Source organism: Butyrivibrio sp. FC2001, assembly GCF_000424125.1.
Lineage (GTDB): Bacteria > Bacillota > Clostridia > Lachnospirales > Lachnospiraceae > Butyrivibrio.
This window is the reverse complement of sequence record NZ_KE384133.1, coordinates 151,622-209,292: the sequence shown is the minus strand read 5'-3', so window position 1 is coordinate 209,292 and position 57,671 is coordinate 151,622. Positions and strand designations below refer to the sequence as shown.

The window sequence follows — 57,671 nt, the reverse complement described above, 5'->3', positions numbered from 1 at the left end:
CGAAAAGCTTGTGAAGGCAGATAATGATATCAACAGAAACAGTATGATTCAGATAACTCTGAACATCATCTCACTTCTTATCATGTTCAGGATTTACAGCATAATAACTGTTAGGGAGAAGGAGGCTCAGAAGGAAAAGCTAAAGGCCACCGAAAGGAGTATCGCCAAGACGGTATTTTTATCAAACGTATCCCACGACATCAGAACTCCCATGAATGCCATAATAGGATACATCAACCTCGCCAAGGAGGAAAATGTCACCCATGAGGAGCTGAAGGAATACCTTAAGAAAATCGAGGCCTCCAGCAATCATCTGATGGCCCTTATCAATGACGTCCTTGAGATGAGCAGAATCGAGAGCGGCAGGATAGAGCTTGAAAATGTGCCCGTTAATCTAAGGAAAACCTTCGATGATGTAAAGGATCTGTTTGCTACGCAGATGGCTGAAAAGGGAATAACCTATACGGTAGATACGAAGGGTATAGAGAACGAGCATGTTTACTGCGATAAAAACAGGTTAAACAGAGTGCTTCTAAACCTACTTAGTAATGCCTACAAATTTACGCCAAAGAACGGTAAAGTGGCCGTAATCGTTAAACAGAAAAAGGCTTATGAGCATATGAAGGCTGTCTATGAGATTCAGGTTAAGGACAGCGGAATCGGTATGTCAGAGGAGTTTACGACCAAGGTGTTTGACGCCTTTGAAAGAGAAAATGATGAGACGGTTAAGGATATCCAGGGCACCGGACTTGGAATGAGCATTGTAAAAAGTCTCGTGGATGTCATGGGTGGCACCATCGAGGTAAGATCAAAAAAGGAGCATGGAACTGAGTTTATCGTAAATCTGACTCTGGGTCTTCAGACCGAGGAGGATATCAGGAAGGCTAAGGATGAAGAACAGGAAACAACCGTTAGCGATGTAGACTTTAGCGGCAAGAGAGTGCTTCTTGTGGATGATATTCAGGTCAACAGAATGATTGCAGCAAAGCTCCTTGAGAAGATGGGACTGATAGTTGAAATGGCAGAGAACGGACAGGAGGCAGTGGATAAGGTAAGTGCTGCAGCTGCAGGCTATTACGACATTGTGCTTATGGATATTCAGATGCCTGTAATGGATGGTTATGAAGCCGCAAAGACCATCAGGAAGCTTGAGGAAAAGGAGAAGGCCGGGGTACCCATAGTTGCGATGACAGCTAACGCCTTTTCAGAGGATATTAAAAAGGCAGCAGACTCCGGAATGAACGGACATATAGCAAAACCGATAGATATCAGCAAGATGACAGAGACCCTGGTCAAACTAATAAACTAGCATAAAACCAACCAGACAAAACTACTATTACAAAAATATGAGGATGAGCTTCTATCAGGAAACTCATCCTCTTTCTATTTCAGAATATCTCTGATTTTACGAGCGATTCATCAAACCTTAAATGCATTGATCAGATTCTCAATCTCATCTGAGGAGTCTGAAACTGCGGTAGCACTGTTATCAACACCCTTGGAGTTCTCTGCAACGAGCTCTGCGCTGGAGGTCAGGTGAGTGGCTGTAGCACTTACTTCCTGAGTACTTGCTGACTGCTCCTCGGAGATTGCTGCCATGGAGGTTGCAATCTCATCAACGTTACCAACCTTGGCAATCATCTCGCTTACGATATCGCTGGTCTCATCGAGGCTCTTGAAGATCTCTTCGAAGGTAGCGCCTGCTGTATTAACTGCATCCATGTTGTGGTTGATCTCTTCCATGTTGCTCTTGGACTTGTTGGAGAGCTCCTCTATCTGGATGGTGATCTCCTTGATGATGGTTGAGATCTGCTGTGTTGAATCTGCACTGTTCTGTGCCAGCTGTCCGATCTCCTGAGCTACAACTGCAAAGCCCTTGCCGGCTTCACCTGCTCTTGCAGCCTCAATTGAAGCATTGAGGGAGAGGAGGTTGGTCTGACTGGAAATCTCATTGATCATATCTACGATAGAGTTGATCTTCTGAGCTGATTCTCCAACAACGGTTACTACTTCGTTCATGTCATCCATGGCCTTGGCGATGCCGGTCATACCTGTCTGAACAATCTCCATATCACGCTGACCGTCCTTTGCCTTGGTTACAAGGGAATCCATGGTATCTCTTGTATGCTGGCTCTTCTCTGTGAGGTTTGATACCTCCTGAGCCAGGTTTGTTGCCTGATTAGCAAGCTCTGTAACAGCGTCAGCCATGTCATCCATAGCACCCTGGATCTGCTGCATTGCCTTGGACTGCTCATCAGCCTGGGCATTGAGATCACTGGATGCGTGCTTGGAGTTGCTGGATTCGATTGCGAGCTTTCCTGTGACTTCCTTCATCTGAATGAGAGTATCACGCATCTGTGCAACATAGTCTGCCATGTTGTTGTTCATGAGGCCAATCTCGTTTTCATTGTTTCCCTGACCCTTCTGAATGTCAACGGTGAAGTCACCCTGTGAAATTCTGGTGATGTTGTCAGTGAGCTTACTTACAGGCTTACTTATCATGCTGTTGATGGTCTGCAGCATAACGATTGCCATGAGGATAAGCATGATGACTGAAATAGCTACGCTTATATAAATAAACTTGTAAAGAGGTGCAAGTACGTCGCTTACCTTAACGAAGGAAGCAAGGAACCAGTTGGTGCCCTGAACCGGATCAATTGATACATAGTAATCTATGCCATCTGTTCCGTGAAGGGTGAAAATATCGTCCCTTCCGCCTGAGGTTGTTATCTTGGAAATCTGCTGGATAAAGTCGTCATTGGGATAATCGGCTACATCCTTACCAATCTGATCCTCGGCAGGTGATGCGATCATTATGGTGCCGCCGAACATCATGGTGGATCCTGTGCCAAGGGGCTTATATGCGCTGGCGGTCTTGGATATTCCTGTGAGAACTATATCTGTGGAAAGGACACCCGTTCTTCCGTCAAGGAGTTTGACCTCTCTTGAACCGCATACAACGGTGTTACCGGAGGTCATATCTACTGAGGGCTCACCGAGTGTTATGGATGATTTACCCTGGGCGTTCTTATACCAGCCTCTGGAGGTAGGGTCGTAATCAGCATCCGGAACCCAGCCGCCTCCGTCATAGAAAGCTTCTTTGCCGATTGCAAGATAAACGTCAATAACAACACCGGGATATTCATCCATTCCGGGGAGAAGTGCATTTAGGTATGCATTGTCATCAGCAAAAGAGGACTTTTCAAGGGTATCACCAAGACCGTTATAATATGCAACCATGTTGGACACATCTCCGGCAATTTCGGCAGCATTGGCTTTGGCTTCCATTGCAAGACCGTTTGTGGCTTCTTCCACGATGACATTTTTGGCGCTTATAGCCATGAAAATTGCCACAACAGCGATGGCAAAAATTACCATAGGAATGATAACCAGAAGAAGCTGAGCACTGATGTGTTTGCTGAGCGTTTTTTCGTTAACTTTACTAGCCATAATGAAAACACCTCCATAGAAGAATTATTATATATAAATTATACTTTGAAAAGGTCAGAATAAAGATTATTAAATTATAAATAGTTTCTAATCTTTTTATAATTTTTGCTATAATATGATATTGAAGTCGTATGTCAAAAAATACGAAATAATGATAACTAATTCAGGAGGCAGTACATGGACAATTTTACTTACTATGCACCTACGGAAGTTGTTTTTGGAAAAGGTGTTGAGAACAATATTGGCTACACAGCCAGCAAATATGGAAAGAAAGCTTTCCTGGTATTCGGAAAGGGAAGCGTTGTAAGAAGCGGTCTCCTTGGAAGAGTTGAGGACTCTCTTGCGGCAGCAGGCGTAGAGTATATGGAGTTTGGAGGAGCAAAGCCCAATCCCACTCTTGAGCATGCAGAGGATGGCGTAAGGGAAGCTGTTCATTTCGGTGCAGATATGATAATAGGTATCGGCGGAGGAAGCGCTATTGATACAGCCAAGGCCATTGCCCACGGCGCAGCCAATCCCGATGAGAAGCTCTGGGATATCTGGGTTAAGAGAGTTCAGCTCACAAAGTCTCTTCCCGTTGGCGCAGTTCTTACAATAGCTGCAGCCGGAAGTGAGATGAGTGATTCCGCTGTTCTTACAAACGAGGAGCTTGGAAAGAAGGCTGGAATAAACACTGAATTTAACAGATGCAGATTCGCTATCGTGAATCCCGAGCTTGGAACAACTTTACCTAAGAACCAGATAGCAGCAGGTGTAACGGATATCATGATGCACACAATGGAGAGATACTTCATTCCGGATTCCCACTGCGATATGACCGACGAGATAGCAGAGGGACTTCTTCGCACAGTGATCAAGAACGGAGCGAAGGTTGTGGAGGATCCTTCGGATTACGATGCAATGAGTGAGGTATTCTGGGCTTCAAGCCTTTCACACAATAACCTCACTGAGTGCGGCCGCGGCAAGGACTTCTCAGTTCATAAGCTTGGACATGCGCTCTCAGCAAAGTATGATGCCACCCATGGCGCATCCCTTGCAGCGGTTTGGGGAGCATGGGCAAAAGATCTTTATAAGGGAGCCCTTCCCAGATTTGCAAGATTCGCCCGCAGCGTATGGGGAGTTACTGAGGAAAATGACGAGGCTGCAGCTCTTGCAGGAATAGAGAAGACTGTGTCATTTTTTAAATCCATAGGAATGCCTGTAAGCGTAAGAGAGCTGGGGGTTGACCCTTCAGATGAAGATATTAAGGAGCTTTCTCTTGATGCAACCATGAAGGATACAGTAAAGCTCTCAAGAATCAGACCCTTAAGTGCGGCAGATGTAGAGAAAATATATAGAGATGCTTTATAAAAATTTAACTAATAGAAGAATTATATAATTATGCCCCTCATTCTCTTTGTTGATACAATATAATTGCAATAAAGAGTAATGAGGGGTTAATTTTATGATCAATTGGAGTTTTGATTATGTAATTCCAAGCCTGCTTATTCTGATTATAATCATGGGATACTACTTTTCATTGCCGAGACTTCCTGTCAGGCTGAATAAGGTATTCCTGGCTATTATGGTTAATGAAGGCTTCGTCATAATATCGGATATAATCGCCAGCTGGGCATGTAATGAGTACAAGACATTACCGACCTGGATAGTGGTTTTATTAAATACGCTCTATTTTGCAGCCTTCTTTAGCGGGTGTTTTTTGTTCTTTGAAATGTGTGTTACCCTTCTGCGCATTGCTCCATCCAGAAAAAATGTAAGAAAATGGCTTATAAGGATTCCTTTTATATTGTCGGAAATCCTTACTGTTAGTAGTGCCTTTTTCGGATTTATTTTCTATATTGATGAAACAGGGTATCACCGTGGACCACTCCACTTCATGGTTTACGTTACCCTTTATTTCTACATATTCATGAACTATTTTACCCTGTTTACACATTGGAACAGACTGCGAAGAAGGCATGAAAGAAACGGCATTATCGGTTATACCACAATGCTTCTGATTGGAGCTGCACTGAGGTATTGCCTGCCGCTTTATCTTATTTTTGACACCTTCTGCCTGATGGCAGTTCTTATAATTTACCTGTCCTACGGTAACCCTGAATTTTTCCTTGAAACCAGGAACATGGCCTTCAACAGCAAGGCCCTGAGAATTTTTATAGAGGAAAATGAGGACAGGGGAAGATATAAGATTCTCTCTTTTATTATTCGTGATTACCATGACCTTAGGGATATCTATGGAACTATACAGATGAATCAGGGAATTGCTCTGATATCTGAGTTCCTTAAGAAGAACTATCCTGAGGTTATCCAGTTTTATTATCAAAATGGACGCTTCGTACTTCTTGGCAACAGAGGAATGGACTGGGAGGAGATTCATGAGGAAATAAGACACCGGTTCCTTCTTCCATGGAAATCTGATGATGCGGAGCTCTATCTGGAGGTGGGCTTTGCTCTGGTTGACCTTTCAAAGGGCTATGGAAGCGCAGATGAAGTGCTTAACTCCATCGGACTTTTATTGGAAAGAGCAGACAGACTCGGGGATGACTACAATGTCCTTACTGATGATAATGCTCTTCAGGATTATGCAGACAGAATCTATCTGAAGAAGACCATGGAAAATGCCATTGATCATAAGGCAGTGGAGATATACCTACAGCCCCTTATTGATGCCAATAAGCGCACCCTTGTGGGAGCGGAGGCACTGGCAAGAATCCGTGATGAAAAGGGACATATCGTGCCTCCCGGAGCCTTCATTCCGATAGCCGAGCAGAATGGCCGAATCAATGAGCTGGGAGAGCAGGTATTTGAAAAGGTCTGCCAGTTTATAGCGGATAGCGATGTGGACAGCTTTGGACTCCAGTTTATAAATGTCAATCTGTCACCTATCCAGTTCATGAGAACTGACCTTGGAGAAAGGTTCCTCAAGGTTGTGGACAGATATGGCGTTGATCCTTCCAGGATACATCTGGAGATCACAGAGGAAGCCATGATAGACGACCAGCAGATGGAAAAGCAGATACAGGCAATGCAGAGAGATGGCTTCAGATTTGTTTTGGATGATTACGGAAAAGGTTACTCTAACCTTACAAGACTTAAGAAGAGTCCCTTCATAAATGTAAAGCTCGACATGGAAATCGTATGGGATTACTGTAATGCACCTGACCACATACTTCCCATGATGGTAGGAGCCTTTAAAAAGATGCATTTTGGCATAACCGCCGAGGGAATAGAGACAGAGGAAATGGCAAAGAAGATGACAAACATTGGCTGCGATTATCTGCAGGGAATGCTGTTCTCAGCGCCACTTCCGCCGGAAGAGTTCCTTGAACAATATAGAGGTTACTAAAAATATAAAAGGGAGCTGTGAAAAAATGAGAAATCATTTTTTCACAGCTCCCCTTTATTTTTTAGGATGGCTTATCCAATATTATTTACTATTCCGAAGGATATATAGTTGTCTACGATAGCCTTAAAATCCGTGCCTTCCTCGCACTTTTCATTATAAATTCCGTTCACCATCAGGCGGAGTCCGCCGCCCTCAAAATGCTCAACAACCTTATAGCGATCCTTGTAGAATGAGCTTCTTGAAACCGCCACATCTCTTCGTATACCCTTGAATTCAGAAAGGGGACATCCCGGGAAATTGATATTTACTATCTGACCGTAGTCAAGCTTTACCTTAAGAGCCTCCTTTAGCATGTCCTTAAGATATGCGTTTGTGACCTCGTGATCATCATCTATGTTTTCCGATAATGCCACAGCGTGGAATCCCTGAAAAGCTGCCTCGAAGGCTGCTCCTGCTGTTGCGGAGTACTGGATATCCGTTGCTGCGTTATAGCCAAAATTGATGCCTGAGAGGACCACATGGGGCTTTTTCGGCATGATATTAAGACTTCCCACGCGGACACAGTCGCCGGGAGTTCCGCTGCAGGAAAATGCGTGAACGCCCTCAACCGGGAAATCGTGAGGGAAAACATCTATCGGGTCTCTCAAGGTAATGCTGTGTGAAGCAGCGCTCCTTTGGTGCGCCGGAGCTACAACCCACACCTCACCGAATTCCTTTGCAGCCTCCGCCAGTCTGTGGATACCGCCTGCATCTATTCCGTCATCATTTGTGATTAGTATTCTTCGCATATAAAACCTCTGAAAATGATTTTTTTCTATACTAACATAAATCGCAACAACCAAAAAGAAATAAGCAAGATTATGTAAGACACGGAGCCTGTAATAATGCGAACATAGACTTGATAAACTAACGATATGAATATAAAAAATGAGGATAGCAATGGGTGCTTTTAAGACAGGTAATTACAGGAACCTTTTTAAGGAAATAGGAAAAAGCGACGCCGAGATACAGGCACGTATCGACGAGGCGGTTAAGACATTTTTCTACGATGAAAATGAGAGAATTTATCATGAAGCCGGTGAGGATATGGGTTACCTTACCGACACCGGTAATAACGATGCCAGAACAGAGGGTATGTCCTATGGCATGATGATGTGCGTTCAGCTGGATATGAAGGAGCAATTCGACCGCATCTGGAAGTGGTCCAAGACCTACATGTTCATGACAGAGGGCGACAACGAGGGCTATTTTGCCTGGTCCTGTCAGACAGACGGAACCAAGAATGCCTATGGCCCTGCTCCTGACGGTGAGGAATTCTACGCAATGGCGCTTTTCTTTGCATCACACAGATGGGGCGATGGCGAGGGAATATTTGAGTACAGCAGAGAGGCGAGAGAGCTGCTTAGTTCCTGCATTCACAAGGGAGAAAACGGAAGACCGGGATGTCCCATGTGGAATAAGGAAAACGGACAGATTCTTTTTGTTCCGGGAAGCCCGCACACAGATCCTTCCTATCATCTGCCGCACTTCTATGAGCTTTTTGCGCTGTGGGCAAATGAGGAGGACAGGGAGTTTTTCGCAAATGCAGCAAAGGTCAGCAGAGACTACCTGGTAAAGTGCTGCCACAAGGAGACGGGACTTAGTCCTGAGTATGGTAACTTCGACGGTACACCCATGGACAAGGAACTGCCCTGGGGACAGTTTGGTGATTTCTTCAGTGATGCCTACAGAACTGCAGCAAATATAGGGCTTGATGCAGTATGGTTTGGCGAGGAGAAAAAGCATCTGGGGGCACCGCTTCGCATGATGAAGTTCTTCGGAACAGATCTTGAGGCAGTAAGGTGTGCTTATAAGGTTGACGGAACACCTCTTGAGAGACCTGTTCTTCATCCTCTTGGACTTTTATCAGCGACTGCGCAGGGGGCACTTGCAGCTGCTGATGATGATTTTGAAACCGCAAAAAAATGGGTAGAATGGTTTTGGAATCAGCCGCTCAGGAAGGGCGTTCGCAGGTACTATGACAACTGCCTGTACATGTTCGCGCTTCTGGCACTTTCGGGGAATTACAGAATTTACTGATTCTAAAAAGCATGTATTGGGGTGCTTTTTAAGATAAAGGAATGAAAAATATTTAAACTGGAGGAGGTTTAAAAAAGTTATGGGTAAACAACTAATATATTCGGTGTATTTTATTATGCCGATACTTCTTTTGTGGGGGGCTAAGCCACAGGGAAAAGGACAGTGGAACGACAGTCTGTCACTGTCACAGACCAAGGCATTTCAGGGATTTTTAACAGTGGCAATTATGTTGCATCACATCGGCCAGAAGACCTGCGCATCCTGGCTCTTTCCTAAGAGCCGCATTATTCCGGGGCTTGAGTTCTTTGTTCCGATAGGTTACATCCTTGTTTCATTCTTCCTTTTCTTTAACGGCTACGGAGCTTACAAGAGCTTCCACACCAAGAAGAACTACCTGAATGGCTTTGTGAAAAAGAGAATACTGCCTGTGGTGTTATCACTCTATTCAACAACACTGATATTCTTCATCGCAAGACTTCTTATAGGTGAGAAGATGGATATGCCCGGTGCACTGCTTTACCTTTCAAGCATCAAGCTTTGCAATCCCAACACCTGGTACGTGATAGTCCTTCCGTTCTTCTATCTGGCATTTTATCTTGCCTTCAGATTCATTAAAAAGGACGGCCTTGCAGTAGCAGCGACAACAGCTTTCGTGGTTGCATACATTCTTGTTGGAACCAGCATCGACCACAACGATTACCTTATAAGGGGTGAGTGGTGGTGGAACTGTGTGCACATGTTCCCTGTGGGAATCCTCTTTGCAAAGTATGAGGACAAGATCATCCCTCATCTCAAAAAGTACTACTGGGTATATGCAATCCTTGCAGTTGCAGTACTCTATCCTTTATATCTCTATTCCGTACATGCGCAGGATTTCTTCTCCTACTACGGCGAGAACTTCGGTGCACCGGACAAGGTTTTGAGAAGACGTATGACGCTTCTCAGCCAGGTATTTGTAACCATGGACTTCGTATTTGCATCACTCCTTCTTGGAATGAAGGTTAAGATCGGTAACAGATTCCTGAAATTCATGGGAACGATAACCCTTGAGTTCTACCTGATCCACGGACTTTTCGTAGAGCTCTGTGACCACACCTTTGATGGCGGTGTGAAATCACCCTTCCCGATCAAAAATGTATTCCTCTATGTACTGGTAGTATTCGCTCTGGGTGTTCCCTCCGCAATACTGTTAAAGAAATTACATGGTCTGATTCTTGGAATTGGCAAAAAAGAAAAACAGCCTGTCGAACTTAAGAAGGCATCATAAAATAAGCTGCGGCGCATGTGCAAAAGTGCATATGTGCCGTTTTTTTTATCGTAACTTAATGCGTTGTTTATCAGATTTTTATAGGCATGTTGGATAATAAATTATGGTTATTTTATTATGTCTGGCTATGCTTTTTGGCTAAAAAATGAGGACAATCCTATGGGAAAACGAATTATATCAGCAGTAATAATAATGACACTACTAATCAGTATGACAGCTGCCTGCAGTAAGAAAAACGAAGAGGTTGTGGGCGGGGACGCCGAGGAAGAAAGCGTCGAGCTTGTGGTAATTGATATCAATCTTACTGATGAGGATTACGGAATCGGGGTAAATAAGAATAAGCCCGAGATCCTGGAAAAGATAAACGAATTCATAGAGGCCGGATTTGAAAACGGAAAATATGATGAAATAACCGGACACTATTTTGGCGGTACGGGGGATCCTGTTGGCATACCTACAGGGACCCGGGATGATGAAAAGGACCAGCTTGTGGTAGCAACAACCGGAGATTTTGAGCCCTTTGATTATGATGAGGGTGATCTTCATTACGGTATTGATATGGAGCTTATAAAGGCTATCGCTGATTACATGGGTAAAGAGCTGGTGCTTGTAAATGTTAATTTCGATATCATGTTCCAGACGGTTGCACAGGGAAAATGTGATGCCTGCATAGCCGGAATAACAATAAAGGATGAAAGAAAAGAGTTTGTGGATTTTTCAGTCCCATATTTCAATGCAGGACAATGCCTTGTGGCAAATAAAGCAGATAATGATTTCAAGGATGCAAAGACAAGGGAAGAAGCAGAGGAGATACTGAAAAATCTTGATGAATCAGTAGTTATTGCTGTTGAGGCAGAGACTACCGGAGAGAGCTACCTTCAGGGGGAAGCCGGTGATTTTCCGGGGGTAAAATGTAAGATCATGAAATGCTCAACCCTCGCGGACTGTATCATAGCTCTTCATAACGGAAATGCAGATTATGTCATTGGAGATAACGCTACACTTAAATATCTGGTAGCTAATCAGTAATTTATGTGATCGGGGCTCTATATGAAAAAGTTAAAGGGATACACCTGGATATTGATGTTAGTAGTACTATTGTTGATCTTGGCAGGCCTTATTATAGGCCTGTTTAGAATGTCCATTCAGAACGACGAAGAACAGACAATAGTCGGTGGTGTTTTCCTTGATGATATTGATGACGGAGGCTGGAGCGAAAATCATTACAACGGACTCAAGACAGCATGCGATGCTCTTGGATTAAAGCTTGAGGTAGTAACCAATGTCGAAGAGAAGGCTGCCAGTGAAGAAGCTGCTGTGGAAGAACTGGTGAGCAAGGGGTGCAATGTCATATTCCTCACCAGTGAAGGCTATGGAATGGATTTGTACCCTGTGATGGCTAAATACAATAATGTTGAGTTCTACACAGTATCTCCCAACTCTGATTTGTCAAATGTAACGACATATTTCTGCAGACTTTATGAGATGCGATACCTTGCAGGAATGATCGCGGGCAGAATGACCCAAAGTAATATCCTTGGATATGTTGCAGGCGGAAGAAATCCGCAGGTAACAAGGGGAATCAATGCGTTTACCCTGGGGGCCAGATCAGTTAATCAGGATGTGACAGTCAAGGTGAGATATCTGGATAACTGGACGGATCCCAAGGATGAATATTTACAGGCAAAAAAGCTGATAACAGAGGATGGTGCTGACCTCATAACCTATCATGCCAGCCTCAATACTGCTATTGATGCTGCAGAAGAACTGGGGGCTTATTCAGTCGGTTATGGCAGGGATATGGAAGGATATTCTGACAAATATCTGACCAGTGTTATATATCACTGGGATGTGGTATACCGGAAAATTCTTGAGGATTTTTTGAAGGGTGCTATTACCGACAACCATTATTACTTCCTTGGAATGAGAGAGGGAGCGGTTTCCTTTACGGATGTTACGAATATTGTGCCCCCGGATGTAAAGCTCCTTGTAGATGCAAAGCGGAAGGAGTTTGCCAAAGGCTCATTCGTTTTTGAAGGAGAGATAATCAGTAATACCGGAAAAGTCATGTGCAGGAAGGGTGAAAGAATAAGCGATGATGCGCTCTTAAGGCGCATGAACTGGTTTGTGGAAGGAGTGGAAGTCTATGAATAGTAAGCTCCGATACATGCCTGGTCGAATTTTTATACTCCTCCTTACAGTCTTTCTCATTTTTACAACATTGGGAATTATTTTTTATATCAGATTGGATAATCGTATCAACATAATTGCCATGAAGAACATAGAAAATGAGGCAAGGGCAGCTGCGATTTATTATCGTGAAAACCTAAGAACCGAGATGTTGGCCCTTGAGCACATAGCGTGGATACTTGGGGATGATAATATCGGGGAAGGCGAAGGCCTTGAGCAGGCCAAAATAGTCATCCGGAATGTGTTTGACTCAGAACCCAGTATTCTTCTTGGAATTATGGATGGAGAGAGAAACCCTGTATATGAAAGTGCGATTGATCCTACTGAATATGAGGGACTTCTTGAGTCATTCCGTGGTAACAGTGGCGTATCCTACATGAAAACCGGTGCACTGATGTTTTCTTATGCTGTCATTAAAGGGGATAATGTCCGGTACGTTTTGTATTCAATATGCTCATCAGTCTATATCAGAAGAAAGCATGGGCTGGATAATATTACGAATCTGGGCAGTGTTGCACTTATGACCAGAGATGATGAAATAGTGATTCCGTTCACTAATATGAAAAAAGAAGATGCTGCATTTTTCGACAGTGCATCCGTAAGAAATGTCTTTAAGAGATTAGGCAGAGGGCATAATGTTGATTCAGTTGCGATAGAAAAGGTAAAGACTACAAAGGGCGAGATGTATTTCTATTCCGCAGAGCTTGAGAACTCCCCCTTTGTAATTGTCGGGGCTCTTGAAAAAGAGGAGGCTCTGGCTAATTATGCTAACGTTACGAATATGATTATCATTGCGTATGCACTATGTGTAATACTTGTAATGATCATACTGATTTTCTTCCTGCAGGCATCCATAAAAGCGAGAGAAAGTGAAGAGCTTAGGGAAGCAAAACAGATTGCTGAAGAAGCATCAAAAGCAAAGGGACTTTTCCTTGCAAATATGTCCCATGAAATAAGGACCCCTATAAATGCCATTATCGGAATGGATGAAATGATCCTGAGGCAGGGGCATGACAGTAAGATACAGCAGTATGCTTACAGCATTAAGAGCTCTGCCACATCACTCCTTAGTCTTGTAAATGATGTGCTTGATTTTTCAAGACTTGAGGCAGGAAAGCTAAAGCTTATGGATGAGGACTACAATCTTTCAACCCTCCTTACGGATATCTCTATCATGATAAAGACCAGGGCTGAAGATAAGGGGCTCGATTTCCATATTGATATAGACAGGAATATTCCGGATCATCTTATAGGTGATGGCACAAGACTTAAGCAGGTAATAATAAACCTTGTTACAAACGGAGTAAAGTACACCAACGAAGGCTTTGTACATCTCATCGTCGACTATGAAAAGCTAAGTGAGGATGAGATAAATCTGATGATCACAGTAAAGGATTCCGGAATCGGCATGAAGCAGGAGAGCATTGATAAACTTTTCCTTGCCTTTGAGAGATTTGATGAAAATAAAAACAAGACCATTGAGGGTACCGGTCTTGGTATGAGCATAGTCAAGCAGATACTTGATGCCATGGAAACTACCATAGATGTTAAGAGCGTCTATGGTGAGGGAAGTGAGTTTTCATTTGAAGTAAAGCAGAAGGTTAAGAATTGGGAGAGCATTGGTAACTATGAGGAGGCAGCAGAGAAAGTAGCCCTTAGTCAGGAAAGCTATCAGCCTGCTTTTTATGCCCCTGATGTACGAATACTTTCCGTGGATGACATGGAGATCAACCTTAAGGTTGTAGCGGGACTCTTAGAGCCCACCGGAGTTGTCATTGATTCCGTTCTTAGCGGCGCAGCGGCTCTTGAGATGATAGAGAAAAATCACTACGACATAATGCTCATTGACCATAGAATGCCCGGAATGGATGGCGTTGAGCTTTTGCAGAGAATAAGGAGCCTGCCTGAAAACGAAAACAGAAACGGCGTATGCATTGCGCTTACAGCTAATGTTTCCGAGGAAGGAAGGAATGCGTATATCAAGGAAGGCTTCAACGATTATCTGGCTAAGCCTATTAACGTTAAGACCATGGAGGAGACTATCCTGAGGTACATTCCCAAGGAGAAGCTTGGAGAGCAGCCGGATAAAAAAGATACATCTCCGGGAAGTGGAACGGGTGAGGAGCAAAAGACTGCCCCCAGTATCTCACAGGCAAGAGATGAGATTAAGAGACTGGAGTCTGAGGGCCTTATCGATACGACCCATGTTCTTGAATATTCAGGAACGGAGGAGATGTTCATAGACACTTTGAGGTTCTTCAGAGATTCGATAGGCAAAAAGTCCGACGAAATTGAAAAGCTCTATTACGATGAGAACATAGAGGATTATACGACCAAGGTTCATGCACTTAAGAGCGCTGCCAGAATGGTGGGCCTGACTGAACTTTCGAATATGGCTAAGCGTCTTGAGGAGGCAGGTAAAAAAGAGGATATCGACTATATCAGAGATAATACATGGGATACATTATCAAAATATCGCACGTATAAGGACATACTTGCGAAGGTTTAGAGGGACAATCTATGGGTAATAAGAAAATACTGGTGGTGGATGACGATGATCTGATGCGTGCGGTCACTGTCAAAATGCTCCAGTCTAAATATGACATCATTACGGCAGGCTCCGGGCAGGAGGGAATTGATACCTATGAAAGTGAAAAGCCCGATCTTATCCTGTCGGATCTTATGATGCCTGAGATGGACGGCTTCGAAATGATGGAGCGACTTAGGGAAAAGCATAATTTCGTTATTCCTGTCATGTTTATGACCGCCTATTCCAGTGATGATGCCGAAAGAAAAGGGTTTGAAATCGGTGCGGTGGATTACATCAGAAAGCCCTTTAAGGCTGAGGTCCTTTTGCACAGGATTGATAATATCCTTCAAAATGTCGAGAGGATAAGAAACTTAAAGGAAGCTGCTGAAATAGAGCCTATGACAGGGCTTCTTAACAAGGTTACAACTGTCAGACAGGTCGATGAGATTGCCGGCAAGGGCGGCGGAATCCTCATGATGGTGGACCTTGACAGCTTTAAGCTTGTAAACGATATCTATGGTCACGAAGCAGGCGATAAGGTTCTTATCTGGTTCGCTGAGCTCCTTAGAAGTATTATGCGCTCCAACGACATAGTCGGAAGAGTGGGCGGTGATGAATTTGTTGCCTTCTGTCAGAATGTCAGAACTGAGAGGATGGTTGCGGAGAGGACCCAGTTCATGAACCGCAAGCTTCTTACTTATGCAAAGGAGCTCTTTGGCGAGGATATGAATATTCCTCTTGGCGTCTCTGTAGGCGCGGCAATCTGCCCAGATGAGGGAACGGATTATCAGACACTATATAAAAAGGCTGACCAGGCGCTCTATAACGTCAAGATGGCAGGTAAGCACAACTTCGCATTTTTCAAAACCGAAGAGGAGAAAAACAGGGAGAAATCGGCTGAGGGTCTTGATGAGATAGATATGCTCCTTAAGGAGAGGGATGTAAAGAAGGGCTCCCAGATTCTTACGCTGGATAACTTCAAGCTGATATACAGGTTTATGATGCGTTTCCAGAGGAATTATGCGTGGGATGTGTATCTTCTGGTATTCAGGGTCGAATCCAAGACGGAAAATGATGATGACCTATCCAGAATGACGGACTATTTTTTGAATGTGGCAGCAGGGTGTCTTAGGGGAAGTGACAGCTTTACAAGGCTTGGAAATAATACCGTGCTTGCGATTTTCCTAAAGGCCACGGAGGCTGAGGTGAAAATCCCAATCCTCCGAATAAGGGAGAGATGGGAGTCAGATCCCGAAACCGCAGGCTACACCTTCAGTTATGAGATGCAGTACATGATGCCGGATTGACGTTGATTTGTTACATAATATTACATTATATTAATGCCCAAATTGCTAGGATATTAGAGGGCTATATGTTATGATTTACTAATCAGTTTTACTAGTTATATGTTGCTTGAAGAGGATGAGGGGGATCATCTTTAGGAGGCGATAGTATGAGAAAAGGCAGACTTGCGAAGATTATGGCCATAGGCATGGTATGCTCTATGGCTTTTTTGAGTGCCTGCGGAAAAAAGGATACTGTTATCACAGAGGGTGGTGACAGACCTGCAAAGGAAATAGATAAAGACCACATATACAGCTTTGAGAATGTAGATATTCCGGTAAGTGGCAATTGCAGCATATCAAGAGTATGCACAGGAGAGGACAGTCTCTATGCCATAGCGTATGTTTACAGCGAGGATTCTATGGGCTCCACCAAGCTTTTCAGAATGCCCTTCGACACAGGTATGGTGGAGGAGGTGCCCCTTGGTGACGGCACCAAAAACGTCAGCGCTGATAATCTTACCTGCGATGATGACGGCAATGTATATGTCGTGAAGTATGAGTATGATATGGCCGATTCAGAGGATGCCGTGCTTTATGAGGCGGATGCTGAGGCATCTTCAGATGTAGGTGAGACTGTATCGGAGAGCGGAGATGTGGATGCGGCAGCCACGACATCTGATAAAGATGTTGAAGATGCATCAGCGGGTGAAGCTGTTGCTGAGGATGAGGCAACAGGCTATGATGCTGAGGATGTATCTCTGGATGACATTACCAAGCTGGCTAAGTATTCCTCTGATGGAACAACTATATGGGAAACTTCCCTTACTGAGACGGATGCTGATTCCTACATCAGCTCAATTACCTATGCCAAAGGTCTTGGAGTGCTCACCTGCAGTGAATTGGGAATATCTCTTTATGATGAGGCAACAGGAGAAGCTAAGACTATCCGCACGAGAGAAAGAAATGAAGACGGATATTACAGCGGATATCTTTTCAGAATGAGAAATGATGATATCTATCTCTTTGAAGAGGATGAAGGTTCCGGATCGGTCGTAAGTAAGCTTAATGCAGGTAACATGACCTTCGAGGATGCCGGCTTTGAGCTTCCTGAGGGAATATATGGCGCTTATGAGCTTTATCCCGGAAAGACTTATGACTTTTATTGTGAACAGGACAGTGGAATCAGTGCTTTTAATATAGGCGATACCAAGACCACAAGGATCTGCGATTTTACAGCATCCAACGAAGTGGTCAACATGATCAACTTCATAGGTGAGCTTGAGGATGGCAAAATTGTTATGGCCAATTCCTCAGGAGATGAGTGCATACTCAGCACCCTTACCAAGGTTGATCCTTCAGCTATTCAGGATAAGGAAATCATCACTCTTGGTACTGTTTACATCGAGGATTCAATAAGAAAACAGATCGTTAAGTTCAATAAGAAGAGCGATAAGTACAAAATCAATGTAATAGATTACGCACAGCTTGCAGGTGAGGATACCAGCGACGATGACACCACAGACGAGTACATGACAGGTATCAACAAGCTAAGCCTTGATATCACACAGGGTAAGGCACCTGACATCATCGTATTTGAAAATGATATGCCCTTTGAGAGCTATGCCAATAAGGGAGCACTTGAACCTCTTGATCCTTACTTCGAAGCTGACAGCGATATTGAGGCAGCAGACTATTTATCAAATATACTTGATGCTACCAAGGTTAAGGGCAGTATGTATGCCATCATCCCCAGCTTCAACATCCAGACCTGCGTGGTTGCAAGCGACAATGCAGGCGGCGAGGTTATAACTCTTGATAACTACAAGGATGTCTGCGCAAGATGCGGAATTGATCCGGAGATCGGAATGGGTATGGTTACAAGAGACGATGCCCGCGAGCTCTATCAGACAATCGGCAGCGCCTATGTCAATTATGAGGAAGGCACCTGTAGCTTCGATTCAGAGAGCTTCGTGAAATTCCTTGAGTTTATAAAGGAGCTTCCTGAGTACAGCGAGGATATGGACTATGAAGAATATGAGTCCTACTATCGCGAGAACAAATCCCTTCTTAAGGGCTACTGGCTTGGCTCCTTTGAGGATTATCAGGTTCTGAAAAAGGGCTATTTTGGTAAGGATATCGAGTTCAACGGATATCCCACAACCAAGGATGGTAAATCCTACATCTACCCCAGTGTTCAGATCGGAATGAGCAGTGACTGCAAGAACAAGCAGGCTGTATGGGAATTCATGAAGTCATTCCTTACGGATGAGTATCAGAGTAACATTTCCTGGAACTTCCCCATCGAGAAGAAGGCCTTGGATGCTCTTGCTGCCAAGGCTCAGGAAAAGCCCTACTACCTTGATGCTAATGGCAAAAAGGTGGAGCACTCATCTATATGGTCAATCGGCGGAACCGACGTTGAAATCGCCGAGCTTTCAAAGGAAGAGACCCAGACTGTGGTAGATTTCATCGAATCAGTAACAGACACTGAGAGTACCGATGATAATGTTATCAATATCATTGCTGAGGAGGCAGCGGCCTTCTACGAGGGTCAGAAGACTGCCGAGGAGGTTGCAGATATAATCCAGAGCAGGGTTTCAATTTACCTCAGTGAGCAGATGTAATATTTGAAAACAGTATATGCTGAACTTAGAGCTTCCCATGCCCCGTCAGGTGTGGGAAGTTTTTTTTGTACACTTGCTGCAATTTGTTTAGATTTTTTTTAGAGGTCAAAAGTATAGAATAATCGGTAATTTGGCTATATACTATTAGTATATGGATAATAAAACACCCAGAAAAAACAAACTTTATAAGAGCTTCGGATATGCTTTTGAAGGTATTTTCAATACCATATTCTATGAGCGCAACATGCAGATTCATTCGCTGGTCACTGTGCTCGTTGTGATATTCGGAATCATCCTTAAGATATCCCTGATTGAGTGGTTTATCTGCATGCTGCTTTTTGCAATTGTTTTAAGCCTTGAGCTTGTGAATACAGCTATTGAGGCGGTGGTGGATCTCGTCACTGAGGAGAAAAAGCCCCTTGCGAAAAAGGCAAAGGATGCGGCAGCAGGAGCAGTGCTTATCAGTGCTATTTTTGCTGCAATCATGGGTGGTATCATTTTCTTCCCCAAATTGTGGGCATTTTTATTCTGATATCAGGCAGAGCCGGTTCCTGTTATAAGGCGGCTCTGAAGGTATAAAAAGGTTTTTTAGGAGGGCAATATCATGGATAATATCAATCTTACAGACGGACTCAAAAAGATTCTGCTTGCAGGCGTAGGTGCTGTGGCACTGACAGCTGAGAAGGCTGGAGAAATCCTTGAAGAGATGGTTGAAAAGGGTGAGATCACGGTTGAGCAGGGCAAGGCTCTTAATCAGGAATTAAAGCGCACTGTTAAGGAGAATGCAGGCAAGAAGGACGACGGAGAAAAGGATCTGTCTAAGGTTGTTGATGGTCTTTCATCCGAGGAGCTGGCAAAGCTCAAGGAACTCATTGCGGCTGCTGAGAACAAAGAATGACGGATTTATCTAACCTTGTCGGTAAAATGAGAAAAATAGCCGACGCGCAGGCTGATAAGGCTGAAGCTGAGAAGGCGGCAGCCGAGGGACAGCCTGTTTTTGATGGCAAAATAAGGAATTCTGAGGATAATGCCAGGTTCAAGGAGATACGAGCCGTTCTTGCAAAGAACAATATCACCAGAGGTATTTCCCCTGAGAAACTCAGAATTATTTTAGAGGAGCTTGGACCAACCTACATCAAGCTTGGGCAGTTAATGTCTATGCATTCGGATATACTGCCGAAGCGTTATTGTGATGAATTGGCCAAGCTTAATTATGATGCTCCGCCCATGCCCTTTTCAGAGGTGAAGGAGATTATCGAGGAATCCTATGGATGCCCCGCCTCCGAGGTGTTTGAGTGGATCGATGAAAAGACTCTTGGCTCAGCATCAATTGCTCAGGTACACAGGGCAAAGCTAAAGAAGAAGGACGAGGACGGGAATTACCTGGAGGTTATCATCAAAGTCCAGCGAAGGGGCGTATACGAGATAATGTCCAGGGACATAAGCCTCTTACATCGTCTTGTTAAGCTTATGCCTCCGGTTGGTGATATCAAGAACATCGTAGATTTGGACATGGTCCTTGATGAGATGTGGGATGTTGCCAGAGAGGAGATGGACTTCTTAAACGAAGCTCACAACATTGCAGAGTTTAAGAGAATCAACAAGGACATAAAATATGTGGATTGCCCGGACATGTACATCGAGTACTCAACGGACAAGGTTCTCGTGATGGAATATGTGGGCGGCTGCTCCATTGATGATGTGGAGTACCTCACCGCTAATGGCTATGATCTTAATGAGATAGGCGAAAAGTTTGTTAACAGCTTTATCAAGCAGGTTATGGATGACGGCTTTTTCCATGCTGATCCCCATCCCGGCAATGTAAAGATCTGTGAAGGCAAGATTGTCTGGATCGACATGGGCATGATGGGAAGATTATCGGACAGAGACAGAAGGCTTATGGTGCGCGGCGTCAGAAGTATCGCCATGCATGATATTCAGGCCACAGTCAATGCAGTCCTTGATCTTGGAGATATTCAGGGAACACCTGACAGGGACAAGCTGTATGTTGAGATCAAAAACTTTTTGGACCAGTACGGCTCAATAGCCTTCGGAAGTCTTGATATCGCCGCAGCTCTTCAGTGTCTCATGGACATCATGAAGGAAAACGGCATAGCGCTTCCTCACGGTATGACAATGCTTTGCAGAGGTCTTGCACATGTTCAGGGCGTTCTTGCTATCATCAGCCCTGATATCAACATGATGCAGATCGCCACCAACAGAATTACGGATGACTTCATTCAGAACCTGGATATAAGAGAGGAGTTTAATAAGTACGGAAGGGCATTTTACCGTGCCATGGACAGAGGAATAGAGATTCCTGCTCTCACCTCACAGGTTATGAAGGAGTACCTTGCAGGTCAGAGTAAGGTTACGATAAACCTCAATCCCTCCAAGGAATTCGACGAGCTCATCTATTCTTCCATAAGAAACATGGTCATCGGTCTTGGCGTGGCAGCGCTTCTTATCGCCTCCAGTGTCATGTGTACCACGTCAATGGAGCCGAGAATATTCGGAATTCCCGTGCTTGGTGCTGTTGGATTTTCATTCGCCATGATAGTGAGTGGATTTTTGATATTGAGAAATATAGGACTTAAGATTCTTGCCCGTCGAAGAAGACGGAGAAAGTCATAATGAAAAGTTGTTATGGCTTTGAAAATGTAGATAATTATTAAAGCTGTGAAATCGTGATGTTCTCTGATTTCACAGCTTTCTTATGATATAGAAATTTCTCCGAAATTCCTATATCATAAGAAGCGCTCCGCTATGGATGCGCACTCGCGCGATAGGAATATGTTGCCTTCAGCAACCGCGCTCGGCGCGAGAATGTCGCAAGCGACATTCTTTCTTATTTAGTGTTATATAAAAATGGTTTTAGGAATATTATCTTTCTTTGCCCCAGAAGAATAGTCCTAACATTCCGGGACCTACGTGGGCTCCGGAGAAGGGCTCGTGCTGACTTATTGTGATGTCGGCATTGGGGTTGATCTCTTTTACAAGCTCAGCCATCTTATTGGCATCATTTATGCAGTCTCCGTGGGAGATGCAGACTGTATCATCGCCCTCCATTCTCTTCTCGGAATACTTCTGAATGATGGCGTTAATGGCGTTCTTGCGGCCTCTCACTTTTCCGCATGAGATGATATGACCTGTGTTGTCACCAAAAAGGATAGGCTTGATATTAAGAATGGTTCCAATCTGGGCTGTAACGCCGCTTACACGGCCTGTATTCTTAAGGAAGTTAAGGTCATCAACAGTGAAGTACTGGCAGGCATGAGGAACTGCTTCATCGAGAAGCTTAGCAGCTTCTTTTGTATCAACGCCGTCCTTATTGAGCTTAGCAGCTCTAAGTGCCAGGATACCGTTACCAAAGCCGCAGCCGTGGGAATCAACGATATGAATGAAGCTGTCAGGATATTCCTCCATAAGCTCATTAGCTGCAGCGATTGCTGCATTGTAGGTTCCGCTGATACCGGAACTCATGGCGATATATATGATGTCACCACCCTTTTTGGCGATGGGGGTGAAATACTCTAAAAACAAAGCTGTGTTAAGAAGACTGGTCTTAACCTTATCCCCGTTTTTCAGGCCTTCGTAATATGCGTGTCCATCAAAGTCATCGATATCTCCGGTGTAGGTCACGGATTCATCGTTTACAAGATAGTCACAGGGTAAGAGACTGATGCCATCCAAAAGCTTCTTAGGCAGGTTGGCACAGCCGTCTGCGAACACGGTAAAACTCACTATTCATTCCTCCACAAAAGTTATATGATAATATTACTGATGACAGATTTTTCAGTCTCAGCACACGTAGTACATTATACCATATTTTGGTGATTGAAATACCCTAATATCACCATATAACGGGTTTTTATAAAGGAAAAGAGGAGATGTAAAACATGAATATTTGCTTGCTAAATGATTCGTTTCCGCCGGTTATAGACGGAGTCGCTAATGTAGTACTTAACTATGGAAAAATTCTCTCGGAACGACTTGATTCAAAAGTTGTAGTGGGAACACCGAGATACCCTGATGCTGATTATGAGGGTTATCCTTACAAGGTTTTTGCATATCCGAGTCTTGATACAACGGAGCTGGTGCACGGTTACCGCGCAGGTAATCCGTTGGCAATGCGTGAGATCATGCAGATGGCTGAGTTTGGCCCTGACATTATCCACACACACTGCCCGGCATCCTCAGCCATTATGGCGAGAGTCCTGCAGAATGAGACCGGCGCACCTATCGTTTTCACATATCACACCAAGTTTGACGTTGACATAGCAAGGGCCGTAGGCGACGGCTTTTTGAAAAAAGAGACCATTAAGCAGATGGTCAAAAATATATCTGCCATGGATGAAGTCTGGGTAGTATCCGAAGGCGCTGGCGATAACCTTCGCTCCCTTGGCTACGAGGGTGAGTACCTCGTTATGAATAACGGCGTGGATTTCCCCAAGGGCAGGATTCCTGCTGATAAGGTTGCAGAGGTTACCAGGGACGTGGACCTTCCCGAGGGCGTTCCGGTATTCCTTTTCGTGGGAAGAATGATGAAGTATAAGGGACTTCCAATCATAATCGAAGCAATGAAGATTTTGTCCGAGCAGGGCGTTAATTACCGCATGCTTTTCATAGGCGGTGGTAAAGACAGTGAGGAGATGCAGGCAAAGGTTAAGGAATACGGTATCGATGATAAGGTGCTGTTCCTTGGACCGATACATGACAGAGAGGTTCTCAGAGCATGGAACACCAGAGCTGATCTGTTCCTGTTCCCTTCAGTTTATGACACAAACGGAATCGTTGTCCGTGAGGCAGCAGCCTGTGGTCTTGCCAGCGTCCTGATAAAGGGCTCCTGCGCAGCTGAGGGAATAACTCATGGAAGAAATGGATATCTTGTGGATGAGACACCGGAATCAATGGCTGCTCTTTTGAAGGAGTTGTCCGATAAACATGACACCATGAAGGATGTGGGACAGCATGCGATGGATGAAATCTACATCTCTTGGGAGGATGCAGTCCGCGCAGCTTATGACAGATACGCTGTAATAAGAGAGAAGGTTAAGGATGGATCGCTTGTTCACAAAAAGAAGCAGAGCTCAGACTATCTGCTTGAGTCAGCTTCAATGATACTTAAAGGTACTGAGCATATCTTCGATATTTCCCGCAATATCTACGGCGGAATGAAGGAGAACTATGAGGACTTCGTTGAGAACGTGAAGGAGGAGATCGAGGGCTTCAAGGATAGCCTGCCCGATGGGGTTAAGGAGTTTTCAGAGAATGCCAAGGAGTTCACCGAGAATGCCAAGAAGAACGTGAAGGATAATGTCAAAAAGGGCATGGAGTTTGCAGAGAAGAGTGTCCGTGAGGGAATTGACATCAGCATCAATGGCATGAAGATGGATTAAAAATATATAATAGAGGGAACGTGTGAAAAATGGAGTTTATTACTGATATTTTGGGGTGGATGCCAATTATACTGTTAGCGGCAGCTTTGTTTGTGTTACCTGGTTTATTAACGATTTATAACATTGTTGGATTTTTCAGTTATAAGCGGGTAAAAAAGATATTTAAAAGAGTGGTCTGGTTTGTGACCATAGTTTTGGGATCTGTGTACAGCCACATGTATATAAATGCGATGCTTAACATGGATGCCCTATGGAGTGACCAGCTCTATAACGATGATCTGCATCAGGCACTGTGGGAGGGCGGTGTGCCTTCGTTCATTGTTCTGGTTTGTGTCGGAATTATTGGACTGTTCATTTTATGTATTCGAAAGACCAGTCAGCTATCTCCGATAGTAATCGTGCTGTGCATTTCAGCGATGTACATAACAGCGATTGAGCTGATAGTGTACTGCATTCAGCTTGCGAAGGAGCCTATATGCCTTCCGCTTATGCTGGCTCCTGCTAACTACTTGATTATAGTTATGACCATAATCCGCGAGAAGATAATGGAGTGGAATGAAAATCCCGAGCATCAGAGTGAGGTCTATAACAAGGAAGGAGCCCTTGGAGAAATAAACAGGCTTCTGATCAAGGCAGAGACCTGGCCAGTATTTGCACTTGTTTTCATGATTCCTCTTCTGGGGATTTTACTTGGTGTTATGAGTCTGTTTGGGCAGACTCCTGACAAGGTCATAAGGACATGGACAGAGACTGCGGACTGGACCTTCTCTACCAAGATCCCGCCGCAGAATTTAACAATGGATGAGCACTATCTCTGCACAGTTGCAGCAGGAGGACATCCTGAGGTTGTAAAGCCTGTAAGAATGGGAGAAAGACACGGACACAGGGTTGTGGTGAACAGGCAGCTCATGATCGCCAACGCCTTCGAAAATGTACTTGAGGAGAAGACTCCCAGGTTCCACAGGGCAGTCAGGAATTTTTATGACAAATATGGATTCCCTGTTGCGGACTACATCAGACCTCACAAGGCTGCCTGCGACATAACATATTTTGTGATGAAGCCCCTTGAGTGGCTGTTTTTACTGGTGCTGTATACTGTGGATGCCAATCCTGAGAACAGGATAGCAGTGCAGTATCTGCCAAAAAGGAAGTGATTTCTTATGAGTAATTGGGAAGTTGAACATGACTGGTATAGGAGAATGGCCTTTTATCAGATATGGGTGAGGAGCTTCGCAGATGGAAATGGCGACGGCATAGGTGATCTCTACGGCGTCTATGACAAGCTTGAGTATGTGAAGTCTCTTGGCGTTGACGGAATCTGGTTCTCACCGCTTTACCCGTCACCTAACGCTGACTTTGGCTACGATATTTCAGATTATAAGGATATTCATCCTGAGTATGGAACCCTGGATCAGTTTAAGAAGGTGCTGGATAAAGCCCATAAGCTGGGTCTGAAGATCATCATGGACCTTGTGGTGAACCACACCTCTGATGAGCATCGCTGGTTTCAGGAGAGCAGGAAGGGGAAGGATAACCCCTACAGCGACTACTATATCTGGCGTGATAAGCCAAACAACTGGGACTCTCTTTTTGAAGGTAAGGCCTGGGAATATGACGAAATGAGAGGCCAGTATTATCTTCATATTTTCGCGAAAAAACAGCCTGACCTCAACATGGACAATCCAAAGGTCCGTGAGGAGGTTAAGTCCATCATGCGCTTCTGGCTTGATATGGGAGTTGATGGATTCAGAGAGGATGTTATCAATTTTATTTCCAAGAAGGAGGGGCTTCCTGACGGCCTGCCGTTTTTGCCGGCTGTAAACGGAATGCCCTATTACAAGGACGGCCCGCACATCCATGAGTATCTGGCTGAGTTCAGAAGGGTGTGTAAGGAATACGACTGTTTTCAGATAGGTGAGGGCCCTATGACTACGGTGAAGACTGCCCTTCAATATCTGACCGGAGAGAATAAGTCTCTGGATATGATGATTTCCTTTGATCACATGATGGCGGACTGCATTTATACCGAGTACATTCACAGGCCATTTTCACTTAGGAAATTCAAGAAGGCGCTGACCAAGTGGCAGCTGACTCTTGCAGGAAAAGCGTGGAACAGTCTGTATCTTGAAAATCACGATCATCCCAGAATTATCAGCCGCTATGGAAGTGAGTACTATCACAGAGAGAGCGGAACGATGCTTGCGGCCTGCTATCTTTTCCTTCAGGGGACGCCTTTTATCTATCAGGGGCAGGAGATCGGCATGACTAATATCAGGCTGAACTCCATTGATAAGTACGTGGATGTGTCCAGTAAGACCAACTACCACACCTATCATCTGAAGGACAGCAAGGAGCGAAGACTTGAGCGTATTCACTTATCCAGCCGAGATTCCGCAAGGACTCCCGTGCAGTGGGATGATTCCGAGAATGCAGGCTTTTCAAAGGCTAAGCCCTGGTTCTATGTGAATCCGAATTACACTAAGATCAACGTGAAGGCCCAGGAGAAGGATGAGTTTAGTATCCTTAATTTCTACAGAAAGTGCCTGGCATTAAGGAAGAGTTCGCTGGCACTTTTGTATGGCGAGTACAAGGAGTATAATGCAAAGGATGCCAATGTCTATATGTATGAGAGGACACTTGGTAAGACCACTTATCTGATAATCTGCTCTTTTTCAAAGCTGCCGGTGAAGGTTATCATTCCGGACAAGTTCATTGGAAAAAGAGGACAGCTCATGCTGTGCAATTATCCTGACAGGAAGCAGATGGCGAAGCGCCCTAAGATCGGCACTTACTTAAAGAACGTGTCAAAGAATGTGTTATCGGATGGCCCTGTCGAAGCCAGTGAGGAGCTCGTGAGACAGGAGCTTTGCACCATCGCGGTTCAGCACGGCATGTACAGACCCTACGAGGCGAGGGTGTATAGGTTTAGGAATAAGTGATAATATTTAAAAAATTTTGGGGTAATGAAAATAAAAAAGAATTTTTGTGAGTAAGGAGATGTTGTTTAAATGACTATCGATGCATACTTGAATCCTGATTTTACCTGGATGCAGAAGCTTTTGTTTTTTGCTGTAGGCTTTTTAGGGCTGCTTGCTTGTGACTTTTTAATGCTTGGGGGAGCCGAGATTTCGTGCTCCGTACTTCCCAGAAGTGAGAGGAAATATGCGGTTCCCGTTAAGTTCCACAAATACATTCACCTTTTCTACGAGATGATAATTTCCGGAACCTCGGTTATGTCCTTTGCCTGCTCTTACGTTGTGCTTAACCATGTGTACTCACTTATGCAGAGCGGTGCAGGCCATTCCGGTCCCATATCCGGAACTTTTTTCTACATCTGGAGTGAGGGTAAGGACTTCGCCCTGCTTCTTCTTATCTGTTTGTCCTGTGTTCTCAACACACTTCTTGATACAGTGATCATTCCTCTTGGCAGGCTCGCCAAGGAGGAGAAGGCTTCTGTTAGAATGCTTGGAATGTTCTACGCGATCATCATTCTGGTATTCCTGAACCTTATAGGTGATGAGAGTGAGTACAGCCCGGTTATGATGTATTACCTTGGCCTTATGGTTGGTCGATTCGTGTACTTCGACGCATCCTTCATGGACTTCCTAGTAGCAATCAAGAATGCATTTATGAAGCTTCCCATGCTTCTCCTCTGCGTTGCCCTCTGCGGCGGCATGTGCTTCTTTGGCTTTGCAATGAAGTATCTTCTTGAGAGGAACTACTACATTGTCGGAATCTTCTACACCCATATCTTCCTGCTGATCGCAGTGTTTGTGGTTCACCACAGCAGAATCATGAAGCTTCTTGTTAAGGAGCAGAAGCTCCCTGAGCCCGTGGAGGAGGAAGAGTATGATGAGTACGACGAGTACGAGGATGAGAGATAAGAGTTAAGAGTTGAATAGAGTGGGGATTGTGGCGCGCCAGATTGATCTGGCGCGTTTTTGTTGGCCTGCGGGAGGTGCTTGGTGGGGGTGGTTACGTCTATCCGCGAAGAAATTTGGTGTTGGTTGATTGGATACCTGTCCTTTGTGAGAGGTTATGTGGAGTGTATGGCTTGCGGGGGATGTTTTACGGGGGTGGTTACGTCTATCCGCGAAGAAGTTTGGATGTTGGTTGATTGGATACCTGTCCTTTGTGAGAGGTTATGTGGAGTGTATGGCTTGCGGGAGGCGTTTTACGGGGGTGATTACGTCTATCCGCGAAGAAATTTTGGTGTTGGTTGCATGGAGTGCTGTTCTTTTGGGAGGCTATGTGGAGTGTATGGCTTGCGGGGGATGTTTTACGGGGGTGGTTACGTCTATCCGCGAACAAATTTAGATACTGGTTGCTGGGATATCTGTCCCTTTCGGGAAGCGTTCGACCGGGAGGAGTGATTTCTTGTGGATAGGCGTAACGGAACTTCTTCTTTTTACTGGGACGTTAGCCCAGTGAGACGATTATCTCTGTCATAGGCGTAACGCGAACGCCATGTTTTTTGGTGCCGTGCAACCAGTGAATTAATTTGTTCGCGGATAGACGTAACGGAGGCCAAGAGGTTGCTCCCGCAGGGTAACCGAAAAGCGGTAATCGGACACAATAGACTTAACGACTTCCGTAAGGTCACTCCCACAGATGGACCAGAATAAAGGATTCAGCCCCTATAGACGGAATGGCTTTTGCGATGGGGGCTCAGTCATGCAACCGGCAGAAGAACTTGTTCGCGGATAGACGTAATGGCTTCCGAAAAGTCACTCCCGCAGGGTAACCGGAAAGCGGTAATCGGACACGATTCTGAGAACGAACCCAATACAGGAGAGCCCACAGAAGATCGTTGATGACAGCACATTATCTGGACTGATGATCAGGACCACATTGCGGATGACGTAACCCTGACCAGATGATATTATTAATGAAAATATCATACCGGAGGGTGACTGAATATGGGCTTAGATTTTACCACACCTGAGTACAAGAGACTCAGAGTTATTGTTGACACTGATGCTGCCTGTGAGGCTGATGATCCGTTTGCTATCGTGCATGCGCTTCTTAGTCCCAAGCTTTGTGTGATGGGTATTCTGGCTGAGCACTTCAAGGTAGAGGACTCCATGCAGAGAAGCTATGACGAGATTAAGACTATCCTTGATGCCATGGGAATGTCGGTTCCTGTTTTCCATGGACAGAATGGACCATTAAGCGAAGATGAGAGCATTTCTGAGGCTGCCAAATTCATAATCGATGAGGCACTTAAGGACGACGAAAGACCGCTTTTCATACTGTGTCAGGGAGCAATAACCAATGTGGCAAAGGCCTTGGAGTTCTGCCCGGAGATCAGGTACAAGATTACTGTTATCTGGATCGGAACTCACGGAGAAGCACCATGTAAAGCACCTTTCACGGAGTTCAATGCTGTTAACGACATTCCGGCTGCTAACCTGGTTCTGCAGAGCGGAGTCGATCTGTGGCTCGTTCCGTCACACGTTTATATCACGATCAACATAGGAATTGCAGAGATTCAGCGCAGGATCAGACCTTGTGGGAAAATCGGCGAGCATCTTTTTAAGAACCTCGTAGACTACAACATGTCTGAGGGCGCAGGCTGGACCCAGGGTGAGAGCTGGTCTCTTGGCGATTCACCGGCCATAGCCATTGCGATAAATCCCGGCTGCGGTCACTATCACACCGCGAAGGCACCGCTTGTGCTTGAGGATACGTCCTCTGCAGTAAAAGAGGATAACCCCGACATCAGAATCTATACGGATGTTGATTCCAGATATATTTTAGAGGATCTGATAGCAAAACTGGAATTGTGTTACGGCAATTGAAAAGTGTTACGGCAATTGAAAACCGGTTTTAACTTAATATAATATTCCTGAACACGCATTTTGTAATAATCAAGATGCGTGTTTTACTTTTTTAATAAGGATTTCTCTGTTATAATATAGCCTCGTGGGGACACTGTCTGTGTTATGTCAATGTAACGCAGGCAAAAATAAATTTAAAGGGGAAATGAATATGAAAAAAGTTTTACAAAAGTCAGCAATGACTGTTGCATTAGTGCTTAGCATTCTTGTAACATCCGGACCTTCGTCCATCGTAGCAAAAGCAGCTGAGGGATTCCAGGTTGCAACCAGTATTGGATTCAAGGGAGAGTTTGAGTATGCATCATTTAGATATACAACAGGCTCCCAGGGATATTACAAGCTGCATGCAAGCTGTACTGAAAATGGCAAGACCAGGGCTCTTGGAACTACAGAGAACATGACCTATAAGGCAAATACAAGCTACTCTCGTACAGATAATACCATTACCTACAACTACGATTACCTTGGAAAGTACACACTTTATGTAATCGGTTCAGAGAAAAAGATAAATGACAGTTACAAAACTGTGGCAGCTTTTGAGAAGGATTCATCCTGTCATATCGCTTCAGCATCTGTAGATGTTAAGAGCAGAATGCCTGCACCTAAGAATGTTCAGGTTAAGACAATCATGAAGAATGACAGAAAGTACTACAGAGTAAGCTGGGACAAGGATGGCTATTGCCATGGAGTTGAAGCTTCAACATTACCTAAAAACATTTATCTTCCTGCAGCAGCAAGTGTTGATATTATTGCTCCTGATGGAACATGTACTATCAAAGTAAAGACAATCACTGATGACCACTCAGTTCACGCTAACTCAGTAGCAACAACCTTAACTGCTGTAAACAATGACAAGAAAACTGAGACTGTTGAAGTTGAGAAGAAGGTTACAGAGACAAAGCTTCCTGAGACAATCACTGTTAACGGTATCACATACAAGCTTGGCGCTGACAACACAGCTTCTGTAACAGCTATCACAGGCATTAAGAGCGCTACAATCGATCAGATCACTCTTGATGGCGTAACATACCGCGTAACTTCAATCGCACCCAGTGCTTGCGAAGGCAACAGAAAGATCAAGACTCTTTCAATCGCATCAAGCGTTGAGAATATCGATGCCAAGGCATTTTACAATTGTAAGAAGCTTAAGGATATCAAGATCAAGGCTAACAAGTCCCTTACAATTGGCGATTCTGCTTTCAAGAAGATCAACAAAAAAGCAACCATCAAGGTTAGCGGAGTAAAGGGTAAAGCAAAGAAAGCTCTTCTTAAAGAGATCAAGAAGCAGTCAAGCGGATCTAAAAACAAGAAATAAATAGATGTACAAAAGGCTGTCGCAATCAAATGCGGCAGCCTTTTTTAGATAACGCCTAATGTTTTTAATATAAATAACCAGAAGGTCAGTGTGAAGGAACACCCAAAGGTCGTGACCATTACAATACTGCTGCTCAGCGTTCCTTCATGTCCCATATTCTTAGCCATGATGTAGCAGCTGACTGTTGAAGCGGAGCCCAGCATAACGAGAATCGCTACTATCTGTTCACCTGCAAACCCAAGCTTTATAGCAAAGGGCATGAATATTGCAACCAGCAAAAACAGTTTGATGAAGCTTGCAACCAGGGCAGGCTTTACATTTGCCAGCGCCTTTTTGTAGTCGAAGGTTGCACCCATGGACATAAGACCAAGGGGAGTTGAGAGGCTTCCTACATCATCAACAACGGTGTTCATTATCTTCGGCATAGGGAGCTTAAGTAATGACCAGAGGAGTCCTGCGAAAATTCCGAGGATGATAGGATTCTTGGCGATGCCCTTTATTGTCTTTAAAAGGAGCTCCCTGTTCTCAGAGCTGTCACTTGAATCATCGTCTTCATCATCTTCACTTTTAGGAGCAGTGAGCGTAAGGATTATAACTGCGAAAATGTTATAAAACGGTACGCTTCCAAGGATCATCAGCGACGCCATTCCACTGCTGGACTCGCCGTAGATACTGTGAATAAAGGCTATTCCAAGAAGTGCTGCGCTGCTTCTGTAGGACCCCTGCAGGAATTCTCCGCGCCTCGACTTCGTCTTCACACAGATCGTAGCAAGTATCCAGATAAGGAATATGCTGGTAAAGGTGGCTACAAAGCAGAAGACCACAAATTTTGGATTCCATGTTCCCACAAAGTCCTGCTGCGCCAGATCTCCAAACAGCAGCGTCGGAAGCCCTATCTTGAACACGAATTTGTTCATGAAGCCCGCGGCCTTATTGTCTATGATTCCGATTTTATTAAAGATATATCCAAGGACCATCAGCAGGAAAATCGGAAGAGTTGCATTTAAACTAAAGATTAAATTCTCCATAACGGCTTCATTGTAGCTTCATGGGAAATCGTTATCAATATTCAATGTGCTCAAAGATATTGGAGAAATATTTGTATTTATTGGAAGAATCTAAATCATTTGCTGTATAATGAATATTGTTTTTCTGCATCTGACGTCCGGTGATGCAGGAGGGAATATATGAAAAGAGGAGAATTGGGATGAGTAATAAAGAAGAATGGAACAGAATTCTGCAGATAGTAGGGACTGAAGAATACGCTGCAGATACAGATTTTGAAAAACACTGTGTAAAAGGATTCAATACTACGAGAACACTCTTTTACATTGTCATACTTTTCGGAGCATTTTATTTAATACAGGAGGGAAGGATTATTCCTAAGAACCAGCTGGTGTATCTGGCGATTTTGGTTGCAATGCCGCTGAGTATTTTTGTTTATATGAAGCAAAAAGCGAAGCTTCATAGGGAGCTTAACAGATATGCATTCAGAGAATGTTATCCTGATAAAGGGCTTTCCAGATACATGAGTTTTGTTCCAACCGCTATAAAGAAGCAGATGATCTGGAGCATAACGCAGTACAATTTTGGCTACATTTTATTTAGACTTGGTAAGATTGATAAGGCTACTGAGTGCCTTAAGCTTATGCAGGATTCTTCTGAAACAGCCAACAATATGCTGATGGCTGAGCATTTAAAACTACTCATTGCTCTGTATTATCACGATTTTGATACTGTAATAAACTGTGCAAACGAAGGAGCAATGCTCTATTCCAAGGCGAGTCACACACCATGGAATAACAAAATAAACTATGACCTGCAGATGTATGGTGCTTATGCCGGAAGCTGCAAAAATAACGAATATTTTCAGGCGTATTCGGTCCTTGCGACTCCGCAGGAAAGACCTTTGGATGAAGTTGCAAGGCAGTACTATCTGTACCTGGCAGCAAAAGCGCAAAGTGATTATGAAAACGCTGAGAAATTCAGAAGATATGTAATGGAGAATGCAGGAACTACATGGTATGGAAATGCTTTAAGAGAGGATTTCGTGCCGCAAAGAAAGCCTGATAACTACCCGGGATATATACTGAATATCGAGAAACTGAATAATCCGAGCAAAGTAGACAGGAGCAGGCTTAAATATGCTCTTATCGGGGTTTTGATAGTGATGCTGTTTTATCTTGTACCAAGACTGTTCTAAAGTGGATTTTAATGAAAATAGCCGGAAAGGATCATCTCCTTTCCGGCTTACTTATTTATAGATCATTTCTTTATCTTCGCATTTACCAGTTCTTCATATTCATCCACCAGACTCTTATAGGTCTTAAGCATTTCATCGTAGGTTGATTTGGAGAGAAGATCAACGCCTGTCTTTTTTAGAAGATCTGCCGGGGATGCACTTGAGCCACTCTTAAGGAATTCCATGTACTCATCTACGGCACCCTTCTCACCTGAATTGATTCTTCCGGCAATATAGTTTGCATAGGTAATATCGGCAGCATACTGATATACATAGTAAACATAGTAGAAGTGCGGAATAGTTACCCACCGATATTTACTATCCGGGAAAGAAATCACGGAATCGCCCCTATAGGTTTGGAAAATCTCTTTCCATTTGTCTGAAGCAGCTTCAGCATCGATAGATGAGCCGGATTCCACTGTCTTATACAGATAGTCCTCGAATTCGGAGTACATCATTTGATAAAAGAATGTCGCGACATACAAATTTATTAGTTCCTCAAGATAGTAAAGCTTTTCATCGTCATCCTTAGAATGATCGATCATGTAATTATAATAAATGAGCTCGTTGGTTATCGAGGCTACCTCCTGGGTAAACAGCGTGGGCTCATTGAATTCAGCAGGTTGATTTTCGTTTGATAATTCACTGTAGCATGCATGGCCCATTTCATGAGCGATGGTGCTTATACTGTGTGAGTAGCCAGTGTAGTTAAGGAATACCCAGGGAAGCTCTTTTTTGTAGTATGGCATCATAAATTGGATGGAAGACTTGGTAGATGAGGGATACACGTCCACCTGATTGGTTGTAATAATTTTTTTGAAAAGATCCGTATAATCTGTACCCAGCACAGCCAGGGAATCTATGACTTCATCCACTGCGTCATCGTATTCTTTTGCGTCAGGGTTAAAATCCGAAACACTAGTGGATGTGTTGTAAGTGTATTGCTTTTCAAGACCAAGCCCCTTCTTGTGAATATTATAAAATCTCTGAAGATCGCTGCAGCCATCATGAGCAGCATCGATAAGCATATAGAAGATATCGGTACTGCAATCTATATCATAAAACGCCTTATCTAAAGTGGTGTTAAATCCTTCAAGCTGGGCATTTGCATAGGCCTGCTTGCATTTTTCCTCCTGAAGAGCAGCATAAGTATTAATATATCCTTTTTCCCTGGTCAGTAAGATTTTGTTTGCCTGCTCCTTTAAGGAATCATCATAATCCTTGCTATGGACAATATCTTCATATAACTGTTCTGTAAGTTCCTGCTCAGTTCCATCCGGCATAGTTATCATAGGATTGGGATTCTCTATATTATAAAAAATGTTGTAGACTTTTTCTGCGTAATCCTGCCCGATGGAAAGGGTGGCTATAACCTTTTTTTCATCTTCTGTAAGGCATTTGAAATTAGGATCGGTGTATTTTCTGTACCGGTATTCCTTGCCTTTGAAAATGGGATCAGAGAAGATTTTCTTTCTGTCTGAAAGGGACATTGAACAAATTTCCGGATCTGCAAATGCAGTAGCCTTCTCCTTTTCAGAGTCCAACGTGATCACCTTTGCGCTTATTTCCTGGAACTTGCTGTCAGATGGATTGAGATACGTACCCATATCCGCATATACTTCCATTTTTGAGGTCAACTCTTTGAACTCTGAAAATTCTACAAATTGAAAATACTCATTGATATTTTCGGCAGTATTTAGTGTGCCTTTGAAATCCTCTATCTGTGCAAGAAGACTCTTAGCTTTCTCATAGTCTTCATTAAACTCTTTTTCACTCTTGTAAAGAATTGTCAGATCCCATGTTGTAGGATATTTGCCTTCTTTTTTTGCTGTACTTGTAGAAGCGGCAGCCTGTCCTGTAATAATAAAATCTGATGAATTAGAAACACAGCCGGTTAAGGCTATCAGGGTCGCAAGACCCAGTGCGATAAATCTGCTTGCTCTATTTCCCATAAGTTCACCTCATAAAAAATGCATTTTTACAGTAACCATATATATTTTTGCATATCTGGAATGAATAAATTGGGAAATAAGTATGATATTAAAATAATAAAAGCATAAATTTGAAGGCTTATGGCGAAGAGACTCGTTATATATGAAGAAGTGAAAAATGATACATAATAAGTGCAACACGGTAAATAAATATTGTAATATGGCATGATGAAAAACGAAATAACATTACAGAGGGTAACGGTATAAGGGGACAAAATGAAATTATTTTTACTTGAAGATGATGATGCAATAGGGATGGGCCTTAAGTATTCTCTTGAGAAAGAGGGCTATGAAGTAAACCATGGGAAATCCAAGGCTGAGGCCATGACTATTTTGAAGAGTGATGCCTTTGACCTGTGCATTCTTGATATAAACCTTCCTGACGGCAACGGCTATGATGTCTGCAAGACCGTTAAGGAAAAGGACGATACACCCGTGATATTCCTCACAGCCAGCGACGCAGAGGTGAACGTGATAATGGGGCTTGAGATGGGTGCGGATGATTATATCTGTAAGCCCTTCAGGATCGGTGAACTCCTGGCCAGGATCAAGACTGTCCTCAGGCGAAGCGGAAAAGGCAAGGATGGGTCAGCCAGGGATGAGGGAGTAATCGAGATTCAGGATCTCCGAATCAATACCAATGTGGCCAGAGTGGCGATCGTGGATGATGCTGGAAAAGAGAATCCGGTTGAACTCACAGCGCTTGAATACAGACTGCTACTTACCTTTTGCGGCAACAGAGGAAATGTACTTTCACGCAGCCAGCTCTTAGAGGATATGTGGGATGTAAGCGGCGACTTCGTTAACGACAACACCCTCACTGTTTATATAAAAAGGCTGAGGGATAAGATCGAGAAGGATCCCACGGATCCCAAAATCATCAAGACCGTTCGTGGCCTGGGATACATAGTAGAAAAGTGATCTCGTAGAGAAAAAATGTGGATAAGTACCACGCATTTGGGGAATAAATATGTTAAAAAACAAAGACTTTAAATCTATGGTAATGGCAGCAGCTGTTCTTACAGCTGCTGCTTCTGTATGCTCTCTCATACTAAGCGGAATTACCGTATTTATCGTAACGCTCATTCTTGGAGTGACAATCATCACGATTTTCATAGTATTTACAAAAAGAAGATATGATGACATAGATGAGCTTAACTCATATCTTGTGAGGGTTCTTGCAGGAGGTGAAGCACCGAATATCCTGGATCAGGAGGAGGGGGAGCTGTCGCTCTTAAAGACCAACATCTATAAGGCGACCACAACCCTTAACTATCAAAAGGAGCTTCTCACAAAGGACAAGGTTGCTCTGGCAAATGCCATCGCTGACATAAGTCATCAGCTGAAAACTCCCCTCACCTCAATGATGGTGATGAATGATCTTTTAAAGACAGAGGATGACAGGGAAAAGGCCCTTGAATTTTTGCAGACCCAGTCCAATCAGCTTGACCGAATGAGCTGGCTTATTCAGACACTTCTTAAGCTGTCAAAGATCGATGCGGGAACAATAACAATGAAGCCTGAGGAGATTTCTGCAGAGACTCTGATCAAAGAAGTCATGAAACCCTTTGTGGTTCAGATGGAGGTCCAGGAGATAAACTACACGTATGCTCCGGCGGATGCGATGATCAGGTGTGATATAAATTGGACAATAGAAGCTGCGCAGAATATCGTCAAGAACTGTATCGAGCACATGACAAAGGGCGGTGAGCTCACAGTGAATGTCGATGAGACCAACATTTATACTGCAATAGAAATTAAGGACACAGGCTGCGGAATTGATAAGGAGGATATTCCTCACATCTTCGAGCGTTTCTATAAAGGAAGAAATGCAGGGAAGGACAGCGTGGGAATAGGACTGGCTCTTGCAAAGACGATCATCACCGGGCAGCACGGCGACATAATAGTAGAGAGCACAGAGGGCGTCGGAACAACCTTCTCTGTGAGGTTTTATAAGACAATTATCTAAAGTGACAAAACTGTAATAAAAAAGTCACCGTATTGTAATCCTGAAATAATACCCTAGTCTCAAGAGCAAATGAGATAAGAAGGGAGTAAACGAAATGAAAATATTGGAAATAAAAAATCTTTGTAAAGTATATGGAAAAGGCGAGACAAGAGTCGACGCTTTAAAGGATGTGAATTTTGAAGTGGAGCAGGGCGAGTTCGTTGCGATAGTCGGACCCTCCGGCTCAGGTAAATCTACACTCCTTCACATTCTTGGCGGAGTAGATGTTCCCACATCTGGCATTGTGAATATCGCAGGCACCGACATCGGGAAGCTTGATGAGACAAGACTTGCAATTTTCAGAAGAAGAAACATCGGTCTCATCTATCAGTTTTACAATCTGATTCCGATCCTGAATGTTGAGGAGAATCTCACACTACCGATTCTCCTTGATGGGAAAAAGCCGGATAAGAAGCTTCTTAAAGACCTTGTTGAAAAGCTTGGCCTGACTAAGAGATTAAAGCATCTTCCCAACCAGCTTTCAGGCGGACAGCAGCAGAGAGTATCAATCGGAAGAGCCCTGATGAACCATCCTGCGCTACTTCTTGCGGACGAGCCCACAGGTAACCTTGACTCTGAAAACAGCAAGGAAATTATTTCTCTTTTAAGGAAGTTCAATAAGGAAAATAATCAGACAGTCATCATCATCACCCATGATGAGAGAATCGCACTTTCAGCAGACAGAGTCATAACAATCGAGGATGGCAGGATCACCAGAGACTCCAGGAAGGAAGGAGTGATGGCATCATGAATATCATATCGAGGCTTACGCTAAGGCACCTTCTCGGAAACAAGAAAAGGTCCATAGTTACGATTTTGGGAATAGCAATATCAACAGCGCTTATAAGTGCGATTTTGCTGGGCGTATTTTCATTCTTCAAGTTCTTCGGATACATAGCGATCCAGACCACGGGAAATGCCCACGCTGCCTTTGAAGAGGTAACCAGTGAGCAGTTTAACGCACTTTGTGAAGATGCGAGCATCGAAAAAGTGGGACTGCGGGAGCTTGATGAAAAGCGGTCGGGAGTTCGACTTCTTAATGATAAGGAAAACCGCTTTAAGATAGGTAATGTTGACCACGGCGATGCAAACTATATTTCAATGAGGGTTGTGTCAGATTATGACGGAACACTTCCTACTAACTCATCTGAGATAGCAGTAGAGGAGCAGTTCCTTATAGATAACGGCTTATCACTCCAGGTAGGTGACACACTCACCTTCGAGCAGGGCTACAGATATATAGATGATGAGCTTGAAGGCTTTATGTATCTTGGAGGAGCCTATCGCTCTGAAGAACAGTTTAAGCCCTTATCCACAGATACCTGCATAGTTACCGCGATTCTTCACGGCAACAGAGCAACCAGGGACTGGGACATACTGAGGTGCCTGGATGATGGATATTATCCTGCTGATAATGGGGATGTAGAGACACTTATCGCTTTGAAAAATTGCGACCACACAGCAATCAAACAGCTTAACGTTATCGTACAAAAATACGGATTTGAGAAGTATAAATACAACACAGAATATCTGCTCAGTAAGTTCGCAATTGAAGGAAGTGTCGGAAGCTATAAGAGCTTCTTCGTGATGATGGCAGTTGCTCTGGCAATAGTAATCGCAACCTCGGTAATACTCATTTTCAACTCCATAGGAATGTCTCTTACAGAGAGAATGAGATACCTTGGAATGCTGGCAAGCGTAGGCGCAACCGCAAAGCAGAAGCGCTTTTCAATCTATTACGAGGGAATGATCCTTGGAATCATCGGAATCCCTCTTGGACTTATCATGGGATACATCGGAACCTGGGTGACTCTGCAGTACCTTGGAAGTAAGATCCTTGCAGCGGATATCCTTGCAGGAGCTGAGGGAATGAGAGGCGGCATTCCGATAGCGTGCGAGCCCATCGTCATTTTTGCAGTCGTGTTCTTTGCAACACTTACGATTCTGATATCAACCTTTGTACCTGCTATCAAGGCATCAAGGATCATGCCTATCGATGCCTTAAGGCAGAGCAGTACTATAAAAATGAAGGCCAGAAGCCTTCGCGTTAATCCTTTTGTCCGCAAGATTTTTGGTTATGAAGGAGAGCTTGCCTACAAGAATATTAAGAGAAACGGTTTAAAGGGAACAGTCATAACAGTGACAATCGCAGTGTCAGTTATTCTTTTCCTTACAGTGAACTTCTTCTGCAAGTCTGTGAACAGACTTAATCAGTTTGACTTTGATATACCTTATCAGGTGATGGCATCCTGTTCACTTTCAGAGGGAGATAAGCTCAGAAGTGCCATCAGCAGCATGGACGAGGTGGACAGTGTTTACAGCAGCGGTATGATACAGTTCCTGTTTAGCAAAACACCTGAAATGGATGTAGAGCTCGCTAACACAGAGATTGCGAACCCCGCATTTTTGACACCGGATTTTTCAGGCATGACAGTTGATGACATGGCGGTTGTAATACTCGATGATTCCGAATTTGAAAAGCTGCTCTCTGACAATGGCTTAGAGAAGGATAAGTACTTTTCAGATACCTTAAGAGGAGTTCTGCTTAATGACTATTTCCGTGAAAAGACAAGCTCCGAGGTGTTTAATTCAAGGATCCTTGGACAGAAGCTCTGCTACGATGAGGTCCAGAATAACCCTCCTGCAATAGAGGTTTCAGACTTTGTAAAATACGATGATGAAAACAAAATGTTAGACCTTACTCCCAAGGGAACACTTACAGTGTTTGTGCCCTTCTCCATGTACTATGAGCATGCAAAGGAGGTGCTTCCCGAGGATAGATTAACCTGCGAATTTGGTGTGGAAACAGAGTATCATGAGGCGGTTCACGACAAGATATACGCACTCATGGAGACAGAAGGATATCATTACTATTCCTGCAAAGACATGGCAGATTCACTGGTGGTATATGATACGGTTTCCATCATGCTTCAGACAGCGATGTATGGCTTTACGATCCTGCTCACACTTATAGCCATTGCTAACATGGTCAACACTATTTCCACGGGAGTTCTCCTTAGACGAAAAGAGTTCGCTATGTACAAATCCATCGGTATGGCAAGCGGCGGCTTTAAGAAGATGATCAGACTTGAGACTCTTCTCTATGGAATAAAAGCGCTTATGTACGGCATTCCGGTTTCACTTTTACTGAGCTACCTGATGTTTAAGTCATTCACCGATAAGCTCTACAGCTTTGATCCGGACCTTGTTATGTACGCAGCTGTTATCGCCGCAGTTTTCGTGGTGATCGGACTTAGCATGTTCCTTAGCATCAGCAAGATTAAGGACGACAACATCATTGAAGCTATCAAGGAAGATGCGGTATAATATCTTCCATGCTATGAAATGGAGGATACGGAAGGTGAAAAAAGTTAATGCATTACTAATGAGCCTTGGACTTTGCACTCTCATCGCAGGATGCACTCCTACAGTTCAGAATGGTTCAGAAGATCTTTTTAGCAATCGTAAGGATACATCAGCTGAGGGAGATAACTTCGCTGATAATATAGAGCAGGATACAGCTAACAGCGAAGAGGCAGACTGGGGCGCAGATGCTTCGCAGGATGAATCTACAGGAGAGGCATCTGATGCAGGAAAAGAAGAGGCGCAGTCATCAGAAGCTGCCACAGGAAGCGAAGCCCTTCAGAAGGTTATTGAGGGAGAGGGCAAGATCAGCTTTAGCTACTATAAGGAAAACATCCTTGGTAAGGCCAGGGAAACAAGCTATATTGAGGACTTTTTGACAAATATTCCTGCTGATAAGGAGTTCACATTATCTGAGCTGAGGGATGAGCTTATGGCACTAAATGATGTGGATCCCAGCAGCTTAAATGATGATAACGATGTAAGCCTTATGGAGTATGCATACCTCGACTGCGGCGCTGATGGTGTGCCGGAGCTGTCACTTCAGATAAAGAAGCCCTTTGTGGAAGCAGAGAGCACCGGGAATTTTATATTAAAAGAAATCGATGGCAAGGTTCAGGTAGTATATGTGTTTGCGAGCTGGTCAAGAAGTGATACCAGTATAAACGAGTACGGATTTATCTCCGGAAGCGGCAGCAACAGCGCAGCTAACCATGGCTTTGAGCAAGCATATATTGATGCTGACGGCAAATACAACTACGGATATTACGAGGAACAGGAGCTGTACTTTGACGGCTTTGCTGAATTCAAGGAGCACGATAAGTTCGATACTTCAGGACTTGAGGGAGATATCTGTGTTTATACCTTAAGACTGCAGCAGTATTACGATGATTACAACGGTAACGAGATATACTCCTATGAGGTTGTTGATAGCGAGACCTATCAGACTATAGATGTTCCGAACCTTTACACAGACAGTGAGTACAAAAAGATCATGGACTGCTTCCACGACCTTAAGATAGTACCTCTTGATGAGCTGAAGAAGGCAGAGGAGGAAAAGCTTACCTCCATCGGTGCTACTGATGAAATACGTGCAGGCAAAGCCCTTGAGTATACTGAGATAGATCCTGCCATCTATGGTGGTGATGGTAATTCAGCAGATAGTGCTTCATCAGAGAATAATGATGTTATAGATTATGATACGATCAAAGACGATGGAACAATCCAGAGCGAGCTTGCTATGGTTGAGCAGAGCTATCAGGAATATGTAAACATGGATTGGAGCATCATGACCCAGTCAGAGATGAGCATCACCGCTGAGGAGATATTTAATCTCTGGGATACAGAGCTTAACTCTCTGTGGAGCAGACTCACCAAGACCGTATCTCCCGAGAAGAAGGAAGAGCTTCTTGCAGACCAACGCTCCTGGATAAAGGAGAAGGAAGCAGCAATTAAAAAAGCCGGTGATGCAGCTGATGGTGGCAGCATAAGACCTATGATTGAAAACGAAGTGGCCTATGACTACACAAGACAGCGCGTTTACTATCTCGCAGGTGTTTTGGCCAAGGCGCGTGGTGAAAGCTTCGAGATTCCTGCAATAGTTCAGGAAAGCTTTGACTGACGTTAATTATCTGTTTGGTAAAAATTTTTAAAAGTTGTAAGAAAAGATATTGCGCAAAACTGATAATTGATGTATAAAATGCAAGTAAATTAAATATATCAACAGACGGGAGCTTGTATAACAGGCTGAGAGGAAGGTGCGACCTTCGACCGATAACCTGATTTGGATAATGCCAACGTAGGGATGCCTGAGTTAGATAGTTTATACGAGGATGAATTTCGCGGAAGCAACAAAACAGGTTGCTTCCGCTTTTTGCGTGAAAGGTAGAGCCATGCAGTGCAATTTGTGAAAATGCTTGCATTTTCGAATTTGTGACTACCTTTCACGCAAGAAATTATACGCCCCCGTCTGAGACAGGAGAAAAAAGGATGAAAAAAAGTAACTATCTGCTAAGGCTGGTGACTCTGGCCATGTTCGTGGCTCTGGGCGTTGTGATATCGCCTATACTGCGCGTTGAGGGTATGTGTCCAATGGCACATCTTATCAACATTACCTGTGCGGTCTTCATGGGACCTGCATACGCGCTTCTGTGCGCACTTCTTATAGGAATCATCAGAATGATGATCATGGGGATTCCGCCCCTTGCTCTTACGGGAGCGGTTTTCGGAGCAACTCTTTCAGGAGTTTTCTACAAATTATCCAAAGGAAAAATAATAGCGGCTGTACTTGGCGAGATCATTGGAACAGGACTCATAGGTTCCATAGTGTCCTACCCGGTAATGACATATCTCTGGGGAAAGGAGGGACTGACCTGGTTCTTCTATGTGCCCTCATTCCTCATGGGAACACTTATAGGTGGAAGCATAGCATTTTTGCTTTTATTAAAGCTTCAGGCATCAGGGGCGCTTGTGAAAATACAGTCCAGTTTAAGGGACATTGATTCTTCAAAAACTGACAAGGAGCAGACAGCATAAATGGCAGAGCTGATTCATTGCATTACAAATCCTATATCCATGACCCAGTGCGCAAACACCGTACTGGGCCTTGGGGCAAAGCCCATCATGGCAGAGCATCCGATGGAGGTAAGGGAGATAACTGAGGTGGCAGCAGCACTTCTTATTAACACCGGAAATATCTCTGACAGCAGGATGGAGGCCATGAAAATCTCTTTTGATACAGCACTTGAAAAGGAGATACCCATAGTGGTTGATGCTGTGGGAGTTGCGTGCTCGAAGCTTAGAAGGAAATTCGTATTAGAGCTGATCAGCAAAAAGCAGGGGACCTTCCTTCTCATAAAGGGCAACTACTCAGAGATTAAGGCCTTTGCAGAGGAGACCTACAGAGGGAAGGGCGTCGATGCTGACGATAGCCTGCCTCCCAATGAGATAAGGGATATCTCAAAGGAGCTATCCATCACTTTCAATGCGGTAATTCTTGCAACAGGCGCAAAGGACATAATCGCCGACGGTGAGCAGACATTTTATGTAAGTGATGGCAATCCCATGTTGGGACAGATCACGGGAACGGGCTGCATGCTCGGTGTGGTCTGTGCCACTTTCCTTTCAAGAAAGCCCATGACAGAGTCTGTGATTAAGGCCTGCGGATTCTTTGGAAGAGCAGGAGAGGTGGCCTTTGAGAAGGTGCAGGACAGGGAAGGAAAGGTTGGAGGCGGAAGCTTTCTGATGGAGCTCTTAAATGCAATATATCTCATGGATGACAAGGAGGAAAAGTGGATAGAGAAAAACTGAAGCTATACCTGGTTACAAACAGTGATGGCATGACGGAGGAGGATTTTTTATACAGGATCGAGGAGGCCATAAAGGGAGGCGTCACCATAGTTCAGATCCGTGAAAAGGACAAGAGCACAAGGGAGTACATAGAGCTCGCCGAGAAGGTCCATGAAGTTACAAAGAAGTATGATGTGCCTCTCATCGTGGATGACAGAATCGATGTGGCAATGGCGATAGGCGCTGAGGGCGTACATCTGGGGCAGAGCGATATGCCTGTGAAAATGGCAAGAAAGATGCTTGGAGATGACTTCATAATCGGCGCGACCACCAAGACCGTGGAACAGGCGAAGGAGGCCTACGAGAGCGGAGCGGACTATCTGGGAGTCGGAGCAATATATCCTACCACCACAAAGGTGAAGACAGTGCTGACATCAGTTGACACCTTAAGGGATATATGCGAGGCGGTACCCATTCCAGCCAATGCGATAGGTGGTCTGAACGCAGATAATATACAGATACTCAGCGGAGTACCCATAGCAGGAATATGCGTGGTGTCAGCAATCATGAAGGCTGAGAATACCAGGAAGGCAGCGGAGAAGCTTCGCTGCGCTTTTGCATGTCTGGGGATAGATGCCGGAGCTACACAAAATCCCCCGGAGAGATTTATACAGAAAAAAGAAAGCACATCAAATTGTGCCGTTCAAAAAACGGTTCTTTCGATTGCCGGCAGCGACCCTTCAGGTGGCGCAGGTATTCAGGCTGATATCAAGACCATAGAAGCCAACGGCGCTTATGGCATGAGTGTTATCACGGCTCTTACAGCCCAGAATACCCTGGGCGTAACAGGAATACTTCCTATAGAAGAGGAGTTCATTACTAAGGAGCTGGATGCGGTGTGCTCTGATATCAGGCCCGATGCCGTAAAGATTGGAATGCTCTCTGACACAGGCGCCATGCGGGCTGTGGCAGAGGTGGTAGATAAATACGAGCTTAAAAATGTGGTGCTCGATCCTGTTCTTGGATCCACCTCGGGAACCGATTTTTCAGGAAAAGAGGCTGTGGAATACATGAAGGGTAACCTCTTTTCACGGAGCACTATTATAACGCCGAACATTCCGGAGGCTGAGATTCTAAGCGGTATGACGATTGCATCAAGGGATGACATGATAAAGGCCGCAAGGCTTCTGCATAAGAAATACGGCTGCAGCGTTCTTGTAAAGGGAGGACACTGCACCTTCGATAATGCCGATGCGGCGGCTGACCTTTTGTATTGTAGCGGCGGGGAAATGGATGAAGACTTCCTCTGGCTTGCCGGAGAACGCATAGATAACCCAAATACCCACGGCACGGGATGCACACTTTCAAGCGCAATCGCGGCTAACCTTGCGAAGGGGATGGAGCTTAAGGAAGCGGTTATTGAAGCAAAGACATATATAGGCAAATGCATTGCGGCAGGACTTGACCTTGGTCATGGAAGAGGGCCGCTTTGTCACGTAATAAATCACAAATAATGAAAAAGAAAAGGGGAAATAAAATGAAGAACTACACAACACAGATGGATGCAGCAAGACAGGGAATCATCACTCCCGAGATGGAGAAGGTTGCAAAGGACGAGTACAGAACCCCGGAGGAGATAAGAGCTCTTGTTGCAAAAGGGCAGGTCGCTATCTGTGCCAACAAAAATCATAAATGCCTTGAGCCCAAGGGCGTTGGCTCCATGCTTAAGACCAAGATAAACGTTAACCTTGGCGTATCAAGGGACTGCAAGGATTACAACATAGAGATGGAGAAGGTTATGGCAGCCGTAAACATGGGAGCTGATGCGATCATGGATCTGTCCTCCCACGGAAACACTCAGCCCTTCAGAAAAAAGCTGGTGGAGGAGTGCCCCGTAATGCTTGGAACAGTACCTGTTTATGACAGTGTTATCCACTATCAGAGAGACCTTTCAGAGCTCACTGCCAAGGACTTCATTGATGTTATAAGACTTCACGCAGAGGATGGCGTTGACTTCGTGACACTTCACTGCGGAATCACAAGGAAGACCATCGATCAGATCAAAAAGCACAAGAGAAAGATGAACATCGTATCCCGCGGCGGCTCCCTTGTTTTTGCATGGATGAGCATGACTGGAGAGGAGAATCCTTTCTATGAATACTATGATGAAATATTGGACATCTGCCGTGAATACGACGTGACAATATCTCTTGGTGATGCCTGCAGACCGGGATGTCTTGCGGATGCCAGTGACGTGTGCCAGATAGAGGAGCTTGTAAGACTTGGCGAGCTCACAAAGAGAGCATGGGCAAAGGATGTTCAGGTTATGGTTGAAGGCCCCGGACACATGCCCATGGATCAGATCGAGGCCAACATGAAGATCCAGCAGACCATCTGTATGGGAGCACCTTTTTATGTACTTGGTCCTCTTGTAACAGACATCGCTCCCGGCTATGACCACATCACCTCTGCCATCGGCGGCGCTATCGCAGGAGCAGCAGGAGCAGCTTTCCTGTGCTACGTAACTCCCGCTGAGCACCTTGCTCTTCCTAACGTTGATGATGTTAAGCAGGGAATCATCGCTTCAAGAATTGCAGCCCACGCAGCAGACATAGCCAAGAAGATTCCTCACGCTATGGACATTGACAATGAGATGGCTGACGCACGAAAGGAGTTCGACTGGGAGAAGCAGTGGGAGTGCGCGATCGACCCTGAAACTGCAAAGTCCATTCGCGCTGACAGAGCACCTGAATTTGACGACACCTGTTCAATGTGTGGTAAATTCTGCGCTGTTCGTAGCATGAATAAGGCCCTTGCTGGGGAGCATATTGATATTCTTTAATCGGGGAAATTGTTGAGGCTTTTTCGGGCATATATTATGCTTAGATAAGTTTTGATTAAAGGAGGAATCTATATGCGTGAAAGAAGAAAGTAAAAAAGGTGGAGCGAAAAAAATTTAAGTACAGATACCAGTACAGATGGAAAAAGCTTAAGTAATGTTATAAAATAATTAAGTGGATTTTTTAAGAAATCTGCATGGGGATTTTTCTTGAGGGGAACTATAAGCAAGGAGAATAGGGGAAGTATGAAGAAAGTAACAAAAATAGTTTCACTAATGGCGGCTGTTGTTCTGACGGCCACATCTTTTCACGCATCAGATTATTCTGTTGGAAGTGCCAAGGCCCAGGGAGAGAATTACCTTGATCCGGTTAAGCTTTCATACAATGTAGGTTATCAGACCTTCGATAATTCAAATGGTAGAAACGTTTGGTATGAATTCGATTTACCTCAGGACGGAGATCTTAAGATTACTGTTCTGGGTAATGGCCTGCAGATTGAAAAGCTGTATGGCGGAATTGAAAATGTTAATACATTTACATGGATAAGCGCTTATGAAAATGTATCTGCGAGCAGTCCGTATGTTGCGCATTTCACTGCCTCAGCCGGCAGATATTTCATGTATGTGACAAATGGCAACAGTGATAATTACAAGATCAACCTTGAATTTTCAAGCTATGGTATAAAGGACCAGTTTGCAGATTCTTATGCAAATCCCAAGACCTATGTTCCGGGAACAGCTGTAACAGATGTTGTTTCTTACACAGATACTTATGACTGGTACAAATTTGAGGTTCCTGAGAATGGTAAATACAAGATAAGTTATACGGATCATACCGGTTGCTTTGTATTTGATATTCTTAATGCTGATTTGAAAAATTATTGGAATGACTCATGCGTTAATGAAAATCAGCTCCATACAACCTATCAGTATTTCGCTCAGGGAACATACTACATCAGAATAAAGGGCTGGGCTTTTTCAAAGTATGATTTCAATATTGAACGACAGGGTATCAATCCTACAACTATCAAGAAGATCAAGTCAAAGAAAAAGGGACAGGCAGAAGTTAAGTTCAAGTGTGTGAACAATGTGAACGGCTATCAGCTTCGCTATTCAACCAAGAAGGATTTCACAGGTAAGGTTAAGACTAAGACCATCACCTATTCTTCTTCCAGTCAGCCCAAGAACATGACTGCAACCTTGAAGAAGTTAAAGCGCCACAAGAACTACTACGTTCAGGTAAGAACCTTTGAGAAGAGCAGTTCAGGAAACTACTACTATTCAGACTGGTCCAAGTCAAAGAAAGTAAGAGTTAAGTAATAAAGTAAATAGAATTGGTCTAATAGCCCCGGAGCGTTTAAGAAAATCGCTTCGGGGTTGCTTTTTTACTGTAAAAAGCAGATTTTTTCTGCTATAATTTCATTTGATGTTTTAATGAATAGAGACTATTTGGTACTGTTCCCGGTGCGGAGCGATTATCATGATTCAAGGAGTTCTAAAAATGGCACATAAGTTTAGTTTTTACAACACTCTTTCAAGAACAATTGAAGAGTTTATTCCAAACGAAGAGGGTAAGGTGTCAATGTACACCTGCGGACCTACCGTTTACCACTTCGCACATATAGGTAATATCAGAACATACATCATGCAGGATGCGCTTATCAAGGCGCTTGAATATTGCGGCTATGATGTAAAGCGTGTAATGAACATCACTGATGTCGGCCACCTTTCATCCGATGCTGACACAGGTGAAGATAAGATGCTTGCAGGTGCTAAGCGCGAGCATAAGACAGTTATGGAGATCGCTGATTTCTATACAAAGGCATTTTTCAAGGATTTCGATGCTGTTGGCAATAAGCGTCCCGAGGTTATCGAGCCTGCAACCAACTGCATACCTGAGTTCATTCACATGGTAGAGGTTCTTCTTGAAAAGGGCTATGCATATGTTGCCGGCGGTAACGTGTACTTCGATACCAGTAAGCTCCAGGATTACTATGTATTCTCATCTGCTATTGAAAAGGAGCAGCTTGCAGTAGGTGTTCGTGATGATGTTGAAGAGGACACCGCTAAGAAGAATAAGACAGACTTCGTTCTGTGGTTCACAAAATCAAAGTTTGAGGATCAGGCTCTTAAGTGGGACAGCCCCTGGGGTGTTGGTTATCCCGGATGGCACATTGAGTGCTCATGCATTTCCATGAAACACCTCGGTGAGTACATCGACATTCACTGCGGTGGTGTTGATAACATTTTTCCTCACCACACCAATGAGATTGCACAGTCCGAGAGCTACCTTGGCCACAGATGGTGCAAATACTGGTTCCACTCCAATCACTTAAATGACAGAGCAGGTAAAATGAGTAAGTCCAAGGGAGCAGTTCTCACTGTTTCCGTTCTTCAGGAGAAGGGCTACGATCCGCTTGTTTACAGATTCTTCTGCCTGCAGTCACATTACAGAAAGCCCCTTGAGTTCTCATTTGAGGTGCTTGATAACACAGTGACAGCCTACAACAACCTTGTGAAGAAGGTGGAGGCACTTATCGCTGCTGATGAAAAGATCAAGGCAGCAGCTGATCAGAATAAGGAAAATGCTGCAGCAGTTCTTGAGGTTATCAGAAACAGCCAAGACTCTGACGAGAATGTTAAGAAGGAATTTGAGGACAAGTTTGCAGATGCAATTTCAAATGACCTCAACACCTCAATGGCAGTAACACTTCTGTATGATATTCTCAAGGCAGACACAAATGCAGCTACCAAGCTTGCAGTTGTAGACAGCTTTGATAAGGTTCTTTCACTTGATCTTATCGGACATGCTCTTGCAGATGATTCTGCAGACATCGATCCTGAGCTTGAAGCTTTCATCAAGGATGCGATCGAGAGAAGAGCAGCAGCTAAGAAGGCAAAGGATTTTACTACAGCTGATGCTATTCGCGATGAGCTCCTTGCAAAGGGCGTAGAGATCAAGGATACACGCGAAGGCGTTAAGTGGTCATTAGTATAAAATAAAACAATATAGCCTTTATAAAACCAGGATTAATCAGTATGAATAACTGATTAACCCTGGTTTTTTATGTCATTTATAAGAATCTTTTAAACAATATAAAACTATTATTAAATTGCGGGCATTAACGGCATATTGATTATTAATGGGGTTAAAATATGATTAGGTTTTAATCCTCTGAATTGAAACCATCGTATATGAGGAGAATATATGAAGGGCTTTTGTGAAAAGAAATTTAGTTCAATGCTGATATCCGGTACCTTTACCAAGGCGGTTATGTATTTGATGCTGCTTAGTGACAGTATCATTGCCGGATATTTTATAGGTGAAGCGGGAGTTGCAGGTATCAATGCGATTACACCGGTCACAGCTATTGTCACTTTCTTTGGAGACCTTGTATCGACAGGCGTTGGCATAGCTTTCACACGTGAAATCGGTGCGATGAGAAAACGCCGGGCCGATGAGATTTATGGACAGGGTCTGATCATCAGCATAGGCATAGGACTTTTTTCTGCTGCTTTGATTTTTATTTTTCAAAATGCTTACTTTGGCATTAGCGGCGTCACAGGAGATATTCTTGAAAAGGCACTTCAGTATTATCGTTTTATTCCAATCAACGCATTCCTGACTATCGTTATCTTCTATCTGGAGCAGATGGTCTATAGCGATGGTGATGAACTTTGCAACAATATCTGCTATGGTTTCCAGATTGGCGGAAATGTTATCTGTTCTATCATCCTGGCCAGGTTTATGGGAATGACCGGTATAATCCTGGGATCAATAATCGGAAACAGCCTTGGTATCCTTACATGTCTGTGGCACTACTTCCGAAAAGAAAATACTCTGCACTTTGTATGGCATCTGTCATTTAAGGACTTCATTATGACCTCGCGCTTTAGCATCGTTGATTCTTCTGTATATATCTGCTGGGGACTTATGGACTATGTGATGATAGGCTTCGTTTCAGGCCGCTATGGTGAATCGGGCCTTATCACTCTTGCTGTGGTTGTCAGCCTGATCGAGTTCGGCGTCGTGATGGATGGCGTGGGTATGGCTATGCAGCCTCTGCTTGGCACATATTTTGGAGAAAAGAATCATCAGCTCATAAGAAGAGTCATGAAATCCGGAATTAAGGCGGCTATTGTGGAAGGACTGGTTGCAACGATTCTTATCTGGATCTTCGCAAAGCAGTTTTGCGCTCTGTTTGGAATTCACGGCGGAGATGCGCTTGCCCCGTCGATAACAGCTCTTAGAATTGTATCGCTAGGATTTGTGTTCTGTAGTTTGGTGTCGCTTACGACTTCCTATTACATGCTGATTGACAGGATTGGTATGGCAACCTGCTTTGCATGTCTTCAGAACGGTCTTCTTTATATCCTGCTTCCCATACTGGGATCATTCATTATGGGCTTCAATGGTATGTGGGCCGGTTTTGTGGTAGCCCCGATATTAGCTCTGTCTACAGCTATGATCTTTGTATACCTGAAATTCGGAAAAGATAATTTCCCTTTCATTTTGAAGCATATGGAATCTGAAATAATAGTGATAGACGATACTATTATGAATGAAACTGTATCTTCACTTTCGGAAAATGTCGGCAACAGTCTGCTGACGCATGAATATCCTAAGGAAGTGGCAAATCGTGCAGCTCTTTTTATTGAGGAGATTGCGCTGACGATCAAAGAAAGGAATAAGCAGGTAAAGAAACCTATACTTGTTGAAATATCTCTTCTCTTTGAAAAGGGCTCCGTCCTCATTATAGAACGAGATTCAGGAGAACTGTTTGATTTGACGGATCCTGATCTTCAGATCAAGGGACTTAGTGGCTTTATACTCAGTGGGCTGATGGAAGCACATAAGGAAAAGGCTTACCTTATGACCACCGGCTACAATAGAAACATGATCCGCTTTGAGCAAGGCGCACAGTGAGCCAGGAGGATAGAAGATGAACGTATATGACTTTGACGGCACCATTTTTTATTCGGACTGTTCGATAGGCTTTGCATTCTGGTGCATGAATCGTCACCCGAAGCTGTGGTTTACATGGTTTCCGGGCATGATTCATTGCCTGATACAACATAAAAGAGGAAAGGTTCAAAATTATGAGCTACAGCGTAAGATGTTCAGTTTTCTTACTATGATAGATGATTTTGATGAACAGATAGAACGCTATTGGGACAAATATGAGAGCAGGATTTCCGAATGGTATCTGGCGCAGAAAAAACCTGATGACCTTATTATCAGTGCATCTCCTGACTGTATTATAGGACCAATCGCTAAAAGGCTTGGAGTAAATTATATGGCAACGGAATATGATCGTGAGTATGGGATTTTCCTGAACAACCTTATGTATGCAAAGGAAAAGGCGAAGTACATGATTGATCATGGATTTCCTGTAATTGATAATTTTTATTCTGATTCTCTTGCGGATACGCCTCTTGCTCTATGCGCAGAAAAGGCCCATTTAGTAAAGGATCATGCGACTACAGTGGTGGATTGGCCGGAGCTTGATGATGAGACCATGAATAAGGTTAAAAATAAAATAGATACTGGTTGGAATATACACCTGAAAGAAGATGAGTAAATGTATATCATAATTTATGATTTTGGTACCAGTACTGTAAAAACCTGTCTTTTTGAGATCGATTCCGAGATACGGATTGTGGCTGGTTCATCTGACTCCTATGGTCTGTACTTCTCCGAAAATGGAGGCGCAGATCAGGATACGGAAGAATGGTGGGCAGCGATTTGCAAGACAACAAAGGAGTTATTTGAAAAAACAGATGTCAGGCCTGAAGAAATTAGTGGGCTTGCATTTTGCGCGCAGATGCAGGGGACTGTACTGGTGGATGAAAATGCGAATGCAGTCAGACCACCGATGAACTATCTGGACTATAGGGGAACCAAAGAGTATAAGGATTGCATGGGAAGTGGAATCATAAAAGTATCCGGATGCAGCCTGTATAAGCTTGCAAGGAATCTGATTGTCAATTATGCAGGTTCAGTAAGCGTCAAAGACCCCGTTTGGAAATATAAGTGGGTAGAAAACAATGAGCCGGATAATTTTAAAAGGATTTATAAATGGCTTGATATTCCGGACTATCTTGTTGCAAGATGCACGGGAAGGATTGTGAGAACTGCTGATTCCGCATTTGCTACATTTTTATATGATACACGAAAGGGAAAGGAAGGATGGAATAGCGGACTCCTTAAAATGTATAAGGTAAATCCAGATCATATGCCGGAAATCATTGATTGTACAGATAAGGCTGGTGGACTGACTGAAAAAGCAGCAAAGGATCTTGGACTTGTACCCAGAACTCCTGTCTTTGGCGGCGGTGGTGACACGACATTTGTCAATATCGGCGCTGGATGCACGAGACCCGGAGATACCCATATATACGTTGGAACATCAGGATGGGTATCAACGTATCTCGCTCATCAGACCGTGGACATAGACGCTATGATAACAGGAGTTCTTTCGGCAAAGAAAGGATATTTTAATTATTACGCAGAGCTTGAAACAGCAGGGAAGTGCTTTGAGTGGGTAATGAATCATCTTGCGCTTGATGAGGTCGGTGTGTATCTGGATCAGGCCAAAATCACGGATGATGTGGAGAGTAAGTATATAAGTCTTTATGATTATCTTTCAGAGGTTGTAAGTCAGGTGCCTCCCGGAGCAAACGGGGTGATCTTTACTCCGTGGCTTCATGGAAACAGATGCCCCTTCGAGGATTCTAATGCTGCCGGAATGTTCTTTAACATCAAAGTTGATACGAAAAAAAGAGATATGCTCCGTGCTGTCCTTGAGGGAATATGTTATCACCTTTGCTGGCTCCTTGAATGTGAGGCCAAAAAGGTGAAAACCTCCGATCCCGTAAGATTTGTTGGCGGCGGTGCCCTGTCACCTGTTACCAGTCAGATGCTCGCTGACATTACAGGCAGGACGATAGAGACAGTCGGTCATTCTCAGCAGGTTGGAGCTGTAGGCACTGCGCTTGTTGTTGCAGCAGGCATTAAGGGAGTGGATGTTCTGGAGCTTTCAAAAGAGCTTGTAAAGGTCGAACATGTTTATAAGCCAAATCCTGTGAATAAAGGGGTATATGAGAAAAATTATAAGGTATTCAAGAGGCTTTACAATTCTAATAAAAAGAACTTTAAGATGCTGAACACATAAATGAACCTAGGGGACGGGGTTAGAGGTTCATTTACTTGTTTTTGTCGCTTTATTATCGTAAAATAGTATAGTATTTTCTAAGAGGGGAACTACAAAATAATAAGGAGATTGGGAAAGTATGAAGAAAGTTACAAGGTTTTTATCACTCATGTTGGCTGCCATTCTGACAGTTACCGCTTTTCATGGGACAGATGCATCAGTTGGAAGCGTTAAGGCGCAGGGAGAGAGCGAGCTTAGCCCGATAATGCTTTCATACAACAAGGGCCTGCAGACATTTAATATTAATAAAAGGCAGGAATATTGGTATGCTTTTGACATACCGCAGGATGGTGACCTGAAGGTTACGATTGTTGCTGACGATTTGACAGTAATACATTTTAACGCAGGGGAGACAAATCTGAATTATTGTGACAGTGTTCGCACAAACTATCCGTTTATCAAACATTTCACAGCAACACCCGGCAGGTATTATTTACATGTACATAGTAATTATTCCAACAGTTTTAAGTTAAACATAGAATTTACAGGCTATGGTACTAAAGATCCTTTTAAGGATTCTTTCGATAATCCGATAAACTATACACCTGGATCTGAGGTTGTTGGTGCTGTATCCTATACGGATAATACTGACTGGTATAAATTACAGGTTCCTGAAAATGGTAAATACAAGATCACCTATCGTGCTGAAGCAGGAGCTTATGGTCTGTATATTTATGATAACGATATGAAAGAGTACTGGTCGCTCTTAGCATCTATCACCAAAAATGAACCTCAGTCAACCACCAAAAATTTCAAGGCAGGTACATACTATATAAAGGCAAGCACCAGTTCCTGGGGTAAGTACAGATTCAGCATCAGCAGAGACGGTATCACTCCTACCAAGATCAAGAAGGCAAAATCCTACAAAAAGGGCCAGATAGAGGTCAAGGTCAAGGGCGTTAACAACGTGGATGGTTATGAGGTTCGTGTTTGCACAAATAAAAACTTCACAGGAAAAGTAAAGACAAAATCAATTAACACCGGCTCATATAACAAAGGCAATACACTTAAACTTACTTTGAAAAAGTTAAAGCGCCACAAGAACTACTATGTTCAGGTAAGAACCTTTGAGAAAGGCTCAGAAGATTATTATTACTCAGATTGGTCTAAGGCAAAGAAGGTTAGAGTAAAGTAAATAATGTAAAATAATACAGGCACCGTGATTTTACATCACGATGCCTGATTTTTATTGCTGTGCAATATCGTTCGCACGCCAGGATTTCTCAAGCGAAATCCTTTTTATTATGACATCTTCTTGTACATGAAGTTACCGAGCATCTGGATCGCCTGAACGAAAGCGATAAGAATTATTGAGCACACGATCAGGTAATCGGTCTTGTATTGCTGATAACCATAGCGGATTGCGATATCACCGATACCACCGCCGCCGACGGTACCTGCCATTGCGGAATATCCTATGAGTGAGATAACAAGAAGGATGATTCCGTTAAGCATTCTCGGGATGGATTCCTTTACATAAACTCTCATGAGAATCTGGAAGTTGGATGCTCCAAAGGATCTTGCTGCTTCAATGACTCCGGGATTGGTCTCACGAAGACTTGTTTCAAACACTCTTGCAATATAAGGAATTGCTGAGATTGTAAGAGGTACGATTGAAGCTGTTGTTCCGATGGATTTACCAACAACCATTCTTGTGAAAGGAATGAGGATTACCAGCAAAATAATGAAGGGGAAGCTTCTGAATACATTTACGATGAAGCTCAGTACTTCATATACGATTTTGTTGGGCTTTAATCCGTCAGGAGCTGTAAGTGTAAGGATTATCGCAGGGATGAATCCTAAAATCACTGAAAAAAGTGTGGACCAGAAAACCATATAAAGGGTCTGGTTAAAAGCTTTTAATATAATATCTGTCATTACTTAATAACCTCCCATGTAACATCATGTCTGTCGAGGAATGCGCAAACGTTGTCGAGATCATCCTCGTGTATGTTGAGTACAAGACTTCCGTAAACATCCTCGCGGAAATCCTCAAGCTTCGCCCAGCAGATATTGAAATCTCTGTGAAGCTCCTGAGACATCATAGTAACGATGGGACGCTGATTGCCCTCGCCGTAGAAGAAAAGCTTGATATTAAGGCCTGTTGTAGGAAGCTTATCACTTTCCTCTCTAAGGAAGTCTCTGATTTCTCTTTCCTTAGGCCATACAAACAGCTTCTCAGGCTGACCAACGGAGAGCACCTGTCCGTTACTTAAGAATGCAACCTTTTTACAGATCTGCTTAACTACTTCCATCTGGTGAGTAACGATGATGATGGTGATTCCCATCTCCTTGTTGATCTTCTGAAGGAGTGCCAGGATTCCCTTTGTAATTTCAGGATCCAGTGCACTTGTCGCCTCGTCGCAGAGCAGGAATTCAGGATCAAGCACAAGAGCTCTTGCTATAGCTACACGCTGCTTCTGACCACCGGAGAGTTCTCTCGGCTTTGCGTGAACCTTCTCCTCCAAACCTACGAGCTTTATGAGCTTTAATATCTTTTCCTTCGCCTCAGGTGTGTTGGTAGGCATTCCCCAGAACTTCATGGGAAGCGCAACATTCTGATACACATCAAGTCTCTCCAGAAGGTTGAAGCTCTGGAATATCATTCCCATGCGCTTCTGAAGCAGGCGCAGAGCCTTCTTATCTCTGATATTAACTTCCTGTCCATCCACTGTGATGAGACCTGAGTCGTATGATTCAAGACCGTTGATGCAACGGAGAAGAGTGGACTTACCGGCACCACTCTGACCAATGATACCGAAGATCTCATGATCCTCGATCTCCATGGATATTCCCTTGAGGACATCTGTGTCCTTGAAGGATTTCTTTACACTTTCGATTTTTATCATTAAAAAATCCCCAAAACTTTCTTATATTAATATTACTAGTATAATTACTAGAGTATTTTACACTAATTTATACTATATGAATAGGTTTTGTTTGGGGATGTGTTGGTTTTACGCTCCTCTGCGGGAGGCACGTGGTGGTTGGTGGTGTGTCAATTCGCGAACAAGTTATTATTCTGGATGAACGGTGGCTGTTTTGTTTGGGGATGTGTTGGTTTTACGCTCCTCTGCGGGAGGCATGTGGTGGTTTGTGGTACGTCAATCCGCGAACAAATTATTATCCTGGATGAATGAGTGTTGTTGTGCTTTTTTGGGCGTTCGCCCGGTAGGATGAATTTCTTGCTTACAGGCGTAACAGAGCGTGCAGGTTATTAGTTGCCTTTACGCCTGTGATCTAATTTGTTCGCGGGTAGACGTAACTCCCACCTGAATAGCATCCCCACGAGGTGACATGAACAACTAAATGGTACATATTTGTAGAGATAGTTGTCTGGAGAAATTGTCAGAACAACTATATAGTGGATATATGCAGAAATAGTTGTCCGGAAATAAAA

42 protein-coding genes and 1 riboswitch (1 of these 43 cut by a window edge) are annotated in these 57,671 nt (G+C 43.8%); of the genes, 35 read left to right on the top strand and 7 right to left on the bottom strand.

All coding sequences use genetic code 11. From position 1 onward, the window contains the following. Positions 1-1,309 carry the final stretch of an amino acid permease gene (locus G601_RS25445; protein WP_051206047.1) on the top strand. The gene continues 1,598 nt to the left of window position 1, outside the view, so 1,309 of the gene's 2,907 nt are visible here — the last part of the coding sequence; the start codon falls outside the window, past its left edge; it ends in the stop codon at positions 1,307-1,309. Between the two features lie 110 nt (positions 1,310-1,419). On the opposite strand, the gene G601_RS0118555 is transcribed toward G601_RS25445, so the two are convergent. Then, positions 1,420-3,450, bottom strand: a complete 2,031-nt coding sequence (locus G601_RS0118555; protein WP_026666226.1) for a methyl-accepting chemotaxis protein — start codon at positions 3,448-3,450, stop codon at positions 1,420-1,422. A gap of 177 nt (positions 3,451-3,627) precedes the next feature. Here G601_RS0118555 and G601_RS0118550 point away from each other — a divergent pair, with 177 nt between their 5' ends. Continuing rightward, entirely contained in the window at positions 3,628-4,800 is a 1,173-nt protein-coding gene (locus tag G601_RS0118550) for an iron-containing alcohol dehydrogenase (protein WP_026666225.1), read from the top strand. A gap of 94 nt (positions 4,801-4,894) precedes the next feature. Then, positions 4,895-6,796, top strand: a complete 1,902-nt coding sequence (locus G601_RS0118545) for an EAL domain-containing protein (protein ID WP_026666224.1) — start codon at positions 4,895-4,897, stop codon at positions 6,794-6,796. A 71-nt stretch (positions 6,797-6,867) separates the two neighbouring features. On the opposite strand, the gene surE is transcribed toward G601_RS0118545, so the two are convergent. Further along, complete coding sequence (surE, locus tag G601_RS0118540; protein WP_026666223.1) at positions 6,868-7,584, bottom strand: 5'/3'-nucleotidase SurE; 717 nt, start codon at positions 7,582-7,584, stop codon at positions 6,868-6,870. Positions 7,585-7,723: 139 nt separating this feature from the next. On the opposite strand from surE, the gene G601_RS0118535 reads away from it, so the two are divergent. From G601_RS0118535 to G601_RS0118480, 10 genes are all read left to right on the top strand, one after another. Continuing rightward, positions 7,724-8,875 carry a glycosyl hydrolase family 8 gene (locus G601_RS0118535; RefSeq protein ID WP_242834452.1) on the top strand — a complete coding sequence of 384 codons (1,152 nt, stop codon included), beginning with the start codon at positions 7,724-7,726 and terminating at the stop codon, positions 8,873-8,875. A 79-nt stretch (positions 8,876-8,954) separates the two neighbouring features. Then, positions 8,955-10,142, top strand: a complete 1,188-nt coding sequence (locus G601_RS0118530; protein ID WP_026666221.1) for an acyltransferase family protein — start codon at positions 8,955-8,957, stop codon at positions 10,140-10,142. Positions 10,143-10,301: 159 nt separating this feature from the next. Continuing rightward, complete coding sequence (locus G601_RS24125) at positions 10,302-11,171, top strand: transporter substrate-binding domain-containing protein (protein WP_035791072.1); 870 nt, start codon at positions 10,302-10,304, stop codon at positions 11,169-11,171. A gap of 21 nt (positions 11,172-11,192) precedes the next feature. Then, positions 11,193-12,296, top strand: coding sequence for a BMP family ABC transporter substrate-binding protein (locus G601_RS24120; protein ID WP_081673623.1), 1,104 nt, complete (start codon positions 11,193-11,195; stop codon positions 12,294-12,296). 118 nt (positions 12,297-12,414) lie between these two features. After that, positions 12,415-14,841: an ATP-binding protein gene (locus G601_RS25440; RefSeq protein WP_207638069.1), complete on the top strand. Its 2,427-nt coding sequence runs from the start codon at positions 12,415-12,417 to the stop codon at positions 14,839-14,841. An 11-nt stretch (positions 14,842-14,852) separates the two neighbouring features. Next, positions 14,853-16,169 carry a GGDEF domain-containing response regulator gene (locus tag G601_RS25435; RefSeq protein WP_051206041.1) on the top strand — a complete coding sequence of 439 codons (1,317 nt, stop codon included), beginning with the start codon at positions 14,853-14,855 and terminating at the stop codon, positions 16,167-16,169. A 146-nt stretch (positions 16,170-16,315) separates the two neighbouring features. Further along, positions 16,316-18,772, top strand: a complete 2,457-nt coding sequence (locus G601_RS0118495) for an ABC transporter substrate-binding protein (RefSeq protein WP_026666218.1) — start codon at positions 16,316-16,318, stop codon at positions 18,770-18,772. A 151-nt stretch (positions 18,773-18,923) separates the two neighbouring features. Further along, positions 18,924-19,304 carry a diacylglycerol kinase family protein gene (locus G601_RS0118490; RefSeq protein ID WP_026666217.1) on the top strand — a complete coding sequence of 127 codons (381 nt, stop codon included), beginning with the start codon at positions 18,924-18,926 and terminating at the stop codon, positions 19,302-19,304. Positions 19,305-19,376: 72 nt separating this feature from the next. After that, entirely contained in the window at positions 19,377-19,670 is a 294-nt protein-coding gene (locus tag G601_RS0118485) for a phasin family protein (protein WP_026493177.1), read from the top strand. A gap of 26 nt (positions 19,671-19,696) precedes the next feature. Next, positions 19,697-21,406 carry an ABC1 kinase family protein gene (locus G601_RS0118480; RefSeq protein WP_081673632.1) on the top strand — a complete coding sequence of 570 codons (1,710 nt, stop codon included), beginning with the start codon at positions 19,697-19,699 and terminating at the stop codon, positions 21,404-21,406. Positions 21,407-21,655: 249 nt separating this feature from the next. Here G601_RS0118480 and G601_RS24105 read toward each other — a convergent pair whose 3' ends face one another. After that, the gene (locus tag G601_RS24105) at positions 21,656-22,516 is read right to left on the bottom strand and encodes a DegV family protein (protein ID WP_051206039.1); all 861 of its coding nucleotides are present in this window, start codon (positions 22,514-22,516) and stop codon (positions 21,656-21,658) included. A 155-nt stretch (positions 22,517-22,671) separates the two neighbouring features. Here G601_RS24105 and G601_RS24100 point away from each other — a divergent pair, with 155 nt between their 5' ends. The 6 genes from G601_RS24100 (at position 22,672) to G601_RS0118440 (ending at position 31,326) form a co-directional block, all read left to right on the top strand. Further along, on the top strand, positions 22,672-24,171 hold the full coding sequence (locus G601_RS24100) for a glycosyltransferase (RefSeq protein WP_051206038.1): 1,500 nt from the start codon (positions 22,672-22,674) through the stop codon (positions 24,169-24,171). Between the two features lie 29 nt (positions 24,172-24,200). Then, entirely contained in the window at positions 24,201-25,325 is a 1,125-nt protein-coding gene (locus G601_RS24095; protein ID WP_330368871.1) for a DUF6688 domain-containing protein, read from the top strand. Between the two features lie 6 nt (positions 25,326-25,331). Then, entirely contained in the window at positions 25,332-27,110 is a 1,779-nt protein-coding gene (locus tag G601_RS24090; RefSeq protein WP_051206034.1) for an alpha-glucosidase, read from the top strand. Between the two features lie 69 nt (positions 27,111-27,179). Next, positions 27,180-28,055: a hypothetical protein gene (locus tag G601_RS0118455; RefSeq protein WP_026666216.1), complete on the top strand. Its 876-nt coding sequence runs from the start codon at positions 27,180-27,182 to the stop codon at positions 28,053-28,055. 1,035 nt (positions 28,056-29,090) lie between these two features. Next, positions 29,091-29,972: a nucleoside hydrolase gene (locus G601_RS0118445; RefSeq protein ID WP_026666214.1), complete on the top strand. Its 882-nt coding sequence runs from the start codon at positions 29,091-29,093 to the stop codon at positions 29,970-29,972. 190 nt (positions 29,973-30,162) lie between these two features. Then, a complete protein-coding gene (locus G601_RS0118440) occupies positions 30,163-31,326 on the top strand; it encodes a leucine-rich repeat protein (protein WP_026666213.1) in 1,164 nt (387 codons plus the stop codon). A 44-nt stretch (positions 31,327-31,370) separates the two neighbouring features. On the opposite strand, the gene G601_RS0118435 is transcribed toward G601_RS0118440, so the two are convergent. Then, positions 31,371-32,354 (bottom strand): AEC family transporter, encoded by a 984-nt coding sequence (locus G601_RS0118435; RefSeq protein ID WP_026666212.1) that lies wholly within the window; start codon positions 32,352-32,354, stop codon positions 31,371-31,373. A 179-nt stretch (positions 32,355-32,533) separates the two neighbouring features. On the opposite strand from G601_RS0118435, the gene G601_RS0118430 reads away from it, so the two are divergent. Further along, complete coding sequence (locus G601_RS0118430; RefSeq protein ID WP_026666211.1) at positions 32,534-33,529, top strand: hypothetical protein; 996 nt, start codon at positions 32,534-32,536, stop codon at positions 33,527-33,529. Between the two features lie 62 nt (positions 33,530-33,591). On the opposite strand, the gene G601_RS0118425 is transcribed toward G601_RS0118430, so the two are convergent. Beyond that, entirely contained in the window at positions 33,592-35,520 is a 1,929-nt protein-coding gene (locus G601_RS0118425; protein WP_026666210.1) for a M3 family metallopeptidase, read from the bottom strand. Between the two features lie 255 nt (positions 35,521-35,775). Between G601_RS0118425 and G601_RS0118420 the strand changes: the two genes are divergently transcribed. From G601_RS0118420 to G601_RS0118350, 15 genes are all read left to right on the top strand, one after another. After that, complete coding sequence (locus G601_RS0118420) at positions 35,776-36,480, top strand: response regulator transcription factor (protein ID WP_026666209.1); 705 nt, start codon at positions 35,776-35,778, stop codon at positions 36,478-36,480. A 49-nt stretch (positions 36,481-36,529) separates the two neighbouring features. Then, complete coding sequence (locus G601_RS0118415; RefSeq protein WP_026666208.1) at positions 36,530-37,528, top strand: sensor histidine kinase; 999 nt, start codon at positions 36,530-36,532, stop codon at positions 37,526-37,528. Positions 37,529-37,622: 94 nt separating this feature from the next. After that, positions 37,623-38,318: an ABC transporter ATP-binding protein gene (locus G601_RS0118410; RefSeq protein ID WP_026493187.1), complete on the top strand. Its 696-nt coding sequence runs from the start codon at positions 37,623-37,625 to the stop codon at positions 38,316-38,318. After that, positions 38,315-40,894, top strand: coding sequence for an ABC transporter permease (locus G601_RS0118405; RefSeq protein ID WP_026666207.1), 2,580 nt, complete (start codon positions 38,315-38,317; stop codon positions 40,892-40,894). Before G601_RS0118410 ends, G601_RS0118405 begins: the two co-directional genes overlap by 4 nt. A 34-nt stretch (positions 40,895-40,928) precedes the next feature. Then, positions 40,929-42,551, top strand: coding sequence for a lysozyme inhibitor LprI family protein (locus tag G601_RS0118400; protein ID WP_196808923.1), 1,623 nt, complete (start codon positions 40,929-40,931; stop codon positions 42,549-42,551). 97 nt (positions 42,552-42,648) lie between these two features. After that, a riboswitch (TPP riboswitch) is annotated at positions 42,649-42,753 on the top strand. Between the two features lie 166 nt (positions 42,754-42,919). Further along, complete coding sequence (gene thiW / locus G601_RS0118395; protein WP_026493190.1) at positions 42,920-43,465, top strand: energy coupling factor transporter S component ThiW; 546 nt, start codon at positions 42,920-42,922, stop codon at positions 43,463-43,465. Continuing rightward, the gene (gene thiM, locus G601_RS24085; protein ID WP_051206031.1) at positions 43,466-44,239 is read left to right on the top strand and encodes a hydroxyethylthiazole kinase; all 774 of its coding nucleotides are present in this window, start codon (positions 43,466-43,468) and stop codon (positions 44,237-44,239) included. It begins immediately after the preceding gene. Next, a complete protein-coding gene (gene thiD, locus G601_RS27020) occupies positions 44,221-45,732 on the top strand; it encodes a bifunctional hydroxymethylpyrimidine kinase/phosphomethylpyrimidine kinase (protein WP_026666205.1) in 1,512 nt (503 codons plus the stop codon). Before thiM ends, thiD begins: the two co-directional genes overlap by 19 nt. A 23-nt stretch (positions 45,733-45,755) precedes the next feature. Further along, entirely contained in the window at positions 45,756-47,060 is a 1,305-nt protein-coding gene (thiC, locus tag G601_RS0118380) for a phosphomethylpyrimidine synthase ThiC (RefSeq protein ID WP_026666204.1), read from the top strand. A gap of 243 nt (positions 47,061-47,303) precedes the next feature. Next, positions 47,304-48,377: a PPC domain-containing protein gene (locus tag G601_RS0118375; RefSeq protein WP_026666203.1), complete on the top strand. Its 1,074-nt coding sequence runs from the start codon at positions 47,304-47,306 to the stop codon at positions 48,375-48,377. Positions 48,378-48,558: 181 nt separating this feature from the next. After that, positions 48,559-50,055 (top strand): cysteine--tRNA ligase, encoded by a 1,497-nt coding sequence (gene cysS, locus G601_RS0118370; RefSeq protein ID WP_026666202.1) that lies wholly within the window; start codon positions 48,559-48,561, stop codon positions 50,053-50,055. Between the two features lie 210 nt (positions 50,056-50,265). Beyond that, a complete protein-coding gene (locus G601_RS0118365) occupies positions 50,266-51,984 on the top strand; it encodes an MATE family efflux transporter (protein ID WP_026666201.1) in 1,719 nt (572 codons plus the stop codon). Positions 51,985-52,000: 16 nt separating this feature from the next. After that, a complete protein-coding gene (locus G601_RS0118360) occupies positions 52,001-52,639 on the top strand; it encodes a haloacid dehalogenase-like hydrolase (RefSeq protein WP_026666200.1) in 639 nt (212 codons plus the stop codon). Beyond that, a complete protein-coding gene (locus G601_RS0118355; protein ID WP_026666199.1) occupies positions 52,640-54,232 on the top strand; it encodes a xylulokinase in 1,593 nt (530 codons plus the stop codon). It begins immediately after the preceding gene. A 118-nt stretch (positions 54,233-54,350) separates the two neighbouring features. Then, positions 54,351-55,406 carry a hypothetical protein gene (locus G601_RS0118350; RefSeq protein ID WP_026666198.1) on the top strand — a complete coding sequence of 352 codons (1,056 nt, stop codon included), beginning with the start codon at positions 54,351-54,353 and terminating at the stop codon, positions 55,404-55,406. 107 nt (positions 55,407-55,513) lie between these two features. Here G601_RS0118350 and G601_RS0118345 read toward each other — a convergent pair whose 3' ends face one another. Continuing rightward, positions 55,514-56,149 (bottom strand): methionine ABC transporter permease, encoded by a 636-nt coding sequence (locus tag G601_RS0118345; RefSeq protein WP_026493197.1) that lies wholly within the window; start codon positions 56,147-56,149, stop codon positions 55,514-55,516. Then, on the bottom strand, positions 56,149-57,120 hold the full coding sequence (locus G601_RS0118340; protein ID WP_026493198.1) for a methionine ABC transporter ATP-binding protein: 972 nt from the start codon (positions 57,118-57,120) through the stop codon (positions 56,149-56,151). Before G601_RS0118340 ends, G601_RS0118345 begins: the two co-directional genes overlap by 1 nt. Between the last annotated feature and the right edge of the window lie 551 nt (positions 57,121-57,671).

Coding starts and splice junctions, on each gene's coding strand:
- G601_RS25440 (WP_207638069.1), top strand. CDS start 12,415: ATGAAGAACATAGAAAATGAGGCAAGGGCAGCTGCGATTTATTATCGT.
- G601_RS0118375 (WP_026666203.1), top strand. CDS start 47,304: ATGAAGAAAGTAACAAAAATAGTTTCACTAATGGCGGCTGTTGTTCTG.
- G601_RS0118495 (WP_026666218.1), top strand. CDS start 16,316: ATGAGAAAAGGCAGACTTGCGAAGATTATGGCCATAGGCATGGTATGC.
- thiC (WP_026666204.1), top strand. CDS start 45,756: ATGAAGAACTACACAACACAGATGGATGCAGCAAGACAGGGAATCATC.
- G601_RS0118435 (WP_026666212.1), bottom strand. CDS start 32,354: ATGGAGAATTTAATCTTTAGTTTAAATGCAACTCTTCCGATTTTCCTG.
- G601_RS0118550 (WP_026666225.1), top strand. CDS start 3,628: ATGGACAATTTTACTTACTATGCACCTACGGAAGTTGTTTTTGGAAAA.
- cysS (WP_026666202.1), top strand. CDS start 48,559: ATGGCACATAAGTTTAGTTTTTACAACACTCTTTCAAGAACAATTGAA.
- G601_RS0118360 (WP_026666200.1), top strand. CDS start 52,001: ATGAACGTATATGACTTTGACGGCACCATTTTTTATTCGGACTGTTCG.
- G601_RS0118425 (WP_026666210.1), bottom strand. CDS start 35,520: ATGGGAAATAGAGCAAGCAGATTTATCGCACTGGGTCTTGCGACCCTG.
- G601_RS0118410 (WP_026493187.1), top strand. CDS start 37,623: ATGAAAATATTGGAAATAAAAAATCTTTGTAAAGTATATGGAAAAGGC.
- G601_RS0118340 (WP_026493198.1), bottom strand. CDS start 57,120: ATGATAAAAATCGAAAGTGTAAAGAAATCCTTCAAGGACACAGATGTC.
- G601_RS0118555 (WP_026666226.1), bottom strand. CDS start 3,450: ATGGCTAGTAAAGTTAACGAAAAAACGCTCAGCAAACACATCAGTGCT.
- G601_RS0118415 (WP_026666208.1), top strand. CDS start 36,530: ATGTTAAAAAACAAAGACTTTAAATCTATGGTAATGGCAGCAGCTGTT.
- G601_RS0118440 (WP_026666213.1), top strand. CDS start 30,163: ATGAAAAAAGTTTTACAAAAGTCAGCAATGACTGTTGCATTAGTGCTT.
- G601_RS0118420 (WP_026666209.1), top strand. CDS start 35,776: ATGAAATTATTTTTACTTGAAGATGATGATGCAATAGGGATGGGCCTT.
- G601_RS0118405 (WP_026666207.1), top strand. CDS start 38,315: ATGAATATCATATCGAGGCTTACGCTAAGGCACCTTCTCGGAAACAAG.
- G601_RS0118430 (WP_026666211.1), top strand. CDS start 32,534: ATGAGTAATAAAGAAGAATGGAACAGAATTCTGCAGATAGTAGGGACT.
- G601_RS0118355 (WP_026666199.1), top strand. CDS start 52,640: ATGTATATCATAATTTATGATTTTGGTACCAGTACTGTAAAAACCTGT.
- thiW (WP_026493190.1), top strand. CDS start 42,920: ATGAAAAAAAGTAACTATCTGCTAAGGCTGGTGACTCTGGCCATGTTC.
- G601_RS25435 (WP_051206041.1), top strand. CDS start 14,853: ATGGGTAATAAGAAAATACTGGTGGTGGATGACGATGATCTGATGCGT.
- G601_RS0118350 (WP_026666198.1), top strand. CDS start 54,351: ATGAAGAAAGTTACAAGGTTTTTATCACTCATGTTGGCTGCCATTCTG.
- G601_RS0118445 (WP_026666214.1), top strand. CDS start 29,091: ATGGGCTTAGATTTTACCACACCTGAGTACAAGAGACTCAGAGTTATT.
- G601_RS0118345 (WP_026493197.1), bottom strand. CDS start 56,149: ATGACAGATATTATATTAAAAGCTTTTAACCAGACCCTTTATATGGTT.
- surE (WP_026666223.1), bottom strand. CDS start 7,584: ATGCGAAGAATACTAATCACAAATGATGACGGAATAGATGCAGGCGGT.
- G601_RS24120 (WP_081673623.1), top strand. CDS start 11,193: ATGAAAAAGTTAAAGGGATACACCTGGATATTGATGTTAGTAGTACTA.
- G601_RS24090 (WP_051206034.1), top strand. CDS start 25,332: ATGAGTAATTGGGAAGTTGAACATGACTGGTATAGGAGAATGGCCTTT.
- G601_RS24095 (WP_330368871.1), top strand. CDS start 24,201: ATGGAGTTTATTACTGATATTTTGGGGTGGATGCCAATTATACTGTTA.
- G601_RS0118365 (WP_026666201.1), top strand. CDS start 50,266: ATGAAGGGCTTTTGTGAAAAGAAATTTAGTTCAATGCTGATATCCGGT.
- G601_RS0118545 (WP_026666224.1), top strand. CDS start 4,895: ATGATCAATTGGAGTTTTGATTATGTAATTCCAAGCCTGCTTATTCTG.
- G601_RS0118455 (WP_026666216.1), top strand. CDS start 27,180: ATGACTATCGATGCATACTTGAATCCTGATTTTACCTGGATGCAGAAG.
- G601_RS0118485 (WP_026493177.1), top strand. CDS start 19,377: ATGGATAATATCAATCTTACAGACGGACTCAAAAAGATTCTGCTTGCA.
- thiM (WP_051206031.1), top strand. CDS start 43,466: ATGGCAGAGCTGATTCATTGCATTACAAATCCTATATCCATGACCCAG.
- G601_RS0118535 (WP_242834452.1), top strand. CDS start 7,724: ATGAGGATAGCAATGGGTGCTTTTAAGACAGGTAATTACAGGAACCTT.
- G601_RS0118490 (WP_026666217.1), top strand. CDS start 18,924: ATGGATAATAAAACACCCAGAAAAAACAAACTTTATAAGAGCTTCGGA.
- G601_RS0118530 (WP_026666221.1), top strand. CDS start 8,955: ATGGGTAAACAACTAATATATTCGGTGTATTTTATTATGCCGATACTT.
- G601_RS0118480 (WP_081673632.1), top strand. CDS start 19,697: ATGAGAAAAATAGCCGACGCGCAGGCTGATAAGGCTGAAGCTGAGAAG.
- G601_RS24100 (WP_051206038.1), top strand. CDS start 22,672: ATGAATATTTGCTTGCTAAATGATTCGTTTCCGCCGGTTATAGACGGA.
- G601_RS24125 (WP_035791072.1), top strand. CDS start 10,302: ATGGGAAAACGAATTATATCAGCAGTAATAATAATGACACTACTAATC.